Genomic DNA, 41,454 nt, shown 5'->3' on the forward strand with positions numbered 1-41,454 from the left:
GAATATCAAGAGCAGCGAATTGCTACGCTCTCGCAGAAGCCAAAGCCAAAGCCAAGGTTTGAATTTTTCTTTTGTGTGGTTTGTTCCGGCCTCTTCGCGGGCAAGCCCGCTCCCACAGGTACCGCGCGGTTCTTCCGGCTGGCGGTGAACCTGTGGGAGCGGGCTTGCCCGCGAAGAGGCCAGAATATCCACCACACCTGGCACAAGTACCGCGCCGCTCTTGCGGCTGACGGTGAGCCTGTGGGAGCGGGCTTGCCCGCGAAGAGGCCGGAACATCCACCACATTTGCCACTAGTATTGCGCCGCTCTTGCGGCTGACGGTACCCGTGGGAGCGGGCTTGCCCCACGATGACGGCCGACTATCCACCACACCTGCCACTATCGCCAGATAACGCCAGCCCAGTCGCCGCCACTAACTTCGCGACTTCAGGAGGCCGAGCGTAGGTGTCTGTAGGGCCAGGTGCGTCAGCACCCTTCGGCGCAGCCGAAGGCGCGAGATGTAGATTTGCGCAGCAAATCGTAGGCCGCGCGGGCCCGGAAGGCACCGAAGCGAGGGGATCCCGCCACGGGCGGGACTGATGGTGGAGCGCACGGCTTTTGGTTACTTTTGGCCACGACCAAAAGTGACCCGCCGTAAGGGCGGAAAGGTGACTCAGCGCCACCCTAGCCAATGGATATGCTCAAACCTCTAAAAGCCCAAGCCCAAGCCCAACGAAAAAAAGCGAGAAGCGCCGGATGGGGTTCGGCACTTCCCGCTTTCACTAACGCAGAGCAACTACACCTTAGAACTTAGCTTCCAGATCCACCTGCAACGTATCGACATCAGCATTGCTGTTAGGCAGCTGCGACAGATCGGTCTTGGCCATCAGATAAGCAGCACCCACCGAGAAGTTCTTGTCGATCTCGTAACCCACCTTGAACTTGTGACCGCGCGAACCCGTGAAGCCGTTACCGAAGTCAGAGTCGGTGAACAGGCTGACCACAGCGTTACGCTGCACATCGCGGTAGTTGTAGTCCAGGCTCCAGGCACCGAGCTTGGTCTTCAGGCCCGCCAGCCAAGCCTGGTCTTCGCCATCGGTGCTCTCGGTGTTCTTCACGTACTGACCATAGGCCGACAGCGGTACAGCCAGGCCAGTCAGGTCGATCTGACCGAAGCCTTCCACCAGGTTGAACTCGTTGGTGGTGTTGCCGAACGACTGCAGGATGGTGGCTTCCTTGTCGTTGTCATAGCCATAGATGCTCGCACCCACGGTGACCTTGAGGGTATCCATCGGCGCGAACTTCGCCCCCAGCTGGCCGTGGTAGACCTGGGCGTCGTGCTTGTACTGCACGCCGTCGCCGTCGACGTTGTCCTTGAGGGTGTATTGACCCGCGCTGGCGAACACTTCGGCGCCGCCCAGGTCGGTCTTGTAGGTAGCGGCCACACCTTCCGGGTTGATGTCGCTGTCCCAGATGATGTCGCCCATGCTGACCCAAGGCTGGGCCATCTTGCCGCCGATCAGGTGCAGGCCAGGCAGGGCGGTTGGGTGCCAGTCGAGGTAGGCCAGGTCAACCCACAGCGACTTCTTGTCGAAGTAGTTGTCCAGGCTCTGGTTGGTCGAGCGACGGTCAGCGCTGCTGCCGGTGGCGACACGGATGCCGGCGTCGACCTGCGGGTTGATCTCGCTGTAGAAGCCAACGCGGGCACGCACGCGCTGACGGTCCTGGTTGCCGCTGGAGCTGTTCGGTTCGTCGACGTTGACGTCTTCGTAGCGCAGGCGCACATCGCCCTTGATCTGGGTCTTGGCGGCCCAGGCGACTTTCTGTTCAAAGGAGCTCATCCGCTCGGATTGAGCCTTCATGTCTGCCTTTTCCTTGGTTTCCTTCGACAGGTCGGCCTGCAGTTCGTTGTACTGCGCCTGGTTGATCGAGCCGTTGGCGCGGAGCATTTCGAGCAGCTTGGCGTCGACTGCAGCACTGGCTGGAGTACTCAGAGCCAGCATCAGGCCGGTGAGGCTCACTCCAGTAAGTGTAGAAACAAGACGCATAAGGTTCTCCCTGTTGGAAAAGAATGGGGAGGCTTGTGCGCCCGCCCCCGAGTTGGCAAGTCTTCGGAAAAGGCCTGAATAGACAGGTCGCTGGGGTTCCGGAAAACAGGCGCAAGTATTGCGAGGGGGGATGACAGAATAATGTCTATTTAGTGGCACTGCCGTTAAGAAAACCGCTGTCAGTGCGCTTGAGGTTTGTCAGTCGCGCCCTGCATCCGGGATACTGGCAGGCGCCTCTTGGAGAGTGAACCCGTGATCAGCCTGTACAGCCTTGCCCATTTGCGCGACCTGCCAGCGGCGACCTGGGATGCGCTGGTGCCCGCCGGCCAGCCGTTTCTACGGCATGCGTTTCTGACCGCGATGGAGGACAGCGGCAGCGTCGTGCCCGCCACCGGCTGGGCTGCCGAGCACTTGATCCTGGAGCGTGACGGGCAGGTGCGCGCGGTGCTGCCGGCCTATCGCAAATGGCATTCGTTCGGCGAGTACGTGTTCGATCACGGTTGGGCCGATGCCTGTGAGCGCGCCGGGATTGCCTACTACCCCAAGTTACTGGGCGCCGTACCGTTCAGCCCGGTCAGTGGCCCGCGATTGCTAACCGAGGATCCTGCCGATGGCCTGCTGTTGCTGCAGGCGCTGCCTGAGTATCTGGGCAAGGGTGGCTTGTCGGGCGCCCACATCAATTTCACCGACAGCGCCCTGGACCAGTCGATTGCCGGTCTGCCGGGCTGGATGGAGCGCCTGGGTTGCCAGTTTCATTGGCGCAATCAGGGCTATCGGGATTTCCAGGACTTTCTCGATACTCTCAGCTCGCGCAAGCGCAAGCAGATGCGCAAGGAGCGTGAGCAGGTGCTGGGGCAGGGTATCGAGTTCCAGTGGTATCGCGGCGATGAGCTGAGCCAAGCGCAGTGGGATTTCGTGTATCTGTGTTACGCCAACACCTATGCCGTACGTAGGCGAACGCCGTACCTCACGCGGGCGTTTTTCAGCCTGCTGGCCGAGCGCATGCCCGAGGCGATCCGCGTCGTGGTGGCGCGCCAGGCGGGGCGGGATGTGGCCATGGCGCTGAGCCTGGTGGGCAGCGATAGCTTGTATGGGCGCTATTGGGGGTGCCTGGCCGAGTTCGATCGGTTGCACTTTGAGACGTGCTTCTACCAGGGGATGGACTTTGCCATTGCCCAAGGCTTGCAGCGCTTCGATGCGGGGGCACAGGGCGAACACAAGCTGATTCGCGGGTTTGAGCCGGTGATCACGCGGTCGTGGCACTATCTGTTGCATCCGGGGTTGAGGCGGGCGGTGGAGGATTTTCTTGGGCAGGAGCGCGAGGGGGTCAGGGCTTATGCCGAGGAGGCGCGGGGGATGCTGCCTTATCGGCGGGGTTGATGGGTGGGCTGTTGTGGCCTCATCGCGGGGCAAGCCCGCTCCCACGCAATGGCTGCATAGCTGCATAGCTGCATAGCTGCATAGCCGCATAGCTGCATAGCTGGTTAGCGTGGGAGCGGGCTTGCCCCGCGATGGGGGCGCGCCAGCCTTAAACTCAATCGACGCCGACAAAGCCGCCAGTCTGGTGATGCCACAACCGCGCATACAGCCCTTGGTGCGCGAGCAGTTCGGCATGGGTTCCGCTTTCGACGATATGCCCTTTGTCCAGCACCACCAGCCGGTCCATCCGGGCGATGGTCGACAGCCGGTGGGCAATGGCAATCACCGTCTTGCCCTGCATCAGGGTCTCCAGGCTTTCCTGAATCGCCGCTTCCACCTCTGAGTCCAGCGCCGAGGTAGCCTCATCCATGATCAGGATCGGTGCGTTCTTCAACAGCACCCGGGCGATGGCGATACGCTGACGCTGTCCGCCAGACAGCTTGACCCCGCGCTCACCCACATGCGCATCGAAGCCAGTGCGCCCCTGGGCATCGGACAGCTGCGGGATGAACTCGTCGGCCCGTGCCCCGCGCACCGCTTCCCACAACGCCTGTTCGCTGGCATCGGGGCGGCCGTACAGCAGGTTGTCGCGGATCGAGCGGTGCAACAGCGAGGTGTCCTGGGTGATCATGCCGATCTGCGCGCGCAGGCTGGCCTGGTTCACTTCGGCGATGTCCTGGCCATCGATCAGGATGCGCCCGCTTTCCAGGTCGTACAGGCGTAGCAGCAGATTGACCAAGGTCGATTTGCCTGCCCCAGAGGGGCCGATCAGGCCGATCTTCTCGCCAGGGCGAATGTCCAGGTTGAGGCCGTCGATAACCTTGCCACCTTTGCCGTAATGGAAACCCACGTTGTCGAAGCGCACTGCACCGCGAGTGACCTTGAGCACTGGTGCGTTGGGGCTGTCGGTGACCGTCACCGGCTGGGCGATGGTTTGCAGGCCATCCTGGACCATGCCGATGTTCTCGAAGATGCCGTTGACCACCCACATGATCCAGCCGGACATGTTGACGATACGAATCACCAGGCCAGTAGCCAGTGCGATGGCACCGACCGTGATCAGCGACTGGGTCCACAGCCACAGCGCAAGCCCTGTGGTGGTGACGACCAGCAAGCCGTTGAGGGTGGTGATCACCACGTCCATGCTGGTCACCACGCGAGCGGCCAGCTGGGTTTTCTCGGTCTGCTCACGGATCGCCTCGCGGGCGTATTGCTGCTCGTAGTCGGTATGGGCGAACAGCTTGAGGGTGGCGATGTTGGTGTAGCCATCGACAATGCGCCCCATCAGCTTGGAGCGCGCATCGGAGGAAATCACCGAGCGCTCCTTGACCCGCGGCACGAAGTACAGCAAAGCGGCGATGTAGCAGGCGATCCACACCAGCAGCGGCAGCATCAGCCGCCAGTCAGCCTCGGCGAACAGCACCAGCGAGCTGATCGCGTAGATCAACACGTGCCACAGCGCATCCACCGCCTGCACCGCTGAGTCGCGCAGGGAGTTGCCGGTTTGCATGATGCGCTGGGCAATACGCCCGGCGAAGTCGCTCTGGAAGAAGTTCAGGCTCTGCTTGAGCACATAGGTGTGGTTCTGCCAGCGGATCAGGCTGGTCATCCCCGGGTTGATGGTCTGGTGCACCAGCAGGTCGTGCAGGCCGAAGAACACCGGACGCAGCAGCAGGACCACCACCAGCATCCAGATCAGCTCGCCACTGTGCTCGCTGAAGAAGTTGGCGTTGGGCGTGCCTTGGGCCAGGTCGATGATCCGGCTCAGGTAGCTGAACATGGCCACCTCGATCAACGAGGCGACCAGGCCAACGATCAGCAGGGCCAAGAAGCTTGGCCACACCTGACGCAGGTAGTAGAGGTAGAACGGCCACACCGTGCTCGGAGGCGCCTCGCTCGGCGCTTCGCGGAAGATGTCGATCAATTGCTCGAAACGGCGGTACAGCATGGGGGTTACAACTCCTGTTCTACCCGACCTGCAGGCGGTTCACATCCCTGTGAGGCCTGCACTCAGTCGATGCGTTTGGCGGACTTGATGAACACCGGATCGGCCGGTACATCACGCATGCCCTTTTTGATAGTGGTCGGCGAATTGACGATCTGGTCAACCACGTCCATGCCTTTGGTGACCTTGCCGAACACGGCATATCCGGCATCGCGACCTGGGTCGAGGAAGGCGTTGTCGGCAACGTTGATGAAGAACTGGCTGGTGGCCGAGTTCGGGTTGGAGGTGCGGGCCATGGACAGGGTGCCGCGGGCGTTATGCAGGCCATTGCTGGCTTCGTTGCGGATCGGGTCGTTGGTGTTCTTCTGCACCATCTGCTCGGTGAAGCCGCCGCCCTGGACCATGAAGCCTGGGATCACGCGGTGGAAGATGGTGTTGTTGTAGAAACCACTGTCGACGTACTCAAGGAAGTTCTTGGTACTGATCGGCGCTTTTTCCGCGTTCAGCTCGATTTCGACCTGGCCGAAGCTGGTGTCGAGCAGAACGTGCGGGGTCTTGTCCGAGGCCATGACGCTGGTGGCGAAGGCAACCGAGCAGGCGGCGAGCAGGAGTTTTTTCAGCATGGGCTCAAAGATCCTTGAGAGGTGGAGGCGGCTGCAAGAAAGTGCAGCAGGGTCTGGTTGAAGACCTCGGGTTGATCGAGGGGTGTAGCGTGCCGGGAATCTTCTATGACTGCCAGTCTAGCCTGGGGTATCAAGGCGACGTAGCGCTGTTTCAGTTGTATCGGTGTGTAATCGTGGTCGGCGGCGATCACCAGGGTGGGACAGCCGATCTGGCCGATGCGTTCCGCCACGCCCCAGTCGACGATAGCGTCGAAGCTCTTCAGGTAGGCGCGCTTGTCGTTGCGTGCCCAGCGCTGGGCCATCTTCTGGCGAAGATCGGCTTGTTCGGGTTTGGGGAACAGCCGCTCGGCCAGGCCCTTGCCGACGGCTTCGACGCTGAGCAGACGCGCCAGGCCCCAGCGTTTTGCCCACCAGATCCAGTCGCTGCGGGTGCGTCGCTTGACCTCGGGGGCGCTGTTGACGATGCAAAGGCTGCGTAGCCACTGCGGGTGGTCGACGGCGAACTGAAAGCCGATCATACCGCCCATCGACAGGCCAACGAAGTGCACTGGACCGGTGCGCAGGTGTTCGAGCAGGGCCAGCAGGTCTTCGCTGAAGGTGGCGATCTGATAGCCGTCGCGGGGTTTGTCAGAGCGGCCGTGGCCGCGGATGTCCATCAGGATCACCCGGTAGTGCCGGCTCAGCTCGGGTACCTGCAGCTCCCAGTCCTGGCAACTGGAGCCCAGCCCATGCAACAGCACCAGGGGCTCGCCCTGGCCGTATTCCTCGTAATGCAGCGTGCATCCTTCGTGTTCGAAATAGGCCATGGGCGCGGTCCTCAGGCTTGCGGCGGGGCTGCGAAGGGCACGTCCAGGGGCGCAGTGTCGAAATTGCGCAGCAGGTCGATGAGGATCTGCGTGGCCGGGCCCAGGGTCTTTTCCTTGCTGGAGTAAAGGTAGAACAGTGGATGGCGACTGCCACCCTGGTCCAGCGGCAATGGCTTGAGCACGCCGTCGCGCAGCTCGCGCTCGATCATGTGTCGAGGCAGCCAGGCAAAGCCCAGGCCGCTGCTGACGAAGGTGGCCGCAGTGCCCAGGCTACCGACCGTCCAGCGTTGTTCAGCGCCCAGCCAGCCGACATCCTTGGGTTGCGCGCGGCCAGAGTCACGGATTACCACCTGCAACTGGCTCTCCAGGTCCTGGAAGGTAATCTCCCGGCCCAGGCGGTGCAGGCTGTGTTCCGGGTGGGCGACGGCGACGAACTCCACCGAGCTCAGTTCGGTGCCCAGGTAGCCGCCGATGCTGAAGCTGCTGATCGCAAGGTCGGCGATGCCTTCATGCAGGACTTCCTCGACCCCAGACAGCACCTCTTCGCGCAGCCGCACGCGGCAGCCTCGGCTCTGCGGCATGAACGCGCTCAAGGCGCGCACCAGGCGGGCGCTGGGGTAGGCGGCATCGACCACCACGCGCACCTCGGCCTCCCAGCCTTGTTCCATGTGATGGGCCAGGTCTTCGAGCTGGCTGGCCTGCTTGACCAGGTGGCGCGAGCGGCGCAGCAGCACGTTTCCAGCTTCGGTCAGCACGGCTTTGCGCCCGTCGATGCGCAGCAACGGCACGCCAAGTTGCTCCTGCATGCGTGCCACTGTGTAGCTGACCGACGATTGTGAGCGGTGCAGGGCCTCGGCGGCCTGGGCAAACCCTCCGTGATCGACCACTGCCTGCAGGGTTCGCCACTGATCCAGGGTTACGCGCGGCGCTTTCATCTTCAGCTCCTGTTGTCCTAAGCTGCGCTCTTTCAAGGAGAGCGCTCTATGAAGAAAAGTTGTGTGGCATTACTGCTGTGCCTGCCCCTTACCGCCATGGCATACCCCATCGATGTCGACAAGCAGCTGACCGGGGTCAAGGTCGACTACACCGCCTACGACACGGCCTACGACATCGGCAGCATCTCGCTGAACAACTATGGAGAGGTTGCGGCGTCGTGCAAGGTCACTTTCCGCAACGGCCCGGAAGCGCCACGGGTGCGTCGGGTCAATGTGCCGGCCAAGCAAAGCGTGGACGTTACCGCCAAGTTCAACCGGCAGATCATCAAGCTGCGGATCGGTTTGAGCTGTAAACCGGAATAAAACAGATTAGTCGATAGATTGAACCCACTTTTTACGCTTTTTTATCGATAGGTCAACCCTTAATCTTTCCTCCATCGAATCGCACCCTATTTGCCGATGGAGGCACCCATGTCCCGCGTATTGATCATCGAAAGCAGCGCCCGCCAGCAGGACTCCGTTTCGCGTCAATTGACCCGAGATTTCATTGGCCAATGGCAAGCGGCGCATCCGGCCGACGACATCAATGTGCGTGACTTGGCGGTGACTCCAGTGCCGCACCTGGACGCCAACCTGCTGGGTGGCTGGATGAAGCCTGAGGAACAACGCTCACAGATCGAGCGCGAAGCCCTGGCGCGTTCCAACGAATTGACCGATGAACTGCTGGCCGCCGATGTACTGGTGATGGCTGCTCCCATGTACAACTTCACCATTCCGAGCACGCTCAAGGCTTGGCTCGATCATGTCCTGCGCGCCGGTATCACCTTCAAGTACACCCCGACCGGTCCACAGGGCCTGCTGACGGGCAAGCGTGCCATTGTCCTGACTGCCCGCGGTGGTATTCATGCCGGCGCCACCAGCGACCATCAGGAACCGTACCTGCGCCAGGTCATGGCCTTCATTGGCATCCATGACGTGACCTTCATTCATGCCGAAGGCCTGAACATGAGCGGCGACTTCCACGAGAAGGGGCTGAACCAGGCCAAGGCCAAGCTGGCTGCGGTGGCCTGAGTGCCGACTAATTCCCAACCCTGACACCTGTTGCTCCTTGGGTGTGCCTGCCCGGCCAGATGATGGTCGGGCTTTTTTATGCCTGGAGTTTGTCTAGCGCCTGTTCCGGCCTGATCGCGGGGCAAGCCCACGTGTATTGCGCCGTCAGCCATACCCGTGGGAGCGGGCTTGCCCCGCGATCAGGGCGCTACGCCAAGTTGATCGGTTTTTGCCAACCGGCTAAGGTCGCCGCCTTGATTTACGAGAGAGCACCATGGGCTACCTGATTATCGTCGCGCTGATCCAGGCGTTTTCCTTCAACCTGATCGGCGAATACCTGGCCGGTCATGTCGACAGCTATTTCGCGGTCTTGGCACGGGTGGTGTTGGCCGGCCTGGTGTTCCTGCCGCTCACCCGCTGGCGTCAGGTCGAACCGCGCTTCATGCGCTCGATGCTGCTGATCGGCGCATTGCAGTACGGCATCACCTACGTCTGCCTGTACTTGAGTTTCCGCGTGCTGACCGTGCCGGAAGTGCTGCTGTTCACCATTCTCACGCCGCTGCACGTGACCCTCATCGAAGATGCGCTGAACCGCCGCTTCAACCCTTGGGCGCTGCTCGCTGCACTGGTCGCGGTCGCGGGTGCGGCGGTGATCCGTATGGACAGCATCAGCGGCGACTTCTTCATCGGCTTCCTATTGCTGCAATTGGCCAACTTCACTTATGCCGCCGGCCAGGTGCTGTACCGTCATCTGGTCGCCCGTAATCCAAGCGATCTGCCGCATTACAAGCGGTTCGGCTACTTCTACCTGGGCGCGTTGATCGTGGTGTTGCCAGCGTTCCTGCTGTTTGGCAATGCCCAGCACCTGCCGAGCACCGATGTCCAGTGGCTGGTGCTGCTGTTCCTGGGTTTGTGTCCGACTGCGCTGGGTTTGTACTGGTGGAACAAGGGCGCCTGCCTGGTTTCTGGCGCTACTTTGGCGGTAATGAACAACCTGCATGTGCCGGTCGGGCTGCTGCTCAATTTGCTGATCTGGAATCAGCACGAGCCGCTGGGGCGATTGTTCATTGGCGGCGCGGTGATTCTGGCCTCGGTGTGGCTCAGTCGCTTGGGCGGCAGTCGGACTGCTCGCTCGCAGCGGACCTCCACCTGATCAAGCCACTGCATGTAAAAAAAAAGGCGCCTGTTTGGCGCCTTTGCTTCTTCAAGCCTCTGCGGTTTCTGTAAGGCGCTGCGCCTGCGTTTCGATTGGCGCTCGGGCGGCAAGCCCTGCGCGCATGTCATTGCCGCTGGGCTGCTGATACAGACTCAGGCCAAACTCCGGCAGCACGGCCAGCAGATAATCGAAGATATCGCCCTGGATGCGCTCGTAATCCGCCCAGGCCGTGGTGCGAGTGAAGCAGTAGATCTCCAAGGGCACCCCCTCAGCGGTTGTCTGCATCTGCCGCACCATGCAGGTCATGCTTTGCTGCACGTCAGGATGGTTCTGCAAATAGGCCAGGGCAAACGCACGGAAAGTACCGATGTTGGTCAGCCGCCGCCGGTTAGCCGACAACTCGGCTACGGGTCCCAGCGCTTCGTTCCAGTTCTGCAGTTCCTGGCGCTTGCTGGCCAGGTAATCACCGAGCAAGCGTACCTGGGTCAGGCGCTGTTCTTCCTCGCGGGTCAAGAAGCGGACACCGGCAGCATCGATGAACAGGCTGCGTTTGATCCGTCGCCCACCAGACTGCTGCATGCCGCGCCAGTTGCGGAACGACTCGCTCATCAGGCGCCAGGTCGGGATGGAAACGATGGTCTTGTCGAAGTTCTGCACCTTGACCGTGTGCAGGGTGATGTCCACCACATCGCCGTCAGCGCCTACCTGGGGCATTTCGATCCAGTCGCCGACGTGGAGCATGTCGTTGCTGGTCAGCTGTACGCTGGCCACGAATGACAGCAAGGTGTCCTTGTACACCAACAGCAGCACCGCCGACATGGCGCCCAGGCCCGATAGCAGTAACAGCGGCGAGCGGTCGATCAGGGTGGCGATGATGACGATGACGCTGAGCACCCACAGCACCATCTTGGCCAACTGCACATAGCCCTTGATCGAGCGGGTGCGGGCATGCTCGGTGCGGGCGTAGATGTCCAGCAGGGCATCGAGCAGGCAGGAAACCGCCAGGGTCATGAACAGCAGGGTGAATGCCAGGGCAACATTGCCGAGGAAGTGCTGGGCGGTGTTGCCAAGCTCCGGGACCAGCTTCAGGCCGAACTGGATGATCAGCGAAGGGGTGGTCTGCGCCAGGCGATGAAATACCTTGTTGTGGCGCAGGTCGTCGAGCCACTTCAGCGCTTGTTGACGGCCCAGCAGGCGGCTGGTGTGCAGCACCAGGAAGCGCGCCAGGCGACCGAGTACTAGGGAGATCAGCAGCAGTACCGCCAGGCCCAGGGCAGAATGCAGCAGCGGATGTTGGTCCAGGGTGCCCCAGAGGTCGAGGGTGTCGTGCCAGAGTCGTTGAATGTCCATGAGCGTTACAGCGGTCTATGTTGCGGAACGAGGCACGATTAGAGCGCGGATCGGCCAAAAGTTGCTAAAAGAAAATTCGGTTATGGCGGCGGAAAACGTTACCCTATGCAACTGAATTTACGTACTTGCCCGAGGTTGTCCCCGTGTTTTCCCAATTCGCCCTGCATGAACGCCTGCTCAAAGCCGTGGCCGAGCTGAACTTTGTCGAGCCGACTCCGGTGCAGGCGGCGGCCATCCCCCTGGCGTTGCAAGGGCGTGACCTGCGGGTGACGGCGCAGACCGGCAGCGGCAAGACCGCAGCTTTCGTCCTGCCGATGCTCAACCGCCTGGCTGACCTGGGTGGCCCGCGTGTTGAAATCCGTGCATTGATCCTGCTGCCGACCCGCGAACTGGCCCAGCAGACCTTGAAACAGGTGCAACTGTTCTCCCAGTTCACCTACATCAAGTCTGGCCTGGTCACCGGCGGCGAAGACTTCAAGGAACAGGCTGCACTGCTGCGCAAGGTGCCGGATGTGCTGATTGGCACCCCAGGCCGCCTGCTCGAGCATCTGAACGCCGGCAACCTCGACCTCTCCCACGTTCAGGTCATGGTGCTGGACGAGGCTGACCGCATGCTCGACATGGGCTTTGCCGAAGACATGGAGCGCCTGTGCAAAGAGTGCGAGAACCGCGAGCAGACCCTGCTCTTCTCCGCCACCACCGGCGGCGCAGCGCTGCGCGACATCATTGGCAAAGTGCTGAAAAACCCTGAGCACCTGATGCTCAACAGCGTCTCGCAGTTGGCCGAAGGCACCCGTCAGCAGATCATCACCGCCGACCACGACCAGCACAAAGAGAAGATCGTTCAGTGGCTGCTCGACAACGAGACCTTCCAGAAGGCGATCATTTTCACCAATACCCGCGCCCTGGCTGACCGCGTCTATGGTCACCTGGTGGCCAAGGACGTCAAAGCCTTCGTGCTGCACGGCGAGAAGGACCAGAAAGACCGCAAGCTGGCCATCGAGCGCTTCAAGCAGGGTGGCTCCAAGGTACTGGTCGCCACTGACGTAGCGGCACGTGGCCTGGACATCGACGGCCTGGACCTGGTGATCAACTTCGACATGCCGCGCAGCGGCGACGAATACGTGCACCGCATTGGCCGTACTGGCCGGGCCGGTGGCGAAGGTCTGGCGATCTCGCTGATCACCCACAACGACTGGAACTTGATGTCGAGCATCGAACGCTACCTCAAGCAGCAGTTCGAGCGCCGAGTGATCAAAGAGGTCAAAGGCACCTACAGCGGACCGAAGAAGGTCAAGGCTTCGGGCAAGGCTGCCGGCGTCAAGAAAAAGAAAGTCGACAAGAAAACCGGCGACAAGAAGGCCGCCGCCAAGCGCAAGCCTACCGCCAAGCCACGGCCAAACGCACCGCTGACCAGCTCCGATGGCATGGCGCCGCTGAAAAAGCGCGCGCCGAAGGCTGAGTAAGGCGTTCTCCAGGCAACTACCGGTCTGCCCTGGCTTTGCCTAGGACGGACCGGCGCCTTGCCCCTTGCCGCGATCACCTCACTCCGCTTTTTTCTCCGCGACCTTGAGCTCCTGTAGCCTGCGGTCGATCAACTGGCACTTGTCAGGCAGATCCTTGCTTTCTGTCGCCAGGTCCATGCCCTGAAGCTCGTCGTTGATCTCCTTGGCCTTTTGCGGGTTCTGCTCGGTCAGTTGTGACACCAACTTGGCCAGTTCTTCGCGTTTTGCGGTTGCCTCCTCCAGTGTGCAGGCCCAGCTGGGCAGGGCGAAGCACAGGCTGGCAAGCAGGGTGACTCGGTGCAGGGTCTTCATAAGATGAGCCTCGGTCAGCAAGTAATCGGTTGAGGCTATGTCGGGGAGGAAAGTTCACCTGGGGAAGGTGCCTGGTCGAATCTCTTTTGCTTGTAATCCGCTTCCTAAATGCCCTGTTTGCTGCACTTAACCTCTGTTGATCTGCTGATGCTTCTTCTAGGCTCGCTGGCTTATAGGGAGTATTGTGTATGTACAAAAGTAAATACAGGCAGTCCCATGCGTTTTGAGTGGGACGAAGCTAAGAATCAGATAAACATCCGCAAGCACGGTATCGACTTCAGCGATGTGCCCGATATGTTCCAGCACCCCATGCTGCTGTTGCGAGATGATCGGCAGGCCTATGGTGAGGAGCGCTGGATCGGCTTAGGCTGGCTGCACACGCTGGTCGGGGTGGTCGTGTATACCGAGCGGCAGGCAGATGTAATCCGGATCATCTCAGCGCGAAAGGCGACCAGACAAGAGGCAAAACGTTATGACCAAGTCTTCCAAAACTGATTGGAGCCGCCTGGCTCAACAAGACGATCAGCAGATCGACACTTCGGACATTGCCGAGCTAGGTGAGGATTTTTTTCGCCAGGCTGAGCTGCGGGTTCCAGCCAAACAGGCCGTGACGATTCGTCTTGATGCCGATGTATTGGCCTGGTTCAAGGAGCAGGGCACGGGCTACCAGACGCGTATAAATCAGTTGTTGCGCCAGTATATGCAGGCTCAGCAGCGCCATCGTTGAATTTCCGTCGGAACGCTTGCAGCCCCATGCCGGTCCCAAGCTGTGTACCCCATCCGTTCACAGCAGGAGCCAACCTCCATGAGCAGCTACGACTGGGACCTGATCCAACGCCTGCTGCACGAAGTGCAAAATGGCGCTGATCACAGCTTTACGCCACGCCCCTACGCCGAGCAACATGCCGCGGCACTCGCCGCCCAAGGCCAGCCGGTGGGCGATCTGGATCATCTGAAGACCCGCGCGTGCGAGTACGAGAAGATCCTCTTCGAGCGCGGCTTCATCGAATCTCGGCCGGCAGAGGATGGCGGCAATGGCGAGAACTTCGTGCTCACCGAGCGTGGCTCGCGCTTGCTCAGTCTGATCGACAGCAGCATTCCTGGCTTCGAGCACCCGCGCCAGGTGCTGGATGAGCAGGAAGATCCGCTGGACGAAAACACCTTCGAGCACGTCTCGGCCAAGGCGCAGATTGCGGGCGGCGCAATTTAGGCTGGTAACGGCGGCGTCGCGAACCCGATAATCGGCACTGGATCCATTTTCTCTGCCGAGCCTTGCCCATGCCATCGAATCTACAAGGGGCCCGCCCATGAGTGCGGCCCGCAAGAATCCCGACGCTTTCGCCCTGCAACTGATGCTTGGGCTGTGCCTGATCTGGGGTAGCCAGCAGGTGATGATCAAATGGGCCGCCGTTGATATCGCCCCGGTGATGCAGGCGGCTTTTCGTTCCGGTATCGCTGCGCTGTTGGTCGGTATCTTGATCTGCTGGCGTGGGGGCTGGGGCCAGGTGGGCAGTACCTGGCGGGCCGGGTTGCTGGCTGGCGCACTGTTTGGCCTGGAATTTATGTTCATTGCCGAGGGGCTGAAGTTGACCTCGGCGGCGCACATGTCGGTGTTTCTCTACACCGCGCCGGTGTTCACCGCACTCGGCCTGCATTTCATGCTGCCCAGCGAGCGGCTGCGGCTTTTGCAGTGGTTGGGTATCTTGCTGTCGTTTGCCGGGATCGCCACGGCCTTCGCTGGCGGCTTGCAGCTCGATCAGATCGATGCTCGCACGCTTCTAGGCGATGCCTTTGGGGTGCTGGCGGGCTTGGCCTGGGGCGCGACTACTGTGGTGGTGCGAGGTTCGCGGCTGTCGGAAGCGCCGGCGACCTTGACCTTGTTCTATCAGCTGATGGTGGGCTTTGTCGGGCTGTTGCTGATTGCGCTGGTGAGCGGGCAGATCGGTAGGGTTACGTTGACCCCACTGGCGATGGGCAGCGTGTTGTTCCAGGGGATTGTGGTCTCGTTCGTCAGCTACCTGACCTGGTTCTGGTTGCTGCGCAAGTATCTCGCTTCGAACCTGGCGGTGTTCTCTTTCATCACGCCGTTGTTTGGGGTGACCTTTGGCGTGCTGCTGTTGGGGGAGCCGCTGAGTGTGAACTTTGTACTCGGGGCGGTGATGGTGTTGTGCGGGGTGATCCTGGTCAGTGCTGAGCCCTGGGTGCGTAAGCAGTTGCGCAAGGTGATTGGCTAGGTAGTTATCTGAGCGGCCTCATCGCGGGGCAAGCCCGTTCCCACGCAACCCGGTGTTGGCCAACGTGGGAGCGGGCTTGCCCCGCGATGAGGCCGGCAAAAACGCCCTGACACTCTCAGGCCGTGCTAGTGCTCGCCTGACAAACCTGCCGTGCGCTGCGGCTGGTTACTACCAGGACGCCGGCCAGCCCAAGCCCACTGGCGGCCAACACCAGCGCAGGTTGCAGGCTAGCGCTGTAGTGATTGCTCAGTGCTGCCAGCAGCGGCCCACTCAATTGGCCGAGCGCGAAGCACGCGGTCAATAGTCCGGCATTGCGCTGCGTGGCATGCGGCGCCAGCTCTCGCGAGCGCTGCATGACCAATTGCATGCAGGCCAGGAACGGCCCTCCACACAGCACCACCCCCAGGGCCAGGCCAAACCCATCACCCAGCAGGCAGGCCAGCACGCCCAGGCCTTGCAGCCAAAGGGTTGCGGCCAACCAGCCGGTAGTCCGCCCAGGTCGGCGCACACTCACCAGTACCACGCCCAACGCGGCCGCCAGGCCAAACGCTGGCCAGAACAGGTCGGCCAGCCAATGTCCGTGAAAACGCTGGTTGGCCATCTGCGATAAAAATGTGGCCGGCAAGATATACCCCACCCCATAGAGCCCATACACCAGCCCCAGACGGGCGATGCCAGGGCTCGGCGCCGAACGTGCGATTGCTGCTGGTGCAGGCGCCAGCGCCCTTGGCAACCAGGGCCGTACTGTAAGCAACATGACCAGCGCGGCCACTGCATAAACCAGCCACAAGGCCGCCGAGTCCATCCCCAGCAGATGTGCCGCCAGCGCCAGTAGCCCGGTCAGCGCAATGCCCACACCAGGCCCTGCGAACACCAGGGCGCCCAGTCGCGGTGTGCCATGAGCGGCTGCCAGCTGTTGGGTGAGGCTGGTAATCATCACCAGCACCCAGGCGCTGGCAACGCCGGTGCCAAAGCGCAGCAGCAGATGGCTCCAGAAACCATTGGCTGCCCACGAGGCGAGGGTCAACACCACGCACAGCCACAGGCCTGCATGCAGACGCAGGCGTACTTGGCCAGGCTGGCGAGCGAACATGGCGTCCACCGCGCCGAGGAAGTAGCCCAGGTAGTTGGCGGCGGCGACAAGGCCAGCGGCAGTCAGGTCGAATTGCCCTTCAGCGATCAGGCTGGGCAGTTGCGGGGTCAGGGCGAAGCGGCCGATGCCCATGGCCATCATCAGGGCCACGGCACTGGCCAGTAGTTGTACGAGCGGCGACATGTGAATGCTCCTGCCAGGTGTGAGTCGATGAGTGGCAGGGTAGGGCGGATTGACTTTCAATAAAATTGAATAATGATGATCAAGTTGTTCTGTTTTGGAGAATGTCATGGAGTTCAGTCAACTGCGCATCTTTCAAGCGGTGGCCGAAGAAGGTTCGCTTACCCGTGCTGCCGAGCGCTTGCACCGCGTGCCGTCGAACTTGTCGACGCGGCTGCGACAGTTGGAAGAGCAATTGGGTGTCGAGCTGTTCTTGCGTGAGCGCCAGCGCTTGCAGCTGTCGCCAGCCGGAAAGGTGCTGCTCGACTACGCCAACCGCTTGTCGACCCTGCACGACCAAGCGGTGGCGGCAGTGCAGGGCGGTCAACCTGCAGGGGACTTCGTCTTGGGCACGATGTACAGCACCGCGGCGACGCATCTGCCGCCGTTGCTGGCCCGCTATCACCAGACTTACCCAACGGTGAACCTGCAGGTACAGGCCGCTCCGAGCGGCGATCTGCTCGAAGGGCTGATGAGCCACCGCCTGGATGCCGCCTTGGTCGATGGGCCGCCAAGCCTGGCAGGGCTCGATGGCGTGCCACTGTGCGATGAAGTCTTGGTACTGATCACCAGCCCTGAGCACCCCCCGGTGCACAGTGCCCGGGATGTGGCAGGGCGGGCGGTGTTCACCTTCCGCCAGGGCTGCTCCTACCGGATGCGTCTGGAAGCCTGGTACGCCCACGCCCACACGCCCATGGGCCGGGTCATGGAGATCGAGTCCTACCAGAGCATGCTGGCCTGTGTCATTGCCGGGGCAGGGGTGGCGTTGATGGCGCAATCGATGCTCGACAGCCTGCCAGGACGTGAGCAGATTCGCGTCCACCGGCTGCAAGCACCGTTCGATCAGGCTGTCACCTGGTTGATGTGGCGCCAGGGCATGTGTGGGGCAAATTTGCAGGCGTGGATCGATCTGCAACAAGGCGAAACAGTTGACCGACCGTCGGAACGCCCCGCGACCGCTTGATCCGGGTCAAAATCGTCCCTATCTATAGGATTAGGCGAATGCGTAATGCAGGACATCGGACTATGATCTGTATGAAACATCGCAGAATCGATTTTGCCGTGAGGCTGACCCGTGAAGGGGGCTCTATGAAAAAACCACTGTTCAACTGGCTCCATGACCTGGCTGTCGCCTTGGGCCTGATTCCGCCACCGCTGCAGCCGGTGCCGATTCCCACCGACGAAGAGCAGCGCAAGCGCCAACCTCGTCGCCGTTGAAATGACAGAGGCCGCCGCATCGATCAGATGCAGCGGCCTTTTCGTTTCAGCCGATTGGGCTGCTGGGCAGCCCAGTATTGATCAGGCCAGGTTCACCGCCGCCATCGGGCGACGCGACAGCAGGCTGACCAGCACAAAGCTCAGCAGACCAATCGCCAGGCTGTAGTAGATCGGCGTATTGGCATCCAGACCATCCTTGAACATGAACAGCAGCGCGGTGGCAAAGCCCAGCGACATGCTGGCGATCGCCCCTGCGGTGGTCGCACGCTTCCAGAAGATCGCCCCGATAAGCGGCACCAGCATCCCGCCGACCAGCAGGTTGTAAGCCAAGGTCAGCGCGCTGATCACATCGTTCACTGCCAGGGCAATGCCCAGCACTACCAGGCCGGTCAGCAAGGTGAACAGGCGGCTGACACCCAGGCTCGACTGCTTGCCGCCGCGCAGCTTGGGCAGCAGGTCTTCGGTGATGGTGGTGGACGCCGCCAGCAAGCCGGCGCTGGCCGTCGACATCATCGCCGCCAGGGCGGCCGCCATCAGCAGGCCACGGATGCCATCGGGCAGGGTGGTCTTGATCATCGCCGCGAAGGCGTTGTTCGGGTTGGCCAGGTCCGGCATCAGCACGTGGGCGGCCATGCCGATCAGGGCGCAGGCCAAACCGTACGCCACGCAGTAGATACCGGCGGTGGTACCGGCGCGCTGGCAGACCTTTTCGTCACGGGCGGTGAACACCCGCTGCCAGATGTCCTGGCCGATGAGGATGCCGAAGAAGTAGATCAGGAAGTAGGTGATGATGGTGTCCCAGCCGATGGTGGTCCAGCTGAAGCTGGCCGCCGGCAGCTGCGCGACCAGTTGATCCCAGCCACCGACCTTGTACAGGCACACCGGCAGCAGGATGAACATCAGGCCGACGGTCTTGATCACGAACTGGACGATATCGGTGAGGGTCAGCGACCACATGCCGCCAATGGTCGAGTAGACCACCACCACGCCGCCACCGAGCAGCAGCGACAGCCAGAACGGCAGGTCGAGCAGCACCTGCAATACCGTGCCCATGGCCAGGGTCGAGGTGACGCCGATCATCAGCGCGTAGGCCAGCATGATGACCGCACTGGCTTGGCGCGCCATGGGGTTGTAGCGCCGCTCAAGCACCTGGGTGACGGTGAAGATACGCAGGCGCAGTAAGGGTTTGGCGAGGAACAGGTTCAGCGCGATGATTCCCAGGCCCAGTGCCGCGCACAGCCAGAAACCGGAGATACCATGGACGTAGCCCAGGCGCACGGTGCCGACGGTCGAAGCACCACCCAGCACCGTGGTGGCCATGGTGCCCATGTACAGGGTCGGGCCGAGATTGCGTCCGGCTACCAGGTAGTCTTCGTGGGTTTTTGCCCGCCGCATGCCGTACCAGCCAAGCGCGAGCATGCCGGCGGCATAGATCAGTACTACGATGATGTCCAAGGCCATTGGGGGTCTCCCGATTATCTTTATTATGGCGAGATCGACCGTCCGGGCAGGTGCACGGTGCCCGGCGGTCTTGTCTTGTATTGGCGGGCCTCACCGGCCCCTCTTCATGGCTCCTGCCTGGGTCACGCGGAAGCGGGCTTGTTTCGCGATAGCGATCGCGGGGCAAGCCCTCTCTCGGGTAAACCGCTCATCTTGCTCCAGTCGCTGACACGTCAGCGACGTACGACACCTGGCAGTACGCAGAGCATCTCGAACAGCAGGTTGGCGCCGAGCAACGAGGTGTTGCCGGTGGTGTCATAGGGCGGCGAAACCTCGACCAGGTCGCAGCCAATCAGGTCCAGGCCGTGGCAGCCACGGATGATTTCCATCGCCTGGATGGTGGTCAGGCCACCGATTTCCGGGGTGCCAGTGCCAGGCGCCCAGGCCGGGTCGATGCCGTCGATGTCGAACGACAGGTACACCGGGCCACCACCTACTTTCTCGCGCACTTCAGCCATCAATGGCTCCAGCGACTTGTGCCAGCACTCTTCGGCCTGAACCACACGGAAACCCTGGCGACGGCTCCAGTTGAAGTCGTCGGCGGTATAGCCCTGGGCGCGCAGGCCGATCTGCACCACGCGATCGCAATCGAGCAGGCCTTCTTCCACTGCGCGGCGGAAGGTGGTGCCGTGGGCGATCTTCTCGCCGAACATGTGATCGTTGACGTCGGCGTGGGCATCGATGTGCACCAGGCCGATCTTGCCGTGCTTTTTATGCAGGGCGCGCAGGATCGGCAAGGTGATGGTGTGGTCGCCACCAAGGGTCAGCGGGATGACATTATGCTCGACAATGTTGTCATAGGCTTCTTCGATGATGCGCACGGCGTCGAGCAGGTTGAAGGTGTTGATCGCTACATCGCCAATGTCGGCGATCGACAGCGAGTCGAAGGGCGCGGCACCGGTGGCCATGTTGTAGGGGCGGATCATGACCGACTCGGCGCGGATCTGCCGGGGGCCGAAGCGGGTGCCCGAACGCAGCGAGGTGCCGATATCCAGGGGCACGCCGACGAACGCGGCATCCAGGCCTTCGGCGCTTTGCAGGTGGGGCAGGCGAAGCATGGTGGCGATGCCGCCGAAACGCGGCATTTCGTTGCCGCCCAGTGGTTGGTGAAGAGTCTTGTCCACGGTGGGCCTCATCAGTCGGTCGATTGTTATGTTTGTTCGAACCTGTTCCGTGGCGCGCCTGGCTGGCGCAAGGGTGCCGGCGGGCAGGGACATTTCGGCCAAGTCTGCGCAAGGTAGTGCGCGGAAAGAATCGCTACCGGCAAATACTTAGTTCAGGAATTTCTGAACTAATAGCCCTGGCTCGGGTTAGACTTTGGCCATTTCCAGCCTGTGGAACCGCTGCACCATGGCCTCGACCCTGCCCGATCTGAAACTGCTACGCATCTTCGTCAGCGTGGTACGCCACCAGGGTTTCGCCAATGCCCAGCGCGAGCTGAACCTGTCGACCTCGGCGATCAGTACCTACATGAGTCAGCTCGAGAGTTCCTTGGGCATCGTCCTTTGCCACCGCGGGCGCGGAGGCTTCAGCCTGACCAGCAAGGGTGAGCTGTTTCATCAGGAGACCTTGCGTCTGCTCGCGGAAATGGACGGTTTCGAGCAATACGCGGCAGCGCTCAAGGGCGAGCTGCGCGGAACCCTCAACCTGGGGGTGATCGACTCGACTGTCGGTGATCGCGCCTTGCCCCTGGCTGAGGCGATTGGCGCCTATAGCCAGGAGCATCCGGCGGTGCATCTGCACTTGTCGGTCTCCAGCCCCTACGAACTGCAACTGGGCGTGCAGGACAACCGTCTGGACCTGGCCATCGGTGCCTTCTCTTCGCGCATGAGTGGCCTGGTCTATCAGCCGTTGTATCGTGAACAGCACTGGCTGTATTGCAGCAGCCGGCACCCATTGTTCGTCGAACGGCGCATTCCCGAACCGGTGGTGACCCAGCAGCGCATGGTCGGCCGGGGTTATTGGAGCCAGGCCGAGCTGGCCCGGCATGGCTTCAAGCACAGCGCGGCAACCGTGGAAAGCATGGAAGCGCAGTTGATCCTGATTCTCTCCGGCGCCTACATCGGCTATTTGCCTGAGCATTACGCCCAGGCCTGGGTCGATAAAGGGGATCTACGGGTACTATCGCCGGCTACCTTCGGTTATCAGGCGCCATTCTCGCTGATCATCCGCCGAGGTCGCAGCCGTGAGCCATTGATCCAGACCTTCCGTGACCTGCTCAAAAGCCAGCTCAATGTAGGCTAGGCAATACCGCATTTAGGACATTCCGTCTGACAGGGATAATTTCCTACAAAAAGTTGACCACTTTCATGCTGGCGCTCTGCTAAACCTCTACTTGCTTTGATGAAATTTCCCATCATCTACACAAGCAAGGACTGCCCCGATGCGCATGAATTTGCCCGTCACCGAGCATGAAAGAACCTTCTCCAGCGAGCAGCGGCTGATATCCACCACCGACCTCAACAGCCGCATTACCTATTGCAATGACGCATTCGTGGCGATCAGCGGTTTCACCTACGACGAATTGGTCGGGCAGACCCACAACCTGGTGCGTCACCCGGACATGCCGCCGTCTGTCTTCGGTCACATGTGGGAAACCATCAAACAGGGCAAACCGTGGATGGGGGTGGTCAAGAATCGCTCCAAGAACGGCGACTTCTATTGGGTTAGCGCCTATGTCACGGCGATCTATGAAAATGGTCGGATCAGCGGCTACGAATCGGTGCGCTCGGTGCCTAGTCGAGAGCAGATCCGCCGTGCCGAGGCGCTTTATGCACGCCTGCGTAACGGTCGCAGTGCAGTCCCCTGGGCGGCGCGATTAGGCCACGGGCTGGGCCAGGGCTGGCCGCTGATCGGCGCGGGGCTGGTGTCGGCGGCCGGCTACCTGTGGCTGCAGCCCTATGCCGCGCTGGCGGTGCTGATGGCCAGCCAAATGTGCGCTTGGTATTTGATCGAGCATCGGCACAATCGGGCCATCCAGCGCACCCTCGATGAGCATCCCAAAGCCTTCACCAGCCCTCTCGTGGCCTTGACCTACAGTGATAATCCCGGTCTGCATGGCCAGTTGGACCTGGCCATCATCAGCGAAGAAGCGCGTTTGCAGACCGCGCTGACTCGCCTGGTCGATGCCGGTGTCGGGGTCAAGTCGCGCGCTGCGCAGTCGGCGGACCTGTCGGATGCCCAGGCGCAGATGCTCGATCGCCAGCGCAGCGAGACCGATCAGTCGGCCACCGCCATTGCGCAAATGGCCGCGACCATCCAGCAAGTCACTCACAACGTGCAAAGCACCGCCCATGCGGCCAGCGACGCCGATCAGCTGGCCCAGCAAGGCAGCGACCTGGCGCAGCAGAGCCTGCAGGCGATGGGCAGCATGAGCGAGGCGGTCAACGACATCGGTCAGGCCGTGAATGCCTTGGCCGAGCAGACCCAGTCGATTGGCAGCGTGGTCGATGTGATCACCTCGATTGCCGAGCAGACCAACCTGCTGGCACTCAATGCCGCGATCGAGGCGGCGCGGGCGGGCGAGCAGGGCCGCGGGTTTGCCGTGGTCGCCGACGAGGTGCGCTCGTTGGCACAGCGCACCCGGGCCTCCACCGATGAGATCCACCACATCATTGCCAGCCTGCGCGCGGGGGCTGAGCGCGCGGTGTCCACCGCCAATCGCGGCGAGCAGATCTCGCGCGACAGTGTGCACAGTGTCGAGGCGGTGCGTGAGGCATTGTCAGGCATTGCCCAGGCGGTCAGCCGTATCACTGGCATGAGCCAGCAGATGGCGACAGCTTCGGAGCAGCAAAGCCATGTGGCCGAGGACATCAATCAGCAGATAACCCGCATCGCGCACTTGTGCGACCAGAGTGCGGGGCAGGCCAAGCAGGGGGCTGAAATCAGCCAGGACCTTGAGCGCATGGCCGAGTACCTGCACAGCCTGGCTGAACGTTTCAACCGATAGCGCGTGATCGTCTCTCCCACAGGGATGTGGGCTTTTTTTCGGGTGGCTGTGGCAAAATTGCCTGAGCCAGGAGAACCCGATGTCCAGACCCCGCTGCGAGCGCTGCCTGCGTGCGCAAGATCATTGTCTTTGCCCGTTGATTCCCCATCTTCAGAGCCGTACTCGCGTGGTGGTGTTGCAGCACCCGAGTGAGCGTTTGCATGCCCTCAATACCGCCCGTTTGGCAACCCTGGGGTTAGTCAATGCCGAGTTGCGGGTGGGCGAAGTGTTTGCCGATCTTGATCAGTTATTGGCGACACCCGGGTATCGGCCGGTGCTGTTGTTTCCGGGAGAGCAGGCACAGGCCTTGGTGGGGTATGCGCAGGAGGGATGTGAATTGCCCTTTATGCTGATTGTGCCGGATGGGACGTGGCGTAAGGCGCGTAAGCTTTTGTACCTCAATCCGTTGTTAGGGGAATTGCCGCGGGTGACGCTGGGGCAGGTTTTGCCTTCGCGGTATCGTTTGCGCAAGGCGCCCGAGGCAGGGGCTCTGTCTACGTTGGAGGCGGTGGTACAGGGGCTGAATGTGTTGGAGGCCCCAGGGTGTTTTGATCAGTTGTTGCGGCCGTTTGAGGCGTTGATCGAGGGGCAGATCAGGGCTATGGGGCGGGAGACGTTCGAGCGTAATCATGGAGGGCGGTGAGGTTCTGGATTTCGGGATGTCTGAGTTTTCCGCATCTCGCGCCTTCGGCTTCGCCGAAGGGTGCTGCGCACCTGGCCCTTCAGGCACCTCTGCTCAGCCTCCTGAAGTCGCGAATCTACGTCGCCTGACCCTGCGCGCATCAAGATCAAGCTCAAGAGCAGGCTAATCGCTGCGCTCTCGCCGAAGCCAAACCCAAGGCCAAGGTTTGAATTGTTCTTTTGTATTGTTTGTTCCGGCCTCTTCGCGGGCTTGCCCGCGAAGAGGCCGGAATATCCACCACACCTGCCACAGATACCGCGCCGCTCTTGCGGCTGGCACTGACTCCGTGGGAGCGGGCTTGCCCCGCGATGGCGTCCGACTATCCAACACACCACTATCGGCAGATAAAGCCAACCCAGGCGCCGTCACTCACGTCGCGACTTCAGAGCCTTTCAACGCTCCCTCATAGCCTCAGTCCGCGCCTTGAGCACCGGCTTCAACAGATAATCCAGCACACTCTTCTGCCCAGTGATGATGTCCACCGTCGCCACCATCCCGGGGATGATCAGCAACGGCTTGTCGTCCCCGCCCAGGTGATTCTTGTCCGTACGCACCTGGATCAGATAAAACGCATTGCCCTTGTCATCGGTTACCGTGTCCGCCCCAATCAGCTCAAGCTTGGCCTTCAGACCGCCATAGATGGTGTAGTCATAGGCACTGAACTTGACCATCGCCGTCTGCCCCGGATGTAGGAACGCGACATCCTGCGGGCGCACCTTGGCTTCGATCAGCAGGTTATCCTCGATCGGCACGATCTCCACCAGATCGCTGCCCGGCTGCACCACGCCCCCAATGGTATTGACCTTCAGGAGCTTGACGATCCCGCGTACCGGCGACACCACCGTTGTGCGGTTGACCCGGTCATCGATGGCGATGCTGGTCGCGGCAATCTTCGACAGCTCCGTGCGTTTATCGTTGAGCTCCTTGGCCGCCTCGGAGCGGAAGGTCGCATCCGACTCTTGGATCTTGCTCTTGATCTCCGCCACCGCCGCCTCGGCACGTGGGATGGCCAAGCTGGTGGCATTGAGCTGGCCGCGGGCTTCGACGGTGCGCTGTTTCAGGCGCAGGATTTCCACCGGGGAAATCGCCCCAGTGCCCACCAGCGGCGAGGACATGTTCAGCTCCTGCTGGAGCAAGCCCAGGGCAGAGCGGTACTGGTCGACCTTGGAGCGGAACTCGGCAAGCTCCTGGGTCTTCTGCCGCAGTTGCTCATTGAGCGTCTGCTTCTCGCTGGCCAGGCGCCGCTGGCGCGATTGATACAAGGCGGTTTCATCCTCGGCGACTTGTGGCGCTTTGGCGCGCACTTCGTCCGACAGCTCGAACGGGCGGCCTTCAGCCTCCGCCGACAAGCGCTCGACCTGCGCCGTCAATGCATAGCGATCGGCCTCGCTTTCACCCTTGTTGGAGCGAAAACGGGTGTCGTCCAGGCGCAGCAGCGTCGCGCCTTTATCGACCATCTGGCCCTCGCGGACGAAGATCTCGGTGACGATGCCGCCTTCCAGGTTCTGGATCACCTGCACCTTGCTCGAGGGAATGGCCTTGCCTTCGCCGACTGTGACCTCATCGAGCACGGCGAAGCTGGCCCAGGTCAGCGCCACCAATAGCAGCGCGGCGGCCAGCCATACGGTCAGGCGTGACAGGCGCGGCGCGTCCTGCAAAGTGGCGCCGGCAAGCTCCGGCATATAGTCGCGCTCGGCGCTCTTGCCGGTGCCCTGCAAATAACTGCGCATGATGGACATGGACCTACTCCTCGAAGACGTCTACAGGGCCGCGCCGATGCGACCTTTGCGCAGGGCGTCGATGACCGCATCCTTCGGTCCGTCGGCGACGATCTTGCCGTTGTCCAACACCAGTAGCCGGTCCACCAGGCTGAGCATCGAGGTGCGGTGGGTGACCAGCAGCACGGTTTTGCCCGGTACCCATTGCAGCAGGCGCTGGCGCAGTTGCTCTTCGCCGCTGTTGTCCATGTGGCTGGTCGGCTCGTCGAGGATCAGGATCGGCGGCTCCAGCAGCAGAGCCCTGGCCAGCAGTACCGCCTGGCGTTGGCCGCCAGAGAGCAGTTGGCCGCGCTCACCCACTGGCCGGTCGAACCCTTGCGGGTGTTGCCGAGCCAGTTCGCTGACGCCCGTCAGCTCGGCGACCTCCAGCATGCGCGCGTCGCTGACATGCCGCGCGCCGAGGGTCAGGTTATCGCGCAGGCTGCCAGCGAGCAGCGGCAGGTCGTGGGCGACATAGCCAATCTGGCTGCGCAGGTCGGCGATGTCCAGCTGACGCAGGTCGAGGTTGTCCAGTAATACCTGGCCTTCGTCCGGGTGATGAAAGCCCATCAACAATCGCCCCAGGGTGCTCTTGCCCGAGCCGCTGCGGCCGATGATGCCGATGCGCTCGCCCGGTTGCACGGTCAGGTTGACGTCGTTGAGGGCGGCGGCGGTTTGCCCGGGGTAGCGGAAGGTCACATGGCTGACGCCGATGCCGCCCTGGAGCGTGGTGTGTTCCAACGCCTGCTGGTCCAGCTGGCGTTCCTGCGGCAGGGCCATCAGCGCGTCGGTGCTGCGCATGGTCAGCTGGGCTTGCTGATAGCGAGTGATCAGCCCGGCGATCTGCCCCAGCGGCGCCAACACCCGGCTGCCGAGCATATAGCTGGCGACCAGGGCGCCGACGCTGAGATTGCCGGCAATGATGCTGTAGACCCCCGCAACGATGGTCGCCATGCCGCAGAACTGCTGGATGAACAGGGTGCCGTTACTGGCCAGCGAAGACAGGTTGCGCGCGTGTGCATCAAGCCGGGCGATGGCGCCGTTGGTGTGCTCCCAGTGGTACTGACGCTCGCTCTCGGCGCCGCAGGCCTTGAGGGTTTCCAGGCCGCCGAGGGTCTCGATCAGCAGGGCCTGGCGTACCGCGCCCAGGCTCAGGCTTTTCTCCACCGTGTCGCGCAGGCGGATCTGGATGAACAGGGCAAAGCCCACTGCCAGCGGAAACGCCACCAACGGAATCACTACCAGCCAGCCACCGAGCAGGCCGATCACCACCAGCATCAACGCCACGAACGGCAGGTCGATGATGCTGGTCAGGGTCACCGCCGTGAGGAATTCACGCAGGCCCTGGAAGTCGTGAATGCTCTGGGCAAAGCCGCCGATGGTCGCTGGGCGGGCTTTCATCGACATGCCGGTGATGCGTTCGAACAGGGTGGCGGAGAGGATTAGGTCGGTCTTCTTGCCGGCCTGGTCGAGCAGGTGGGCGCGGACCATGCGCAGGACCATTTCAAATGCAGTGCCGATGAACAAGCCGGCGACCAGCACCCAGAGGGTCGAGATAGCCTGGTTGGGTACCACCCGATCGTACGTCTGCATGACGAACAGCGGTACCATCAGGCCCAGCAGGTTGATCAGCAGGCTGGCTAGCAACGCATCACTGTACAACCAGCGCGAATGGCGCAAGGTATCGCGGAACCAGGCATCGACTCGTGGCATCAGCGGCGTGCGCAGGTTTTCCAAGGTATGCCGCGGCCGGGCAAACAGGGCCTGGCCGCAGTAGGCCTGCTCCAGCACCTGGCGCTCGACCCATTGCTCGCCGCCTTCAGCTTCACAGGGCAGGATCAGCGCTCGGCCATCCTCGCCCCAGCGCTGCAGCACAGCGCTGCGGCCATCGTTGAGCAACAGCAGGACGGGCAAGTTCAGCGCCGAGATCGCCGACAGTTCGCGCGTCAGCACGCGCGCCTGCAAGCCGGCGCGGGCGGCGGCCCGTGGTAGCAGCTCCTGGCCCAGGCGCTGCTCGGCCAGGGGCAGGCCGCTGCACAAGCTGGCGCGGCTGGCCGGGCAGCCATGCAGTTTGCACAGGATCAGCAGGCCATCGAGCAACGGATCATCGACGTCCAGACGCGGCTGGGGTGTTTGCATACTGGTCACGATGGCCTACTCCTGCCGCATTTGGAGGGGGTACGGCTCCGTCCGAACGTAGCTTCCTGAACGACTAACGCATCTCGGGCAACCTGGCCTCACTGCGTACTTCGCTCTTGGCAATGGCTTCGGGAGGCAGCGAGATGCGCTGCTTGCTCAGCAGTTCACCCATGGTCGCCAGCACCCGGTACATCGAATACTCCTCGGTGTAGCGCACTTCGGTGTAGCGCCGGTTGGCGTTGTACAGCTCGTTCTCGCTGTCCAGCACATCGAGCAGGGTGCGTTGGCCCAGGCCGAATTGGTCCTGGTAGGCCGCCCGCACGCGCTGGGTGGTCTCGGCGTATTCGCGGGCGGTAGGGGTTTGCTTGCGCGCATTGTTCATGGCGTTCCACGACAGGCTGAGGTTTTCGTTCAGCTCGCGCAGGGCATTGTTGCGGATGTCCAGGGCCTGGTTGATCTTGTGCGCGTCGGACTGCAGGCGAGCCTTGTCGCTGCCGCCACGGAATAGGTTGTAGCTCAGCTCTACGCCAGCCTGCCAGTCATTGTTGCTGTGGCCGCGCTCACCGCCCAGGTTGTTGTTGGCGCCGGTGGCCAGCACTGCGTCCAGGCGTGGATAGAAGGGGGACTTGGCCACTTCGTACTGTTGCTCGGCAGCATTCACGTCGGCCTGGGCAGAACGCAGGTAGGGGTTGTTCTCTTGCATGCCGCGGCGTGCGTCCTCCAGGTTGGCAGGCATTTCCACCTTGATCGTGGAGGGCGTTTCCAGCTCGTCGGGAACGCGGCCGACCACGCTGTAGAAGTTGGCCTCGGCGTCGGCCAGATCGACTTCGGCGGTATCCAGGTTGTTTTCTGCCAGGGCGCGGCGGGCGCGGGACTGATCGAGGTCAGCGGTGCTGCCGACGCCACGCTCGCTGCGCAGACCGATCTGGTCGTTGACGCGCAGGTGGGCTTGCAGGTTGTTCTTGGCCAACGTCACCAGCTCGCGACGCTTGAGCACTTCCAGGTATACCTCGATGGTGCGCAAGGCGATGTCCTGGGCGACTGCCTGGGTGTAGTAGGCGCGCGAATTGGCCACCGCCTCAGTGCGTCCAACTTCGTTGGCGGTGTTGAAGCCGTCGAAGATCATCTGGCGCAGGCGCAGCTCCGACTGGGTGTAGTTCAGCGTCTCCTTGTTGTGGTTACGCGTACCGTCAGGATTGAGCCCGCGGGTGTTGAGGTTGTCGGAGCGCTGGCGGCCGTAGCCGGCTACCAGGTCAACGCTTGGGTAAAACCCCCCACGGGCAAATTTCACATCTTCATCGGCAGACAGGCGACTGTTGCGATAAGAGCTGATTTCCGGGTGATGGTCCACGGCGTTCTGAACAGCTTCGTTAAGCGACATCGCCTGAACGTTGGCGCACGCCGCAGCCAACAGGATTGCACTGGTGATGGGGGTAAGAACGCGCATGGGGTACATCTCCCTGGTCTCTAAATGTGTCCTGCGTTCGTCAATAAAATGACGAAATATAGTGAGCAAACCGTCTCAGGTTTGTTACAACAGAGCTAAGAACATTTAGCGGGCCAGCTAAGAAGATTTTTTCATAATGGATATGCGAAAAAAAACTTATGCGGTCTAAGGATTACGGGACATTGTTCTTATCAGGTGGTCCGGAATACGCGCTGAAAACAGCAGATTTGGGCCATCGTGAAAGGTTCCAGAATTTTTGCAGCTAAGCGAAATGGAAAAGGGGATCAAGGCGGTATTTGGCGACAAAAAATTGTCGCTCAATGATGGCAAAGCTTCATCATTGCTATCGCCTCGCGTGTCACCTGAGAGCTCCAATCTCATGGTTGAGACAGACGCGAACGGGGTGCTCGGCATCCATCGCTTCTCCTGATCTGCGGTACGCCAGTTGGCTGCGAAATCCGATCAGTAGGGGAGGCGTGCGCGCATGGCTAAATTAATCGGTGTGGTCAGCAAGGTGGTCGGTCAGGTATTCGCGGTCGACGGTGATGGCAGCCGTCGCCTGCTGGTGGAGGGTGATCGCTTGTTCGCCGGTGAGCAGCTGGAGACCGGCAGTGCCGGTGCCGTCGCCGTGCGTTTGCACAACGGTGCAGAGCTGACCCTGGGCCGTGGCAGCAGCCTTGAGATGAGCGCAGATCTGCTGGCCAACCACGCGCCTCAAGTGCATAGCCAGGATGCAGCACCGAGCCAGGCACAGCTGACTGATGTCGAGCGCTTGCAACAAGCCATCGCAGCGGGTGCCGACCCAACCGAAGAAGGCGAGGCGCCAGCGGCGGGGCAGAACCCCGGCGGCGCTCCGGGCGCGTTGGGTGGCGGGCACAGTTTCGTCATGCTCAGTGAGGTGGCTGGGCAGGTCGAGCCGCAGATCGGCTTCCCCACCGCAGGCTTCAATGGCATTCCGCAGTTGGCCAGCCGTGAGCTGGGTGACCTGGACATCGATACCTCGATCGCTCGCCCGCTGCCGCCCACACCGCCAGTCGAACAGCCGGATCATCCGGTCAATCTGCAAGGGCTGGACCTCAGCCCCGGTGAACTGATCCTGGATGAAGCCAACTTGCCCCAGGGCTCGCACAGCGATCCGGCAGCGCTGACTCAGCAGGGCACCTTTACCGTGGTGGCGCCTGACGGTGTGTTCAATCTCAGCGTCGGCGGGATCAACGTGGTCACGGCAGGAGCGGTCACGGGTGTCGGTCAATCGATAACCACGCCTCTGGGCAATACCCTGACTATCACCGGCTACAACCCGGCAACCGGCGTCGTGAGCTACAGCTACACCCTCAGCGGTGCCGAGCAACATGCCAACGGCGCTGGCAACAACAGCCTCGGTGAGCACTTCCCGGTGCTGGTCAGCGACACCGATGGAGATGTCGCCAGCGGCAGCCTGGATGTGCTGATTCGTGACGATGTACCCAAGGCTGTCAACGACAGCAATGCGCTGGCGGCCACCGAGCAGCATGTTGAGCTGACCGGCAATGTCCTGACCAACGACCAGCAGGGCGCCGACCGTGTCGCCGGGGGTCCGGTAATCGCTGGCACCTTCACCGGCACCTACGGCACCCTGGTGATGGCAGCAGATGGCAGCTACACCTACACGCTCAATACCAATGACCCGGACTTCCAAGGTCTTAAGGGCGGTGGCAATGGCCAGGAAACCTTCACCTACACCATCAAGGATGCAGACGGCGACACCAGCAGCGCCACGCTGACGTTGAACGTCAGCAACCTCAACGACCCAGTGACCTTGGCTGGGCTGGATGTGCAGGGCGGTGAACTGACCGTCTTCGAGAAAAACCTCGGCGACGGCAGCGCGCCGAATCAGAGCGCCTTGACCCAGAGCGGCAGCTTTACCGTGACTGCGCCCGATGGCCTGCAGAACCTGAGTGTCGGCGGCATCACGGTGGTCAGCGGTGGGGTCGCAGTGGGCTTCCCGCAATCAGTCACCACGGCGCTGGGCAACACCCTGACCATCACTGGCTACAACCCCAGCACTGGGGTCGTCAGCTACAGCTACACCTTGCTCGACAACGAGGCCCATGCCAACGGCCAGGGCAACAACAGCCTGCATGAGCGCTTCACGGTCACCGCCCAGGACAGCGACGGCAGCAGCGCCACCGGCAAGCTGGACGTGAACATCGTCGATGACGTGCCCAAGGCCGAGCACGACACCAACGCCGTTACCGCGACCGAGCAGCACACCGAGCTGACCGGCAATGTGCTGGTCAATGACCAACAAGGCGCTGATCGGGTGGCGGGTGGTCCGGTCATCGGCGGCACCTTCACCGGCACCTACGGCACCCTGGTGCTGGCGGCAGACGGCAGCTACACCTACACGCTCAACACTAACGATCCGGACTTCAAAGGCCTCAAAGGTGGCGCCAGTGGGGTGGAAACCTTCACCTACACCATCAAAGACGCCGATGGCGATACCAGCAGCGCCACCCTGACCCTGAACGTCAGCAACTTCAACGACCCGGTGACCTTGGGTGGGCTGCAGGTCAATGGCGGCGAACTGACTGTGTTCGAGAAGAACCTGGCCGACGGTAGCGCGCCGAACCAGGGTGCGCTGACCCAAAGCGGCAGCTTCACCGTGAGCGCGCCGGACGGCCTGCAGACGTTGAGCGTTGGCGGCATCACCTTGGTCAGCGGCGGTGTGCCGGTGAGCTTCCCGCAGTCGCTCACCACCCCCCTTGGCAACACCCTGACCATTACCGGCTACAACCCCAGCACCGGGGTGGTGAGCTACAGCTACACCCTGCTCGACAACGAAACCCATGCCCCCGGCGATGGCACCAACAGCCTGCAGGAAAGCTTCACGGTGATCGCCAAGGACAGCGACGGCAGCACCGCCACTGGCAGCCTGGATGTGAACATCGTCGATGACATCCCCAAGGCCCAGAGCGATTTTGCCAGTGTCTACGAAGGCGGTACGGTCGAAGGCAATGTGCTGATCAACGACAAGATCGGTGCCGACGTGCCAGGCGAGGGCAAGTATGTGGTGGGCGTGCGCGCCGGTTCCGATACCTCGACCTCGGCGATTGGCCAGCTGGAAACCAAGGTGCAGGGCGACTATGGCTACCTGACTTTGGATGCCAAGGGCAATGCGGTCTACCACGCCAACCCCAACAGCGTGGCTCCAGCCGGTGCGACCGACACCTTCGTCTACACCATTCGCGATGCGGACGGTGACGTAAGCACCACCACTGTCACCATCAAGGTGCACGACTGTTCGTGGGTGGTGGGCGGTGAGGGTGGGGTCACGGTGTATGAAAATGCGCTGGACCTGAGCAAGGATGGTAATGATCTGGCGGCGGGCAACGTCCAAGGCAGCAACCCCACCTCCACGGCGGAAACCGCCTCTGGCACGGTGGCGGGCCTGGTCACTGGAGGCGTTGGCGCCCTGACCTATACCTTGGTGGGCAGCGCGGTCGGCCAGTATGGCCAGATCAAGCTCAATGGCGATGGCTCGTACACCTATACCCTGACATCGGCGCCCAACTCGCCCAATCAGGTCAACGATGGCCCCAATACCCTGAGCGAATCCTTTACCTACCAGGTGAAAGACTCGCTGGGCAACACCACCACCAGCACCATTGTCGTCAGCATCGTCGATGACGTGCCCAAGGCCTACAGCGATTTCGTCAGTGTCTACGAGGGTGGCGTGGTCGAAGGCAATGTGCTGGTCAACGACAAGATCGGCGCCGATGTACCGAGCGATGGCAAATACGTGGTCGGCGTACGCGCCGGCTCCGATACCTCGACCTCGGCAGTCGGCCAACTGGCGACCCAGGTGCAGGGCGACTATGGCTACCTGACCCTGGATGCCAAGGGCAATGCGGTCTATCACGCCAACCCCAACAGCGTGGCGCCGGCCGGTGCCACCGACACCTTCGTCTACACCATCCGTGATGCTGACGGTGATGAAAGCACCACCACCCTCACCATCAAGGTCCACGACAGCCAGCTGGTTGCCTGTGAAGACACTGACGTGAAGGTCTACGAAAAAGCCCTCGATCTCAAGCAGGACGGCCAAGACCTGGCGCCCGGCACAGTCGTCGGCAGCCAGCCAGGGTCGACCGGCGAAACAGCCTCTGGCACATTGCTCGGCGCCGTCACCGGGGGCGTGGGTGCCTTGACCTATAGCCTGGTCGGCAATGCCGAAGGCCAGTATGGCCAGATCAAGCTCAACGCCGATGGTTCCTACACCTACACCCTGACGTCGGCGCCCAAGTCGCCGGTACCGGCCAATGACGGGGCAAATGTCACCACTGAGACCTTCACCTATCAGGTGAAAGACGCGGCCGGCAACAGCACCACCAGCACCATCGTCATCAGCATCGTCGACGATGTGCCCAAGGCCCATTGCGATACGGCGACCGTGATCGAGGGCGGTACGGTCACTGGCAACGTGCTGGACAACGATGTGATCGGGGCGGACGTTGCGGCGGATGGCAAGTACGTGATCGGCGTGCGCGCCGGCTCCGACACTTCGACCTCGGCGGTCGGCCAGCTGGCCACCCAGGTGCAGGGCGACTATGGCTACCTGACCCTGGATGCCAAGGGCAATGCGGTCTATCACGCCAACCCCAATAGCGTGGCACCCGCGGGGGCCATTGACACCTTCGTCTACACCATCCGCGATGCCGACGGTGACCAAAGCACCACCACCATCAGCATCAAGGTGCATGACAGCAAACTGATCGCGTGTGCCGACAACGACGTTACGGTGTACGAGAAAGCCCTGGACCTGAACAAGGACGGCAACGACCTGGCGGCCGGCAACGTCACCGGCAGTAATCCAGGCTCCACCGCCGAGACGGCATCGGGCACATTGGTCGGTTCGGTCGGCGGCGGTGTCGGTCCGCTGACCTACAGCCTGGTCGGCGACCCTGTCGGCCAATTCGGGCAATTGTTGCTCAAGGCCGATGGCTCCTACACCTATACCCTGACCTCGGCACCGAAGACTCCGGGAGGGGCCAACGACGGCGCCAACCGGATCAGCGAAACCTTCACCTACAAAGCCACCGACGCTTTGGGCAACAGCACCACCAGCACCATTGCCATCAACATCGTCGATGACGTGCCCAAGGCCGTCTGCGCCGAACGCTCGATCACCCCAGGCCAGGTGGACTCCAACATCCTGCTGGTGATCGATGTGTCCGGCAGCATGACCTTAAGATCCGGTGTACCAGGCCTGAGCCGTCTGGATCTGGCCAAGGAAGCGATCAACGCCTTGCTCGACAAGTACGATGACATGGGCGATATCAAGGTGCAGATCGTCACCTTCGCCACCGGCGCTTCGGTCAAGTCCGATGTCTGGGTTTCGATCGACCAGGCCAAGGCCATCGTCGCCGGTCTAAAGGCGGACGGCTCGACCTATTACGATTCCGCCGCCAGCAGCGCGCAGACGGCATTCGGCAAAGAGGGCAAGTTGCTGGGTGCGCAGAACATCAGCTACTTCTTCTCCGATGGCGAGCCCACCACTGGGCATGCGATGACGCCGGTACGGGAAACCAGCTGGGAAAACTTCCTCGATAGCAATGGCATCAAGTCCTACGCCATTGGCATGGGCACGGGGGTCAATGAAACCAACCTCAACCCACTGGCCTACGATGGCACCAGCCACACCGACACCAACTCGGTGGTGGTTACCGACCTCAGCCAGCTCAGTGCAGTGCTCACGGGGACAGTGCAGGGCTCGCCGATCACCGGCAGCTTGCTCAGTGGCGGTCATTTCGGTGCCGATGGGGGCTTCATCAAGGCGCTGTTGGTCGATGGCGTGACCTACACCTTCGACCCGAAAGCCAATGCCGGGCACGGCGGTTATAGCGCCGTGGGCGGCGTGGACAAGGCGGCGTTCGATCCTGCCACCCATACCCTCGGTATCAAGACCGCCCTGGGCGGCGTGCTGATGGTCGACATGGACACTGGCGAGTTCACCTACAAGCCGCCCAAGGACAGCGGTAGCAGCCAGGTCGAGAAGTTCGGCTTCACCGTCAGCGACAACGATGGCGATACCAGCAGCGCCAACCTGGTGGTCAAGATCAACAGCAACCATGCCCCCGTGGCGGGCGATGATCACATCATCACCAATATCGCCGGTGCTAGCCTCAGCGTTCCAGCCGAGGCCCTGCTGGCCAATGACCGCGACCCTGATCATGACCGCTTGAGCGCCGCGCCGATCACCTTCAACACAGGCTTCGCCGACAAGGGGGCAGGTTTCGCTGCCAGTGGTAGCGGGCAGCCGATCAAGTTCGATGGCAACGACAACAAGTCTGCCAATCAGCTCAAGGAGCTCGACCGCAGCGCCTTCGTCGCCAACTCGACTTCGATGACCGCTGCGCTGGTGATTGCTGGCTACCTCGGCTCGATCAGTAACGGCAACGCCAACGATGAGGATGTGATCAGCGTTAGCCTGCGCAAAGGCGAAACGCTCAAGCTCGATCATGATCGGCCGCAAGGCAACCTGCTGCTGGAGTGGAAAGAAGCTGGCGGCAGTTATCAGGCCGTCGCCAATGGCAGCAGCTTCACCGCCGACCACGATGGGCTGTACAGCATCCACGTGGTCAATACCGAGAACGCCTATGGCAATAGCAAGGCGGCCGAGCTGTACAAACTGAGCATGGTGATCGACTACGCCAATGCCCAGAATGAGGTCTACCACGGCAGCTACACGGCCAGCGACAACCACGCTGGCACGACCGCGGCTGCGCTGGATATCACCTACCAGGCGGGCAGTGTCGTCAACGGCACCGCAGGCGATGATGTGCTGTTGGCGGGCGCCGGCGATGACACCCTCAACGGGGGTGATGGACACGATGTGCTAGTGGGGGGCACGGGCAACGACAGCCTGTACGGCGGTGACGGCGACGACCTGTTGATTGGCGGGGCAGGCAATGACCTGCTCAATGGGGGGGCGGGTAACGACACGGCCAGTTATGCCTCGGCGGCAAGTGCGGTGACTATCGATCTGAACGTCGCGGGTCAGCAGAACACCGGAGGGGGCGGTCTGGATAGCTTGGTCAGTATCGAAAACCTGATCGGCTCGGACTACCACGATACGCTGATCGGCAATGGTGCGAACAACCTGCTCAGCGGCGGGCTGGGCAATGATGTGCTCAAGGGTGGGGCGGGCAATGACATCCTGATTGGTGGCCCGGGCGACGACACCCTCACTGGCGGCAGCGGCAACGACACCTTCGTCTGGCAGAAGGGCGACAGCGGCCATGATCGGGTCACCGACTTTACTCCAGGCAGCGATCACCTGGACCTGTCGCAGTTGCTGCAAGGGGAGAACGCCACGGCGGCATCGCTGGATGATTACCTGCACTTCAAGGTCAGTGGCACCGGTAGCAACGTGGTCTCGACCATCGAGGTCAGCAGCGTGGCGGGGGCTACGCCTACCCAGACCATCGACCTGGCCGGGGTCGATCTGGCCCAGCACTACGGCGTCTCGGCGGGGGCGGGTGGGTTGATCGCCTCGGGGCATGACACCGCGACCATCATCAACGGCATGCTCAATGATCACTCGTTGAAGGTGGATAACGTGTAGACGGATTGGCAGGGCTGGCCTCATCGCAGGACAAACGCGCAGCGATGAGGCCGGTACTGAAACGGATGAGTATCAGGACCGGCGCAAGGTCTTCTGCTTGAGGATGTACAGGCTCACCAGCACCGCACTGCTGAGCATGAAGGCCCTGGCCCAGAATAACGGCACCAGGTAGCACGACAGGCCGATGCTGGCCCACATCAGGCCGATGGCGTAGACCTTGCCCTTGAGTGGGATCCCTTCACCGCTGAGGTAGTCGCGGATCCATGGACCGAGCGTGGGATGGTTGATCAACCAATCATGAAGACGTGGCGAGCTGCGGGCGAAACAGGCCGCTGCCAGCAACAGAAAGGGAGTGGTGGGCAACACCGGCAGGAAGATCCCCAGCACTCCCAGCGCGACGCTGAGCCAGCCGATGGCCAGCAGCAGGTAGCGCACGGCTGTATCAGTGATGACGCGGTTTGAGCAGGGCTGGCTTCTCGTCCGGAGCGTGCAGCAGCAGGAACAGCGCAGTCAGTGCCTCAGGAATCTGCACGATCATGTCGTCCTGCAGGTTGGCATCGCTGGCAATGTCGGCGAACTCTGGCTGCTCGTCGAACAGACCGGAACCGACCATGATCGGCAGCAGCATCTCGCTGACTTCTTCCTCGGCGTTCTCGAACCAGGCTTCTTCGCGCAGGAACACCCCTTCCATAAAGCCGATGCACCAGCCGCGCAGGTCGGAATCGTCCGGCTCTTCGGTCAGGTCCAGATCGCATGGCAGCTCGAATTCATCGTCGCTGGCCAGCTGACGGCCGATATGGGCTTTCAGGGCGACCAGGGTGGCTTCGATTTCGACGCGCTGGGCATCGCTGGTGTAATGAGGTTCCTCGGCGAACAGCGCATCGATCCATTCGCGCTCTGGGACGTCTTCGGCAGTGATCGACAGCGCGGTCAGGTAGCCGTGGGCGGCGACGTAGTCCAGCGCTTCTTCGTGCAGCTCGTCGGCGTCGAGGAAGGCTTGCAGGCGGGTCAGTTGCTCGGCGAAGGACATTACGGGGCTACCTTGGGGAATAATCGATATGGAATTCTAGCACCTTGCTGGCGCGACGGGGCAAAGGGAACGTCTGTCAGCACAGCGTCCTTTCGCAGCAGCCAGTGGGGTATAATCCGCGATTTTTCAGCCAGAGCAGCCTTTTGCGGGGCCTCTGGCAAAAGCTGCTTACGCATTCGCACGTGTGCAGGGCGGGTTTATCGTCCAGCCTGTGTCCAGGATGGTACGGCGATTTCGGAGTTAGCAATGCTCGAACAGGCTCAGCGCGTCCTCAAGGACATCTTCGGCTACGACAGTTTCCGCGGGCGCCAGGCAGCGATCATCGAATGCGTAGCCAACGGCGGCGATGCGCTGGTACTGATGCCCACCGGTGGCGGCAAGTCGCTGTGCTTCCAGGTCCCCGGGCTGCTGCGACCAGGTCTTACCGTGGTGGTCTCGCCGCTGATCGCATTGATGGACGACCAGGTTGCCACGCTCGACGAGCTGGGCGTGGCAGCGGCTGCCTTGAACTCGACGCTCAGTGCCGAGCAACAGCGCGAGCTGGCCGGGCGCCTGCGCCGGGGCGAAGTGAAGATGCTCTACCTTGCTCCCGAGCGCCTGGTGCAGCCGCGCATGCTGGATTTCCTGCGCGACCTGGATATCTCCTTGTTCGCCATCGATGAAGCCCACTGCGTTTCGCAATGGGGCCACGACTTCCGTCCTGAGTATCTGCAACTGGGCCAACTGGCCGAGCTGTTCCCGCATGTACCGCGCATTGCCCTGACCGCCACGGCCGACATGCGTACCCGCGAAGAGATCGTCCAGCGCCTGCACCTGCAAGGTGCCGAGCGCTTCCTGTCGAGCTTCGACCGGCCGAACATTTTCTACCGCATCGTGCCCAAGGAGTCGCCCCGCAAGCAGCTGATGGCGTTTCTCGGCGAGCGCCGGGGAAACGCCGGTATTGTGTACTGCCTGTCGCGCAAGAAGGTCGACGAGACCGCCGCCTTCCTCTGCGAGCAGGGCTTTCCGGCCTTGCCCTATCACGCCGGCCTGCCTGCCGAGACCCGTTCGAGCAACCAGCATCGCTTCCTCAATGAGGAAGGCCTGATCATGGTCGCCACCATTGCTTTCGGCATGGGCATCGACAAGCCCAACGTGCGCTTCGTCGCCCACCTGGATCTGCCCAAGTCGCTTGAGGCCTACTACCAGGAAACCGGTCGTGCCGGCCGTGATGGCCTGCCTTCGGATGCCTGGATGGCCTACGGCCTGCAGGACATGGTGATGCTCAAGCAGATGCTGCAGAACTCCGAAGGCGATGAGCGCCACAAGCGCATCGAACAGCACAAGCTCGACGCCATGCTGGCGCTGTGCGAAGAAACCCGCTGCCGTCGTCAGTCGCTACTGGCCTATTTCGACGAGGTGCTCGAGCAACCATGCGGGCACTGCGACAACTGCGTCGACCAGGTGCAGACCTGGGATGCCACCGAGCCTGCGCGTCAGGCCCTGTCGGCGGTGTTCCGCACCGGCCAGCGCTACGGCGTGGGTCACCTGGTCGATGTGCTGGTGGGCAAGGACACCGAGAAGGTGCGTAACTTTGGCCACGAGAAGCTTTCGGTATTCGGTGTCGGCAAATCCGTCGGTGAAAACGAATGGCGCTCGTTGTTCCGCCAACTGGTTGCCCGTGGCCTGGTCGACATCGACCTGGAGGGCTATGGCGGTCTGCGCTTGTCCGACAGTTGCCGGCCGCTGCTGCGTGGCGAAGTGAACCTGCAGTTGCGCCGCGACCTCAAGCCGCAGACTACGGCCAAATCCTCCAGCAGCGGCGGTAGCCCAGCCAGCCAGCTGGTGCGTGCCGAAGAGCGCGAGCTGTGGGAGGCCTTGCGCACCCTGCGGCGCAAATTGGCCGAAGAGCACAGCGTACCGCCGTACGTCATCTTCCCCGATTCGACCCTGCTGGAAATGCTGCGCAGCCAACCCACCAGCCTCAGCGACATGGCCCAGGTCAGCGGCGTCGGCGCCCGCAAGCTGGAGCGTTATGGCCAGGCGTTCCTCGAAGTGCTCAACGGCGGCGAGAGCGCCGAGGCACCGAAGGTGGTGCTCGACTTGCGTCACGAGTTGGTCAGCCTGGCCCGCGCCGGTATGACGCCTGCGCAGATTGCCGGCCAGCTCAATTGCAGTGAAAAGAACGTCTACAGCCTGCTGGCCGAAGCCATTGGCCGTCAGGAACTGAGCCTGGATCAGGCCCTGGACCTGCCTGAGGATTTGATGATGGAAGTGCAGGATGCCTTCCTCGATGGCGAAGGCGAGCTGCCGCCGGTGTCGGCCATCGCCCCGCAATTTGGCCAACGGGTGCCGGAAGGGGTGCTGTATTGCATCCGTGCGGCGCTGGCTGCGGAGTTTGAGCTGTAACGGGCTGTACTGATGACCTTTGTCATGCTTTATGACGATTATCGGACGCTTGTGGCTCAGCCAGCCTTGCCTGGAGGGCTGGAGCATGGTTAGCTGGCTAATAATTAGTTCTATCCATAGAGTTGTTTATGCCCCTGACTGACAACCAACACCGCTTCGGCATGCAGCTGGCCCAGATGTCCCGCGGCTGGCGCGCCGAGCTGGACCGGCGCCTGGCCGGGCTCAATCTATCCCAGGCACGCTGGCTGGTGCTGTTGCACCTGGCCCGTTTCGAAGAGGCTCCGACCCAGCGTGAGCTGGCGCAGAGCGTCGGCGTTGAAGGGCCGACCCTGGCGCGCTTGCTCGATAGCCTGGAGAGCCAGGGATTGGTGCGGCGCCAGGCGGTGATGGAGGATCGGCGGGCGAAGAAGATTGTGCTCTGTCCGCCGGCCAAGCCGTTGATCGATCAGATCGAGACCATTGCCAACCAGCTGCGGATCGAGTTGTTTAGTGGGGTTGATGAGGCGGATCTGGAGATTTGCATGCGGGTGCATGCGCGGATTCTGGGTAATCTCGAGAAGTCCTGAGGGCGCTTAGTTTTTTGCGGCTTTGGGGTGGTTTTGGGATGGTTTTGGGATTGGCGTGTATATCCATTTGCGATGGAGACGCTGATTCACCCTTCCGCCCTTACGGCGGGTCACTTTTTGGCAGACGCCCGGTGTGCCGGCCCAGCCAAAAGTAACCAAAAAAGGCTGCGCTCCACCATCCGGCCCTACGCTGCGCTTCGGGTCCCTTCGCGCCGGCGCCTTCCGGGCCCGCGCGGCCTACGATTTGCTGCGCAAATCTACATCTCGCGCCTTCGGCTACGCCGAAGGGTGCTGCCGCACCTGGCCCTACAGGCACCTCTGCTCAGCCTCCTGAAGTCGCGAGTCTGCGTCGCCTGGACTTGCGCGCACGAAGATCAAGAGCAGCGAATCGCTACGCTCTCGCCAAAGGCAAAGGCAAAGGCAAAGGCAAAGGCAAAGGCAAAGGCAAAGGCAAAGGCA

The 41,454-nt window shown here is 61.9% G+C and carries 33 protein-coding genes; 18 read left to right on the forward strand and 15 right to left on the reverse strand.

Annotated features, from left to right (window positions below):
• Positions 1–318 (forward strand): hypothetical protein (locus ACF8K2_RS14855; RefSeq protein WP_392465570.1); only part of this gene is annotated, 318 nt, incomplete at its 5' end.
• Positions 319–782: 464 nt separating this feature from the next.
• Here the strand turns inward: ACF8K2_RS14855 and ACF8K2_RS14860 are convergent.
• Positions 783–2,027 (reverse strand): putative porin, encoded by a 1,245-nt coding sequence (locus tag ACF8K2_RS14860; RefSeq protein ID WP_392465571.1) that lies wholly within the window; start codon positions 2,025–2,027, stop codon positions 783–785.
• Positions 2,028–2,279: 252 nt separating this feature from the next.
• On the opposite strand from ACF8K2_RS14860, the gene ACF8K2_RS14865 reads away from it, so the two are divergent.
• A complete protein-coding gene (locus ACF8K2_RS14865) occupies positions 2,280–3,407 on the forward strand; it encodes a GNAT family N-acetyltransferase (protein WP_186557478.1) in 1,128 nt (375 codons plus the stop codon).
• A gap of 154 nt (positions 3,408–3,561) precedes the next feature.
• Here ACF8K2_RS14865 and ACF8K2_RS14870 read toward each other — a convergent pair whose 3' ends face one another.
• The 4 genes from ACF8K2_RS14870 to ACF8K2_RS14885 all read right to left on the reverse strand — a co-directional run bounded on the left by ACF8K2_RS14870 (position 3,562) and on the right by ACF8K2_RS14885 (position 7,755).
• Positions 3,562–5,394: an ABC transporter ATP-binding protein gene (locus tag ACF8K2_RS14870; RefSeq protein ID WP_186557479.1), complete on the reverse strand. Its 1,833-nt coding sequence runs from the start codon at positions 5,392–5,394 to the stop codon at positions 3,562–3,564.
• A gap of 62 nt (positions 5,395–5,456) precedes the next feature.
• On the reverse strand, positions 5,457–6,014 hold the full coding sequence (locus ACF8K2_RS14875; protein ID WP_186557480.1) for a peptidylprolyl isomerase: 558 nt from the start codon (positions 6,012–6,014) through the stop codon (positions 5,457–5,459).
• Positions 6,008–6,820, reverse strand: a complete 813-nt coding sequence (locus ACF8K2_RS14880) for an alpha/beta fold hydrolase (RefSeq protein ID WP_186557481.1) — start codon at positions 6,818–6,820, stop codon at positions 6,008–6,010. Before ACF8K2_RS14880 ends, ACF8K2_RS14875 begins: the two co-directional genes overlap by 7 nt.
• Before the next feature lie 11 nt (positions 6,821–6,831).
• Positions 6,832–7,755 (reverse strand): LysR family transcriptional regulator, encoded by a 924-nt coding sequence (locus tag ACF8K2_RS14885; protein ID WP_186557482.1) that lies wholly within the window; start codon positions 7,753–7,755, stop codon positions 6,832–6,834.
• 48 nt (positions 7,756–7,803) lie between these two features.
• Here ACF8K2_RS14885 and ACF8K2_RS14890 point away from each other — a divergent pair, with 48 nt between their 5' ends.
• From ACF8K2_RS14890 to ACF8K2_RS14900, 3 genes are all read left to right on the forward strand, one after another.
• Entirely contained in the window at positions 7,804–8,118 is a 315-nt protein-coding gene (locus tag ACF8K2_RS14890) for a 3-phosphoglycerate kinase (RefSeq protein ID WP_186557483.1), read from the forward strand.
• 108 nt (positions 8,119–8,226) lie between these two features.
• On the forward strand, positions 8,227–8,826 hold the full coding sequence (locus ACF8K2_RS14895) for an FMN-dependent NADH-azoreductase (protein WP_392465577.1): 600 nt from the start codon (positions 8,227–8,229) through the stop codon (positions 8,824–8,826).
• A 253-nt stretch (positions 8,827–9,079) separates the two neighbouring features.
• Complete coding sequence (locus ACF8K2_RS14900; protein ID WP_392465579.1) at positions 9,080–9,958, forward strand: carboxylate/amino acid/amine transporter; 879 nt, start codon at positions 9,080–9,082, stop codon at positions 9,956–9,958.
• Between the two features lie 51 nt (positions 9,959–10,009).
• Here the strand turns inward: ACF8K2_RS14900 and ACF8K2_RS14905 are convergent, their stop codons facing one another.
• On the reverse strand, positions 10,010–11,311 hold the full coding sequence (locus ACF8K2_RS14905) for a mechanosensitive ion channel family protein (protein WP_392465581.1): 1,302 nt from the start codon (positions 11,309–11,311) through the stop codon (positions 10,010–10,012).
• Positions 11,312–11,454: 143 nt separating this feature from the next.
• Here ACF8K2_RS14905 and ACF8K2_RS14910 point away from each other — a divergent pair, with 143 nt between their 5' ends.
• Positions 11,455–12,777 (forward strand): DEAD/DEAH box helicase, encoded by a 1,323-nt coding sequence (locus ACF8K2_RS14910; protein ID WP_186557487.1) that lies wholly within the window; start codon positions 11,455–11,457, stop codon positions 12,775–12,777.
• 78 nt (positions 12,778–12,855) lie between these two features.
• Here ACF8K2_RS14910 and ACF8K2_RS14915 read toward each other — a convergent pair whose 3' ends face one another.
• Positions 12,856–13,128 (reverse strand): hypothetical protein, encoded by a 273-nt coding sequence (locus tag ACF8K2_RS14915; RefSeq protein WP_186557488.1) that lies wholly within the window; start codon positions 13,126–13,128, stop codon positions 12,856–12,858.
• A 216-nt stretch (positions 13,129–13,344) separates the two neighbouring features.
• Between ACF8K2_RS14915 and ACF8K2_RS14920 the strand changes: the two genes are divergently transcribed.
• The 4 genes from ACF8K2_RS14920 (at position 13,345) to ACF8K2_RS14935 (ending at position 15,362) form a co-directional block, all read left to right on the forward strand.
• Positions 13,345–13,623 (forward strand): BrnT family toxin, encoded by a 279-nt coding sequence (locus ACF8K2_RS14920; protein ID WP_392465586.1) that lies wholly within the window; start codon positions 13,345–13,347, stop codon positions 13,621–13,623.
• Entirely contained in the window at positions 13,601–13,855 is a 255-nt protein-coding gene (locus tag ACF8K2_RS14925; RefSeq protein WP_312155502.1) for a BrnA antitoxin family protein, read from the forward strand. The genes ACF8K2_RS14920 and ACF8K2_RS14925 overlap by 23 nt, the downstream gene beginning before the upstream one ends.
• Before the next feature lie 78 nt (positions 13,856–13,933).
• Positions 13,934–14,338 (forward strand): transcriptional regulator, encoded by a 405-nt coding sequence (locus ACF8K2_RS14930; RefSeq protein ID WP_186557490.1) that lies wholly within the window; start codon positions 13,934–13,936, stop codon positions 14,336–14,338.
• Between the two features lie 97 nt (positions 14,339–14,435).
• Complete coding sequence (locus ACF8K2_RS14935; protein ID WP_186557491.1) at positions 14,436–15,362, forward strand: DMT family transporter; 927 nt, start codon at positions 14,436–14,438, stop codon at positions 15,360–15,362.
• A gap of 115 nt (positions 15,363–15,477) precedes the next feature.
• On the opposite strand, the gene ACF8K2_RS14940 is transcribed toward ACF8K2_RS14935, so the two are convergent.
• Complete coding sequence (locus ACF8K2_RS14940) at positions 15,478–16,638, reverse strand: MFS transporter (RefSeq protein ID WP_186557492.1); 1,161 nt, start codon at positions 16,636–16,638, stop codon at positions 15,478–15,480.
• A gap of 106 nt (positions 16,639–16,744) precedes the next feature.
• Between ACF8K2_RS14940 and ACF8K2_RS14945 the strand changes: the two genes are divergently transcribed.
• Entirely contained in the window at positions 16,745–17,638 is an 894-nt protein-coding gene (locus ACF8K2_RS14945) for a LysR substrate-binding domain-containing protein (RefSeq protein WP_392465591.1), read from the forward strand.
• A 125-nt stretch (positions 17,639–17,763) separates the two neighbouring features.
• Positions 17,764–17,892: a PA1414 family protein gene (locus ACF8K2_RS14950; protein ID WP_256214945.1), complete on the forward strand. Its 129-nt coding sequence runs from the start codon at positions 17,764–17,766 to the stop codon at positions 17,890–17,892.
• Between the two features lie 81 nt (positions 17,893–17,973).
• Here the strand turns inward: ACF8K2_RS14950 and ACF8K2_RS14955 are convergent, their stop codons facing one another.
• Both ACF8K2_RS14955 and speB read right to left on the reverse strand, forming a co-directional pair.
• Positions 17,974–19,353 carry a sodium:solute symporter gene (locus ACF8K2_RS14955; protein ID WP_392465594.1) on the reverse strand — a complete coding sequence of 460 codons (1,380 nt, stop codon included), beginning with the start codon at positions 19,351–19,353 and terminating at the stop codon, positions 17,974–17,976.
• A 212-nt stretch (positions 19,354–19,565) separates the two neighbouring features.
• Positions 19,566–20,516: an agmatinase gene (gene speB, locus ACF8K2_RS14960; RefSeq protein ID WP_186557495.1), complete on the reverse strand. Its 951-nt coding sequence runs from the start codon at positions 20,514–20,516 to the stop codon at positions 19,566–19,568.
• 226 nt (positions 20,517–20,742) lie between these two features.
• Between speB and ACF8K2_RS14965 the strand changes: the two genes are divergently transcribed.
• The 3 genes from ACF8K2_RS14965 to ACF8K2_RS14975 all read left to right on the forward strand — a co-directional run bounded on the left by ACF8K2_RS14965 (position 20,743) and on the right by ACF8K2_RS14975 (position 24,023).
• Entirely contained in the window at positions 20,743–21,636 is an 894-nt protein-coding gene (locus ACF8K2_RS14965) for a LysR family transcriptional regulator (RefSeq protein WP_186557496.1), read from the forward strand.
• 139 nt (positions 21,637–21,775) lie between these two features.
• The gene (locus ACF8K2_RS14970) at positions 21,776–23,341 is read left to right on the forward strand and encodes a methyl-accepting chemotaxis protein (RefSeq protein WP_392465596.1); all 1,566 of its coding nucleotides are present in this window, start codon (positions 21,776–21,778) and stop codon (positions 23,339–23,341) included.
• Positions 23,342–23,420: 79 nt separating this feature from the next.
• Entirely contained in the window at positions 23,421–24,023 is a 603-nt protein-coding gene (locus tag ACF8K2_RS14975) for a tRNA-uridine aminocarboxypropyltransferase (protein WP_186557498.1), read from the forward strand.
• 431 nt (positions 24,024–24,454) lie between these two features.
• Here ACF8K2_RS14975 and ACF8K2_RS14980 read toward each other — a convergent pair whose 3' ends face one another.
• The 3 genes from ACF8K2_RS14980 to ACF8K2_RS14990 all read right to left on the reverse strand — a co-directional run bounded on the left by ACF8K2_RS14980 (position 24,455) and on the right by ACF8K2_RS14990 (position 29,405).
• A complete protein-coding gene (locus tag ACF8K2_RS14980) occupies positions 24,455–25,801 on the reverse strand; it encodes an HlyD family type I secretion periplasmic adaptor subunit (RefSeq protein WP_186557499.1) in 1,347 nt (448 codons plus the stop codon).
• 21 nt (positions 25,802–25,822) lie between these two features.
• Positions 25,823–27,958: a type I secretion system permease/ATPase gene (locus tag ACF8K2_RS14985; RefSeq protein WP_186557508.1), complete on the reverse strand. Its 2,136-nt coding sequence runs from the start codon at positions 27,956–27,958 to the stop codon at positions 25,823–25,825.
• A 73-nt stretch (positions 27,959–28,031) separates the two neighbouring features.
• Entirely contained in the window at positions 28,032–29,405 is a 1,374-nt protein-coding gene (locus tag ACF8K2_RS14990; RefSeq protein ID WP_264237096.1) for a TolC family outer membrane protein, read from the reverse strand.
• 484 nt (positions 29,406–29,889) lie between these two features.
• Between ACF8K2_RS14990 and ACF8K2_RS14995 the strand changes: the two genes are divergently transcribed.
• Positions 29,890–37,011 (forward strand): retention module-containing protein, encoded by a 7,122-nt coding sequence (locus ACF8K2_RS14995; protein WP_392465601.1) that lies wholly within the window; start codon positions 29,890–29,892, stop codon positions 37,009–37,011.
• Between the two features lie 72 nt (positions 37,012–37,083).
• Here ACF8K2_RS14995 and ACF8K2_RS15000 read toward each other — a convergent pair whose 3' ends face one another.
• Together ACF8K2_RS15000 and ACF8K2_RS15005 are read right to left on the reverse strand one after the other, a co-directional pair.
• A complete protein-coding gene (locus ACF8K2_RS15000) occupies positions 37,084–37,446 on the reverse strand; it encodes a YbaN family protein (protein ID WP_392465604.1) in 363 nt (120 codons plus the stop codon).
• Between the two features lie 7 nt (positions 37,447–37,453).
• Positions 37,454–38,041, reverse strand: a complete 588-nt coding sequence (locus ACF8K2_RS15005) for a YecA family protein (protein WP_186557503.1) — start codon at positions 38,039–38,041, stop codon at positions 37,454–37,456.
• Positions 38,042–38,287: 246 nt separating this feature from the next.
• Here ACF8K2_RS15005 and recQ point away from each other — a divergent pair, with 246 nt between their 5' ends.
• Complete coding sequence (gene recQ / locus ACF8K2_RS15010; protein WP_186557504.1) at positions 38,288–40,429, forward strand: DNA helicase RecQ; 2,142 nt, start codon at positions 38,288–38,290, stop codon at positions 40,427–40,429.
• A gap of 128 nt (positions 40,430–40,557) precedes the next feature.
• Positions 40,558–40,995: a MarR family transcriptional regulator gene (locus ACF8K2_RS15015; protein WP_186557505.1), complete on the forward strand. Its 438-nt coding sequence runs from the start codon at positions 40,558–40,560 to the stop codon at positions 40,993–40,995.
• Positions 40,996–41,454: the final 459 nt, after the last annotated feature.

Origin of the sequence: Pseudomonas sp. xss_2, from assembly GCF_043104195.1 — a bacterium.
Lineage (GTDB): Bacteria > Pseudomonadota > Gammaproteobacteria > Pseudomonadales > Pseudomonadaceae > Aquipseudomonas > Aquipseudomonas urmiensis.

Bases quoted from the DNA above. Each gene is read 5' to 3' on its own strand.
- ACF8K2_RS14860 (WP_392465571.1), bottom strand. From the start codon at position 2,027: ATGCGTCTTGTTTCTACACTTACTGGAGTGAGCCTCACCGGCCTGATG.
- ACF8K2_RS14870 (WP_186557479.1), bottom strand. From the start codon at position 5,394: ATGCTGTACCGCCGTTTCGAGCAATTGATCGACATCTTCCGCGAAGCG.
- ACF8K2_RS14875 (WP_186557480.1), bottom strand. From the start codon at position 6,014: ATGCTGAAAAAACTCCTGCTCGCCGCCTGCTCGGTTGCCTTCGCCACC.
- ACF8K2_RS14880 (WP_186557481.1), bottom strand. From the start codon at position 6,820: ATGGCCTATTTCGAACACGAAGGATGCACGCTGCATTACGAGGAATAC.
- ACF8K2_RS14885 (WP_186557482.1), bottom strand. From the start codon at position 7,755: ATGAAAGCGCCGCGCGTAACCCTGGATCAGTGGCGAACCCTGCAGGCA.
- ACF8K2_RS14890 (WP_186557483.1), top strand. From the start codon at position 7,804: ATGAAGAAAAGTTGTGTGGCATTACTGCTGTGCCTGCCCCTTACCGCC.
- ACF8K2_RS14895 (WP_392465577.1), top strand. From the start codon at position 8,227: ATGTCCCGCGTATTGATCATCGAAAGCAGCGCCCGCCAGCAGGACTCC.
- ACF8K2_RS14900 (WP_392465579.1), top strand. From the start codon at position 9,080: ATGGGCTACCTGATTATCGTCGCGCTGATCCAGGCGTTTTCCTTCAAC.
- ACF8K2_RS14905 (WP_392465581.1), bottom strand. From the start codon at position 11,311: ATGGACATTCAACGACTCTGGCACGACACCCTCGACCTCTGGGGCACC.
- ACF8K2_RS14915 (WP_186557488.1), bottom strand. From the start codon at position 13,128: ATGAAGACCCTGCACCGAGTCACCCTGCTTGCCAGCCTGTGCTTCGCC.
- ACF8K2_RS14920 (WP_392465586.1), top strand. From the start codon at position 13,345: ATGCGTTTTGAGTGGGACGAAGCTAAGAATCAGATAAACATCCGCAAG.
- ACF8K2_RS14925 (WP_312155502.1), top strand. From the start codon at position 13,601: ATGACCAAGTCTTCCAAAACTGATTGGAGCCGCCTGGCTCAACAAGAC.
- ACF8K2_RS14930 (WP_186557490.1), top strand. From the start codon at position 13,934: ATGAGCAGCTACGACTGGGACCTGATCCAACGCCTGCTGCACGAAGTG.
- ACF8K2_RS14935 (WP_186557491.1), top strand. From the start codon at position 14,436: ATGAGTGCGGCCCGCAAGAATCCCGACGCTTTCGCCCTGCAACTGATG.
- ACF8K2_RS14940 (WP_186557492.1), bottom strand. From the start codon at position 16,638: ATGTCGCCGCTCGTACAACTACTGGCCAGTGCCGTGGCCCTGATGATG.
- ACF8K2_RS14945 (WP_392465591.1), top strand. From the start codon at position 16,745: ATGGAGTTCAGTCAACTGCGCATCTTTCAAGCGGTGGCCGAAGAAGGT.
- ACF8K2_RS14950 (WP_256214945.1), top strand. From the start codon at position 17,764: ATGAAAAAACCACTGTTCAACTGGCTCCATGACCTGGCTGTCGCCTTG.
- ACF8K2_RS14955 (WP_392465594.1), bottom strand. From the start codon at position 19,353: ATGGCCTTGGACATCATCGTAGTACTGATCTATGCCGCCGGCATGCTC.
- ACF8K2_RS14965 (WP_186557496.1), top strand. From the start codon at position 20,743: ATGGCCTCGACCCTGCCCGATCTGAAACTGCTACGCATCTTCGTCAGC.
- ACF8K2_RS14970 (WP_392465596.1), top strand. From the start codon at position 21,776: ATGCGCATGAATTTGCCCGTCACCGAGCATGAAAGAACCTTCTCCAGC.
- ACF8K2_RS14975 (WP_186557498.1), top strand. From the start codon at position 23,421: ATGTCCAGACCCCGCTGCGAGCGCTGCCTGCGTGCGCAAGATCATTGT.
- ACF8K2_RS14980 (WP_186557499.1), bottom strand. From the start codon at position 25,801: ATGTCCATCATGCGCAGTTATTTGCAGGGCACCGGCAAGAGCGCCGAG.
- ACF8K2_RS14985 (WP_186557508.1), bottom strand. From the start codon at position 27,958: ATGCAAACACCCCAGCCGCGTCTGGACGTCGATGATCCGTTGCTCGAT.
- ACF8K2_RS14990 (WP_264237096.1), bottom strand. From the start codon at position 29,405: ATGCGCGTTCTTACCCCCATCACCAGTGCAATCCTGTTGGCTGCGGCG.
- ACF8K2_RS14995 (WP_392465601.1), top strand. From the start codon at position 29,890: ATGGCTAAATTAATCGGTGTGGTCAGCAAGGTGGTCGGTCAGGTATTC.
- ACF8K2_RS15005 (WP_186557503.1), bottom strand. From the start codon at position 38,041: ATGTCCTTCGCCGAGCAACTGACCCGCCTGCAAGCCTTCCTCGACGCC.
- recQ (WP_186557504.1), top strand. From the start codon at position 38,288: ATGCTCGAACAGGCTCAGCGCGTCCTCAAGGACATCTTCGGCTACGAC.
- ACF8K2_RS15015 (WP_186557505.1), top strand. From the start codon at position 40,558: ATGCCCCTGACTGACAACCAACACCGCTTCGGCATGCAGCTGGCCCAG.